This is a genomic window from Phenylobacterium sp. (genome assembly GCF_041691455.1).
GTDB lineage: Bacteria > Pseudomonadota > Alphaproteobacteria > Caulobacterales > Caulobacteraceae > Phenylobacterium.
On the sequence record NZ_JBEPUO010000009.1, the window covers coordinates 1 to 53,308 of the forward strand.

A 53,308-nucleotide genomic window follows, 5' to 3' on the forward strand; every position below is an offset into this window, starting at 1 on the left:
CCCATCGGCCGGGCGCTTCACCGTGCCTCACAGCTTGACAAATGGACATGAGTGGAAGGGGTCGGCCGAGACCGAGGCTCGGCCGCAGGGGAAAGCTTTCCCCCAAACACTGCCTATGACCGAACGCGGTGTCCCCTACAGCTTTAGCGGGCCGCAATCGGCAAAGCCCTGGGGCCTTTGGGTCAGCGCCAGGACCTCGGCCAGCCTGTGGCGTCGGCAGCTGAACATGGGCGCGCCATTGAACTGCAGCCAGGCGCCATCCTGGCGCTCCAACCAGCCTTGCGCGAACACCTCCCCTGCCAGGAAGCCGGCATTGCTGGCGTTGATCCATTCGGCGCAGTCCGCCGTGGGCCAAAGCGCGACGTGGACCGAGAGTTCATCCCAGCCCGCGTTGTCGACCCAAGCGACCGCCGGAATGCCGTCGAGGTCGAACTCGAACCGCACGCCTTCAGACGTTTGGCGGTCCTTGCCATTCGGCCAGCGATTGTCGCCTGCGACCACCGTGAACAAGCGTCGCGCGATGCCGGCGTTGATCGCGCCGACCATGACGTTGCGCCAGGCCCTGGCCCGCTTCGAGGTGTACGCCAGTTCTGAGCCGCTGGCGGCCAAGGTGCGGACCACCCCGTCGTCGGTGGGGTAGCGGATGAAGTCGAACCATCCCGCCGCTTCGGCGAGATTGCTGTTGATCCCCTCCAACTGATCCAGCCGAACGGTGAATGCCTCATCGTCGAGCAACAGATAGTCGGGATCCTGCGGATCCTGCTGCTGGAGCGCAGCCCGCAGCGCCGCATGAGTGGCGTAGCCGCAGGCCGCCGCCAAGGCTTCGGAGAGATGGGCGGATCGGGAGTCGGGGCACGCTTGAACCAGGGCGCGCTTGGCGTTCAGCAGACTGGGTTCGGTAAAGGCAATAGCGGTCATGTTCGTCCTTCATGAAGTCGATGTCTGCCGATTGCGCACCGACCAGGATGAAGGCCGATTGGGTCTGGAGTAGATGTCCACTTTGACCCGGCAGCAGGTCAGGCGAGACGGCCTAGGACGGGAAGATTGATCCCCTCACCGCGGCCATGCAAGCGCGATAAGTGATTATCCACTGGGTGTTTGACGTGGCTTAGGAGCCTACGGCGTTCGCGATCTGCCAGGGACTGAAGGTCATCAACGTGATGACTTCAAAAACGCCGTAGAAGGTGTGGGCGATCGTGATCGACGCCTTTGTCCCGGCAGGCGCCATCATCTCGTGACCGTAGATGACCTCGTCGACCTTATCGGATTGGAAACGTTCGACCTTGTCCTCGTAGCGCTGGAAGAACGATGAAAAACTCGAGCGCATTTGACGCGCCATCTGGTTGTCCGCGCCGTCCGCGCTGACGAGACTTGGATAGGCGTGGCGAAGGCGATGCATGCCAGGGTCGAACTGCGTTCGGAAACGGTCGAAATAGATCGCGCAGGATAGCGCGTCGAAGAAGGCGTCAAACCGCGCCACGTCGACCGGATACATCGCGCCGGCGCCGATGTCTGGCGCGTCGGCCCTGAACTGACCGGCAAAGGACTTCGACGTCGTGATCTGCGGCATGATGGAGCGCATGAACACCTGAGCGGCGAGGTTCTGTCCTCGCGCCGCATGAAGGCAGATGTGGCCGAGGAGGTACTGGTCGTCACCAGACTTCTCCGTGTTGTGCAGATCGCAGGACCGCACCGTCTTCAGCTGCAGGTTCGCAGCCCGGGGGAAGAATGCCTTAGGCGGAAAGTGCTCCCGCGACGTCCCCGGCGCCCCGCAACGGTAACAACGCCCTTTTGCCATGCTTCAGATCCTGGTGACGGGCGGTCAGACGCAAAGGATCGGACGATCAATTGAGCAGCGGGCGCAGCCAAGTGGAATGTGCATCTCGACGTTATCTCTCGGAGCCCGGGCATCGCAAAGGCGCGACTCTAGAGTGACGCCGCCTGCGCCTGGATCCGCGTCAAGACGTCCTCAAGGGCCGGCTGTTCGCGGTAGTACAACCCCGCGGTCCGCCGATAGGCCTCCGCATACAGTGCTCGCGTCTCGGGATCGGACAGCTGGAACGCCGGGTTCTTGGTCAGGTCCGGCTCCTCGCTGCGAAACCGCGCCGCCTTGTGCGCGTGATAGGCTTCGGTCCCGACAAAGGCCTGCACGCCCTCATCCCCCAGCAGGCAATAGACGTCGTAGTAGTGACGCAGGAAGTTCTGCGGCATCGACCCCTCCGCCTGCTGGCGGCGGTACTTGGTCGAGATGGTCTGCAGCTTCTCGACGAGGGTGTAGCCCGGCTCGTAGCAGGCGACGCCAAGCGCCCGATTGTCGGTTAGGTCCTCCAGGCCGCTCGCCAGCGCGCGGTCATAGGCCCAGGAGGTGATGTCGCGGGGCTGGTTCGGCTGCACCTGGTCGAAACCGGCCTCCAGCAGCACTCCCGTCTTCACACCCTCGGGCAAGACGTTGACGGCGGGATAGACCAGCCGGATGCCGGCGCTGCGGAACCGCTCGTCGTCAAAAGCCGTGTCGCGCTCGACGGCCACGAACCCCGGAACGGCGATCTGCTCGGAAAGCCCGTCGAAATAGGCCTTCCGTGCCGCGACGTGCGCCTTGCTGTCCTGGTTGCGGCCGACGGGCACAGGGCCCTTCGGCTCGATGAGGATGTCGATGTCCTCGGAGAACCGGTCGATCAGCTTCCAGCCCTTCGACAAAGACGTGCCGCCCTTGAGCTGAAATCCGAAGCCCTGCTGCTGCAGGCCCCAGAGGGCGTGCATGACCCAATAGTCCTTCTCCACCAGACCGGGATCGATCCTCTCCGCACGCGCTGTCGCCGCAATCAGGTCGGGGAAGTTGTCCCGGTCATGCAGCAGGCTCATGCCGCCGCTCGATCCCCGCCCGCGAGTATCGGCGACAAGAGATTGCGAACCCGAGCGGAGTCGAAGTCGTCGACTGCCTTCGCTAGGCGCTTGGAATCCAGGGTCCGCGCCTGCTCCAGGGCGCGCCGGCGGACTATTCCCGGCTCCTCAGCCAGACGGTCGGCATTGTGCAATAGGTCGACCAGCAGGAACTCCCGGCTGAGCCGCGACGGAAATGAGGACCGTAGCCGGAAGTCGTAGGGCCGGCCGTCCAGCTCGAAGCGCCCGTGGCGCTTTCGGTTATAGACCACCGGCACATTGTAGAGCTGCGTAGTCCCGACCCCGAGGCCATTGTAGGCGTTAGGCGAGACCATCAGGAACCGATCATCGCCCAAGAAGGCGGCCACCAAGTCTTCCTGGTCCGCCCCGGCCGGGCCAAACCGGGTTTGACGCGGAACCATGTAGAGACCGCCCGACACCTTCTCGAGCCGACCCTCCTCGACCAACTGCCGTAGGTGCCGATCCACGGCGGTCGACCAGCGCGCCAGGTCCTTGCGCCGATACACCTGGCCCGGCCGGAGATGTTTCTTGAGCTCGCTGAGCGCCGTCATCGTCAAAGTCCTTCCTCGCAAAGTTAGGAAGCTCTGACTGACTATGCAAGTTTTCTCATTTAAATTTCATGCACAATGGTGAGACGGAACGACCCAATTTCGCGGCCAACCTCCCTCCTATTGAAGGCGAACCACCCGCCGGAAATGCGTGTCGCGTTCGTCCGCCAGTTGCAGGTTGGTCGGATGTCCTCGCTCCGGCGCCACCGTATCAATTGTGACCTCGCTCACCGCGACGAAGTCCTGAGCCCGCTGCGGTTCGTCCGACGGGATCACCACGACCATGTCGGGCGGGAGGGCTTGGAACTGGCGGATCAACTCAGAAACGGTCATGGGTGCTCACAGTGATCGGCCAGTTTCGACCGGCTCTTAGATCGAAGCCCGCCGTAGACCCAGCCCGCTTAGGGCTGCGAAACAAACTTGGGCCCAAGTCCGTATGATGAATGGGCCGGGCTCGTTCCTAGTTTTGTGCTGGAGGCTCCGGTGGACCGTAGTCATACCATTCCGCCGGCCGTGTAAGCGCGACTTCGCAGCGCTTTGAAAAGGCCCTGACCTTCGTTTCAAGCGCCTGAATCCGTTCTGCCGTGTTACGGAAATCTTGGGCCGTATAACGCATCAGCGGCTCGTCTCTTCCACGGCGCAGGAGCAGGTCATCGGGGTGAGCGCTATGAATACCCCATCGTCCATGCACGATCGTTGCGCGCTCACCTGCCCTGCGACGGATGTCTCGCACGAGAACGTCAAATTCCGATGCTAGGGCACCACCACCGCGAAGACGGATCTTCGCACGGATCATGGATACGCGGGCTCGAAGGCTCTCCACCGCGTCGATGACGGCGCCATGGCTGGCATCCACGCTAAAGACCGTGGTCTCCTCGTACCTGTCGTCGGCTGGATATCGTACGACGTCGGCGTTGGCCATTTCGAAGAGATCGGCCAAGGCATATTCAAGGCTCGACCATTGAGCGGCGACCAATCCTATTCCGATCAAGCAATCAGGCCGCTTGGCAAGTTCCATCAGGCCCCAGGACGAGCCATTGACGTCGGTGGGTTGAGGCATGTCGTTTGTCCGCCTGTTTGGACTTAGCCGCGGGATGGTACGAGGGCTGCTTCAAAACCTGACGTTGGGTCCAGACAAGATCGTCTCAATCACCCTGAGCTTAGAGCAGTGCTGATCGCCCGAGCTATTCGCTCACGATCCGCAGCGCCGCATTGTAGGCCGCTGCCAGCGTGGCCACGGGCGTGAACGGGCGGCCTTCGGCATCTACCAATTCGTCCCCGGCGTCCCTTAGGCGCGCCTCTACCAAATCTATGACTTGTTGCTGGGTCAGAGGCTTACCTCGGTTGAAGACCTGCCGATCGCCGACAAATGGGATCTCATTCCGCATCTCGTCCACGAAGTCGGCGATCTCCGTCTCCAGGTGATGCTGAGGGAATACGCCGATGCCGGCCGCTTCCGGTCTGTCGTGCTGGGTCCTGACCATGACAAAGCGCGAGGAGACCGGTGCGTCCTTCTCGTCGAATGAGAGAAGCAATCCATTGTAGCGGTCGCGAGCGCTGGTCGGCATTGGGAGTGTCATGACCTTGAGGCCAGGTCCGTCGGTCATCTGACCCACGAATGAAAGCGTGGCTCCGAAAGGCAACACGATGCCGATGGTCCGCCGCAGGCGAACCTGGCGCGGCACCTTGGCCGTATGAATGAAGATGCAGGCTTCACGGTCGTCAGACGGTGGGCGAAGTTCAAGGAAAGACTTGAGAATACGGCCGGGCTTGGTGTCGTATCGGTAGATCAGGTACTGTAGCGGGCGATCAGCAGGATCATCCTCGGGGAAGAACCTCTGCCGTACCTGGCTGAAATCCGCCTTCATGAGCGCTGCAAGCGCGCGGACAAAGACCGCGGGATCGCCCGGCTCCTGCGCGGCCCGCGGCCTGCGCCGGTCGTCACGCGCTAAGGCGTTCGTCAAACGCTGGTATTCATTGTGGAGCGCCAGAAGGGCCGTGCGGGCGGAATTATTGAACGGTCGATTTTCTTCAAGTCGATAGAGCGCCTCGAGCGCCTGCATGAGACCGAGAAGTCGATCCCGATTTTGCGGACGTTGCGTGACACCGCCGATTAGGCGGCGCAATCCCGTAGCGTCGGGAAGGGCGGCCTCCGGAACCAGATTGGCCAAGTAAGTGGCGAGGACTTCGGGTGAGGTGCCGAATGTCCTTTTAACATCAAGCAGGGCATCGACGACCACGCGGACCCGCTGGCGGTCCCAGAACGCAGAATGTCTCGGTACGCGCGCCATGCGTGCAGCTCGCCCCCCAGCAATTTCTGCGGGTTCCGCCATGGCGGACAAAGCTGAGCCTGTCAATGATCGGCAAGGTAGCCGACCGGCGGACGTCCCGGAAACGCCCGCCGACGGCCTTTCAATCAACCGGGAAGTGGCGGCGACCATTGCGGCCCCTCGAGAGCGGTCACGGCGGCCGGAAGGGGGCCGCTGACAGCCGCCGCAGGCCCGAACGTCTTGATGCTATCGTCCTCCAAATGCCCCCAGGCGTCGCCGGTGAATGCCAAGGGGCCTGAGCTGCCGCACGTCAGCAACCTTTGCCCCCAAACTGTTGCCGGGCGAACCAGGCTCTGCCCCGCTATCCGTGAGGCCAGAACCCATTCCATGGCGGCCAACGCCATCGGCGCGAAGTCGAAGGACCGTGTTTCTCGGCCAAGGCAGGAGCCCAAGTTCAGCGGGGCTCCGGTGACCAAACGCTGCCGGGAAGGACCGACGCCGTCTGCGCGCGTGTGGCAAACGTGGTCGAAGGCATGCGCAGGGCCGGCCAAGGTCCAATCGCAGGTCTCGGCAAGCGTGGAGCATCGCAGGTGTTCGCCCAACAGCAGATGCCGAACAAGTAGGGCAGCGACGTTGAGGCCCTTGAAGCGCATGGCGACGAAGACCTTGGCGACGCCGACCCCGGCCCAGCCGTCGTGTGGCGCCAAACCGCGGCCGGCGGAGCCGACGTGCAAATGGCGATTGTGGGCGAAGAGTTGGACCAGGAAGACGGGCCCGCCCAGGTCCAGTCCGCAGGTTTCAGCCCCGGCGTCGTCGAACGTCGGGCCGTCTGGCAAGACGGACCAGGCGGTGAAGATTGCCGCCCGCGCTTCGCCGAAGCGCGTGGAACCGCTGATCCGCTTTCCCACGCCTGTCCACATGCCGTGCTCGAACGGCGGTTCAACGCACCCCCGAGCGGCAACATCCGGCCGCTGCGCGACGGTCCGGCGCCCAGAACGCGGCTTGGCCAGGTTGTCGCCCGCCCGGTCCCCGGACGCGATGGCGTGCTCAACGCTCGAGCCCGCGCGGGTGGCGGCCACGTCAGCGGGCGGGGGCGGCGCGCTGATCGCCGAGGCGTCGAGGGCCATTCGTTCGGCCCGCTCGGCAATCAGTCGGCGCAAGCGCCGGCGCTCGGCGGTGATCCGGGCGACGTCGAGCGACGCCGGCGCCTTGGCGACCATGGGATCGACATGCAGGCCGGTGGGGGCGCCCTCGTCATTGGCGGCGAAGATACCGCCGCCGCCACCACCGCCGCCGCCATTGCCCGTGGCGCGCGAACCGCCGGTTGGCGGAACGATCGGGACCACCTGACAGGACGTCACCCGACGGATCATGCCGTCGAGTTCTACAAAAAAGAAAACCGCGACCGGGGCGCCGGTGCGGGGATGACGAACTCGAGTTTCGAAGGCCGCCAGCGGCAGGCGACGCGGGATCACATAAGGTGCGTCGGCTGGGATTTCGCCTTGCGCGACGAGACGCATCGTCCCGAGGAGGTCGTTCAGGTCGTGGATGGCCAGCACCTGCTCGACGCTGCGATCGACCGCTACAGTCGGCAGCGGCCGCGCGAGATGGGGCGCGAGGCCCATGCGGGGCACATAGCAGACACACTGTCCAAGAACGTCCGAATGATAGACGTAGGAAACCGCAGGTGCATTTCCGACGAGCGGCGGTTTCGGCGACCGTACGAAGGCCAGCGTTTCCGGGGTGGGGTGGGGCTCGTCTTGCATAGCGACCTCCAAGCTTGGCCGTGTCGATCAGTGGGAGAAGTTGGCGTAGAAGTTCGGGGCAGCGTAGTGCTCGAGCGCCTGGCCGAAGACGACGCGCAGACTGCGCTCTCCGGCCGTCAGGCAGGGGTCGGCGGCGAATTGCGCCATGGCATCCCGCACGAGGTCGAAGTGGTCGGTGGGCAGCACATACATGCGCTTCTGCAGCTCATCGAAGGCGGCAAGGGTGCGGCCGACCTCGGACCAGACCCGGTGGTTGGCTGCCGGGCGGACGAAGCCAACCGACTCTATGCTGCGCCATGAGGCGATGTTGTCTTCCGCCACTGCGGCAAAGATCAGGAATTCGGGGTCGTCGAGGGCCTGGATGCGTTGCTCGACCAAACGGATCACAGCGGTCCGCATGATCAGCTTTTGGAGTCCGAAGCCTTGGAATGCAGGCGCCACGCTGATCGCGCCGATCTCGTAGACTTGCCCGTTGCGCCAATCGAATACGCCGCCCTGGGCGCAGATGTGCTGGCCTTCGTCGTCGATGGTGGCGGTGGACTGCAGTCGGAAGGCCAGGGAGTCCTCGATGGCGCCGCCGAAGACGTCGTCGGGCCGCGGCTTGAGATTTCCCGAGGGGTATCGGTCGAGGAAGCCCTTCAGACGGCGCAGTTCGGCTTCGGGCTGCTCGGGATCGGCGATGGTCAGCCATATCCTCTCTCGCTGTCGGCCTGTGCCCGGCATTGTCATGGCCCGTCCCCTTCCTAGCCTGCCCTCCCCCGAGGCTTTTTCCGGCGGTCGGCCGCCGTCCCGTATCTCTGATGTAGACCGCAGCGATACAACATGCAACAAATTTGCGTGTCGTTAACTTTATCGATTCACGATTCCCAAAGCTCGCGTCGTCAAACTGGTTCGGCGCTCAACCCCTGTAGAGGAAGCCACACATGACCCAAGCTCTCGGAGGCCGCCGCCCCCAAGGCCGCTCGCCTGGCGCAAGAACAACCTTGCGCTGTGTCACAACCTCCCTATAAGGGGCCGCTTGTTGCGTGATGCACAGCAGTTGCGTGACAATGGCTAGACACTATCTATGCACTGTCTATGCACTCGGCGCCCTGGCGCCCCCTGCAGTTCCCTTAGGAGGTTACCGTGACCCTTGCCCTACTGCGAACGTCAGGCATGATCCGGGCGGCGATGTTCTATGCATTTGCACAGGAACTCCGCCGGCTCGAAGGCACTGACGTCGCGCCAAGCTCGTTCGCTCAGGTTCTGAAGGAAGCGATCGACGACTACGGCGTCGAACCATCGTCGATCAGCAGCACCTTTCGCGTGACCCGACCCACCGTCTCCCGCTGGAAGAGCGGCGAAGCGACGCCCGGAATATATCTTCGTCGCGAGGTCATCGGTTGGATTGCTGCGCGCGTCGAGGAGTTTGCGACCGCCGGCGAGCCCGATCGCCGCACCAATGTCATCCATCTGTTCCGGGTGGCCGACGCGATGGATCCTGTCTGATCTGCAACCAACGGCTCCCGAGGGAATCCCTCTCGGGAGCCATTGGCTTTCGCCAGCACACACCGCGGCGCCCATCGATGTGCTCCTAACCGGGTCCGTCCAGGCGCATCCACCGGCCCGATCCGTCCTGAGCGGCGACCTGAAAGGCTAGGTGATCGGCACGGTTTCCACGGCGAGGCGCACCGAACCCCAGTTGTTTCAATAGAAGCCGGCCGGATCGTTGCAGAACACGAACAGGCGCCCCGCCTGGATCATCGGGAGCTCGCAGGCCGATCCCATCGCGAAGGTCGCCCGCGCACCGCCTTCCTCACCACGTTTCCGGGGCGATCTGGTCGCGGTACTCGATCGGCGGCACGACGCGTGAACAACGGCCGCTGAGCTTGGTCCACAATCCGACCGACCGTCGAGACGCCGATCGCATGGGGGTCTGGGACGGGAATTCGTGACCGTCCCGAACGGAGAGGCCTGGGAGGCGATGGACATTCTGGCTGTCCTCGCCGTCCCACCTGCCGCGGCGTGACTCGAAGGTGTCATCCGAGATGCGGCCACTATACCGGGCCGCAGCGCTAGGCGGCGATCCGGGCGGCGTCGCGCAGAAAGAACGCCCAGCCAAAGCGACCCTTCAGGCTCTGCGCCTTCCGCACATCGTCGAGACCGATGGCGAGGCCCAGGGCGGGAATGTTGCCAAGGGCGTTTTTCGTGATGGCAGCCAGAATATTGGGCCTGGCTTCGTCAGCGAGCTCGCCCAGGGCGTCCACATACAGGCGGCCGAGATCGGCCAAGGAATTGCTGGCGACCAACTCTGCGTGCTTGGCGCGGAAGGCGGCCAGGAATGGTGAGCATCGAAGGTCCAAGATCTCGGGCCAGCCCAAGGCCCCGACATCGGGCGCCGGCGCATCGAACCCCGTCCACTCCTCTTCGCGGTATGTCCTGGGATCGCGATGGACCGAGGCGAGGATACTGGCGCCGTGCTCGCCGCCCAGGAGCGTCGCCCCTCCGAAGAACCCCTGCCAGTAGTGGAGGTCAGCGAGCACGAAGCTGGCCATGCGGAACTGCTCGAAGGCCACGGCCTGCGGCTTTCCACCGCCAACATCCCAAGTGGTCATGACGCTCTTCGCGGCCGCCTCGAGTTCCGGCTCCTGGTCCCATGACAGCTTCCGCTTATCGCGAACGGCGTCGGCAATTTCGGGAGCGACGTCAGTGACGGGCCGCCAGAGTTCGAGCAAGCGTCGCTCAGATTTGGCGTCGAGCTGCTCTTCACCATCGTCGTGCAGCAGGGTCCCGTCACCTCTGAGATGGATCAGCGAAGTGAAATAGATGCGATCGAACAAGAGCGTCGCGAGCTTCAAGCGGGCCGCCGGCATCGCCTCCAGCGACCATTGGGCCGTCCAGGAGAAGTAGGCCTGGTTCAATTGCGCCTCATCCCAAATCCACCTGAGCGTCGCCACTCGGGCTAGTCTGCGAGACCCTATAGCTCAACACTCGCAAACTCGGTGACGAACCTTACTCCGCCGCCATCCAACCTGCGTCCAGCGCCCTGCCCGCCATCCACGCATCCAGGTCGGCTTGCGCGTAGACCACGCGCTTACCGATCTTCCGACTGACCGGCCCTGTCCCGGCCCAGCGGTAGGTGTGCAGCGTCGGCACTGACAAACCCACATAAGCCGCGGCCGCCTCAGTGGGCAGCCAGCGGGTCTGACTGACGCGTCCCAGCAGCGACTGGGCCCGCGCGCTCTCGCCGGCATCGGCGGCCAGCGAAGGCGCGCTCGGCCCCGGTTCAAACGCCACGAGCTCATCGCCTAGAAGCCGCGACATCTCCGCCGAAATCCTGGCGGCCGCATCCTTCACTGGATGTTCGGCCAAGTGGGCGTAACGGTGGGTGGTCTTGGCGCTGCGATGTCCCAGCAACGCGCCGATCACCAGCAGACTGTCGCCGGTCGCCGCGCCGAGGCTCGCGAAAGCATGGCGCAAGTCGTGGATGCGCACGTCGTCCAGTCCCGCGGCAGCGCGGATCCGCTCCCAAGGCCGCTGCAGGTTGACGAAGTGCCCCGTGCCCCATTCTCCGGGCAGGACGTATTCAATGTTGCTGCCCTCCGGGCAGATGCCGTCGATCACCTTGAGCGCCGGCGCCCCGATGTGGACGATCTTGTGCCCGGTCTTGCTATCCGGAAGCCTGAAGCATCGGTGATGCCGGTCGACGAAGCCGGGCTTCAAGGTGAGCACCTCGTTCTTGCGGCAGCCGGTGAGGACCAGGAGGCGGATCGCCGCGATGGCGGACGGCGACTCTACGCCGACCGCCTCGGCCGCCGCCAGCGCCTCGCCCAGGCGAGCGATCTCGGCCGGCGACAGGAAGCGCTCCAGCTTCTTCTCCGGGAAGCGCCGGACCCGGAAGGCCGGGTTGTCGGGGCGGACGCCACGAGCGACGGCGAAGCCCATGGCCGCCGACAGGGTCACCACCGCGGAGTTGGCGGCGCCCTTCCCGCCCCGCACTATCGACAGGCCGCGCTTTTTGGCGGTCTTGGCGGTGCGCCGGGTCTTGCCGGCCGCCACGTCGGCCAGCAACTGGTCGACATCCTGGCGGGTGACCAGGCTGGCGCGCTTGGCGCCCAGGAGCGGCTTGATGTGATTGTCGATGTCCGAGCGGGCGGAATCGATCGAGGTCTGCTTGCGGGTCGCCAGGCCCTCGGCGAGGTACTGGTCGCAGAGTTGGGCCACGGTCACCTCCTTGCGGGAGCCCAGCTTGGAGTCCTGGGGGTCCTCGCCACCAGCCACTTGGCCTTGGAGCACCCGGGCGCGGTCGCGCGCGGTCTCGACCGTCCAGGGCGAGCCGTGGGCGCCGATCTGGTACTGCCGCGCGCGCCCGGCGAAGCGGTATTGCAGGATGTAGCCGCGGTGGCCGCCGGGGCGGACGCGGACGCCGAAACCCACGACCTCGCTGTCCCAGAGGAACTGATCCTTGGGCCCTGGTTCGACGGCTTCGACGATCTTCCGGGTGAGTTTCTGACGCTTGTCCGACATGACGCTGACCTCGCGTCCGGCGCCGCTTACCCGTCTTCGCTGGTAAGCGCATGGTAAGCGCCAGGACGAAAATTACAGCGTACAGGCTCGCACAGTCGGCGACTTAAGTCAATGTTTTTGCTACGTAAATCGTGTAATAGCGTACAATCGGAAAAGGCCTGGACGGGCTTGGTAAGGCTGAGGTCCAGGGTTCGAATCCCTGTCGTGGCACCACTATGCGAATAGGCCCCGCGGCCGAGGCTGCGGGGCCTATTTGTTTTTCCGCCGACTGGAGCCTAGCGTTCCGGGTACGGCTTCGGTCTCAGCGGCGCCAGCAATTTCGCAAACAAGCCTACCGGTCCGCGATCGCTTCTCTGCGTGGAGGAACCAACCTTTCGCAGCGCCTTAAACGGCGCCGCGTCGTCATCTGCCCGATATCCACAGATGGCCTTGCCGAGATCGAGCGCCACGTCGTGAACGAAGTCGGTGCTGGAGTCCTCGCCGCCGTCCTGCCGCTGTTCCTCGAATGCGGCCTCTCGAATGCCGGCAAGCGCTGGCGGCGGCGCGCCAGTGACATCAAGCCTGAACTTGGAGCCAGTGTTGTCGTGGAACACCCGCCAGAGCTCGACACCATCCCGCGCGGCGGTCAACGAACTCGTCATCTCGACCTTGTCCTCGAACTGGCAAGCGAGCGCGAGGCCGAAGCGGGAGAGCTCAAGGACTCTCTGCTGATCCGCCCAATCTAATTTTTCACAAAAGATCATCAGCCACTGATCAGGAAACTCCCGGCAGGAGAATTGTGCGGAACGAGTCCCCGGAACAACCTCGTCGTCGCCTTCCATCAGCTCCAGATGACCTAGGACGTCTGCTTTGGCCGCACCCTGCACTGCCACCCAGGAAGCCATCCAGCCCATCTTCACCACCCCCATGCTCACTGAACAGTCTGTGAGATGGTATGAAGAACAAAAACGGAACAATCAAGGCAGACCTAGGACTCATCATCTGCTACTCGGGAGGTGTAGACGCCATATACAGAGGGTAGGAAGCCAGCGAGTACGCCCACGTCGCGCGGGAGAGTGTGATCGACACGATAGTTCGATAGGGGTTGGTAGTACGCTTGCCTCTGTCGTTTTGTGAGATCCGCGAAGCGTCCGACTCCTTCAAGGCAGGACGAGGGATGGCGGTGGCTTGGCCGAAGCGCTATTCACCCGGGTGGAATTGTTCGGCGAAGGATCCGCCTCGCATGGAATTCGCGGTGTTCTTGGCGGGCCGGCTCTTGGCGCGGGGCGATCTGGCGACCGCAGCAAGGGCGGCTTACGAGGGCCCAGCCGGAGCGCTCGTTGTCATCGACGGTTCGACCGGCCGTAGTGTCGACTTGGACCTCCGCGGCTCGGTGCCCGATGTCCTGGCGCGTTTGCGTTCAACCCCGGCGCCAAAGGCCAGCCGCGGCCGGCCGAAGCTCGGCGTCGTCGCCCGCGAAGTCACCCTCCTGCCCCGCCACTGGGACTGGCTGGCAATCCAGCCCAGCGGGGCGTCGGCGGCCCTGCGCCGGCTGGTCGACCAGGCGCGGCGGGCGACCGATGACGCCGGCGCGGTGCGCGAGGCACAGGAGGTGACCTATCGCGTGATGACCACTCTCGCCGGCGACCTGCCCGGCTATGAAGAGGCGACGCGCGCCCTCTTCGCTTCCGATCGCGCGAGGTTTGAAGGACTTATTGCGGCCTGGCCCCAGGATGTCGGCGCCTATGTCGGCGAACTCAGCGAGAGGGTTTGGCCCCCTTCGCCGTGACCTGATCCTCGAGCGCGTGCTCAGCCTCGTGGGTCTGAACCGCGAGCGCCCTTGCGGCGTCGCAAGCGACGATTTGCGCCCCGCGCGTGGCGTAGCCGATCTCGAGATCAGCCTGGATTGGGACCGCCGGCAGCCGGTAGAGCGCGCACGCCGCTTGAGCGGCCTGCGGCATCTGGATTCGCGGCGCAGCCGGCAAGCGCGGCGTCTGCGAGGCACAGGCCGTCATCAGCATTGCGCAACCGAGCAGCGCGGGCGGGATCAAGCGGCGCATTCGCGTCCTCCGATTTCAAAGCTTCAGGCATCAGTTGGGCGACCACACCATTGGCGGCGTCGCGTTGGCGGACCACGACCTCGACCCGCTGGGCGCTCTGCTGCGCGCCCTGGGCCTCCAGGCCCGCGACAGCCGCCTTGGCCAGCGCCGCCTCGGTCTTCGGCCGTTCCTTGAGCGCATCGTCATGGCGGCCTTTCCAATAGAGGCCGCCGGCCGCCGAAAGCACGGTCGCGATCGCCACGAGGATCAGGATGAGCCGCGGGGTCATTCGGGCAGCCCCAGGCCATAGCCGCCAGCGCGGCGGGTCAGCACCTGCCGGCGCAGCCGCGGGTCGAAGCTGATGTGCGCCCAGGTCCCCTCTTCGATCAGCTGGTCGAAGGCGATGTCGGCCTCCGAGAGCGTCCGGCAGATCGCCAGAGGATCGCCGAAGCCGTAGCAGTTGAAGTCCACGGCGTGGCCGGTCAGGTGCGCCGAGGTCGCCGCCCCGCCGACCGCGCGGTTCAGCGCCCGGCAGCGGTAGCCGCTGGAGACGCTGATCACCCGGCCGCCCAGCAGCCGGCGGACCTCCTCCATCCGCGCCGCGGTGGTCCGCAGCGTCGCCACCACCTCAGGCGGCGGAGTGTTATCGAACTCGCGATGCTGCGTGCAGGCGAGCTCCTCCAGCGCAAAGTGCGCCGTGAGCTGAGTAGCCATGTCCGTTGTCCTGTTTGTGTGTCGGCGCGCCTTAGGGCGCGGTGCTGCGCGCGGCGTGGGCCAGCTTGGCCCAGTCGGTGACCGTCGCGCCCGCCAGGTAGAGCGTCGCCGTGACCACGTTGGCGCCGATCAACGCCAGGCCGAGCCATCGGAGCGCCGCGGCGTCGTCCAGCCGCCAGACGATGCCGCCGATCCCGGCGCAGTTCAGCACCGTCACGGCATAGGTGTAGATTCGCCGCCAGAGCCAGCGGATCTCAACGGGCGGAGCCATCGGCGACCTCCATCACAGCGGCGGGTTGTACATCTCTCTCCAGGCGCGCCACGCGGCCCTGGTCCGCGGCCCAGACCTGGGCCAACGCCCAGGCGAGCAGCGAGAGGGCGATCGCCCAGAAGCGGTTCTTCAGGCCCTCGACCGCCTTCAGGGTGCCGGCGGCCGAGGCTCTGATTTCGCCAAGGCGCTCCTCGCAGCGGGATTCGTGATCCACGAGGCGCTGTTCGAGGGCAGCTAGGCGCTCCCTTTCACCAGCTTGGGGTGTGGGACGGGTCATCCGAGCGGAATCCCGCCCCAGCCCTTGGAGCCCAGCCCAATACCTGCTGACGCGTTGACGTTCGTATTTTGACCCGTTGTCTGCGTGCTCGATGTCCCGTTCGTCGCCTGCCCGGTGAACAGCCCGATCGGCAGCCCGCTCAGCATCGCCACGATCTGGGCGGTGCTCGTCTCCGGGGCCTGCAGTTGCTGCTGAGTGATGTTTCGCAGGTCGTCGCCGGTCGCGAGCTGGGAGGCGATGTTAGCGCGCTGGTTGGCGTCGTAGGCTGTCGACGCATCGACGATCCCCTGCGCCGAGGCCAGCCGTTGCGCCTGTTGTTGTTGCTGAAGTTGGGCTTGGGACGTGGCGCCGCCGAGGGCCTGAGCGAAGCCCTGCGATCGCAGCGCGCCCAGCGACGTGGCCCGGGCGCGCGCAAGTTCGCCCTCTGTCGCCGATTGCGTCAGGGCCGCGCCAGACCCCCCGAAGGCGCCGGAACCAGCGAGGTCGAGAGCCTGCTGCGCGCGCACCTTCCCATCGCTGGCGTCGAGGTCCGCCGACGTCGCGTTGACCACCCCGTTCAGGTACGGGTCCATGAACTGGCCGATGTTGGCCGAAATGCTCGGCGCCTGCCGGTTCGCTACGCCGCGATACAGATCCAGCGCCCCGTCGAAATTCCACGGCGATCCGGACAGCACGCCGGCGTTGGCGCCCGCCGCCGTCTGCAGCGGATTGACGGGTGCGACCTGCGACTGCGGGTCCTGCCCCACCAGGCCGCCGACCCGTCCCGCCACGCTCTGCGTCAGGTTCGAGGCCCAATCTGGCACGACGGGCATTGTCGTGGAGTTGATCTGGGTGTTGGACGTCCCGCTCGAATTCGACTTCGAGCCCCCGATCTTCAAGCTCATCTAGAGATCCTTTGCGATGATCCGCGCCAGCGGCGCATAGCCCTTGGTCCGAAGTGTCCGCGCCCAGCCGTCGCGGCCGATCACCAGCGCGCGACGACAGCCGCTCTCACGGCCCCAGGCTTCCGCCAGCGGCAGGAGGCCGTCCTCCAGCTCGTCCCGCGCGCCGCCGGCGAGCCAGATCAGCAGGCGCCGCTCCGCGGGATCCTGCTCAACGGCGGCCACCAGGGCGCTCGCCGCGCCCGGCCAGAACCGCGCCTCGCCGCGATCGACCGCGGCCTTCACGTCTTCAAGCGAATGCGTCCGTCCGGCATGGGCCAAGGCCGCATCGAGCCAGGGCGCGCAGCGCGCCCAGTCGGTGTCGAGGCTCAATGGCGCCCGGCCGGCGTCGCATCGAACACCGGCTGGCCGATCCGGCAGGCGGTCGGCGCGCTGGAGCCGGCGAAGATCACCTTGAACAAGCGCCCCGAAATCAGGACGTCCGACTTGGCGTCGCCGGGCGCCATAGCCGGCGCCGCGACCACCTGCTCGGCGTCCTGTGGATGCCGGCGCCCCGAGACGCTCACTGTCACCGGGCCCTGCTGATCCTTGAAATCCGGCCAGATCTCCCGGACCAACAGGCAGGTCTCCGGATCGAGATAGCTGTCCGCTGTCTCGATGAACCAGGCGAACGGCTGGCCGTCGGCCGAGTGACCCTTCTCGTGGTGATAGACGCGACCCTCATAGGTCACGCCCAGGGGATAGAGCGAGGGCCCCGCGTCGACGAAGGCCGTGCGGGCCATCACCCCCCGATGCCAGGCGCCGGCGTCCGCGCCCGAGAGCGCCAGGGCCAGGTAGCGGCTGTTTTCATAGCCGTCGCGGCTGTCCGGATAGTCGAAGCGGATCTCCGAGAATTCGCCGTTGGACGAGGCGGTGATCTTGTCGCCCTGGCTCGCCGCCAACTGATCGGCGAAAGCCTGGCGGATGGGACATGGGATCGGCTCGGGCTGGCCGCCGACGCCATAGCTGTAGAACTGCCGGTCCGGGCTCGCCCAGAACGCCGTCTGGCCCACGACCACCGCCGCATTCGGCCCGATCAGGCCGCAGTTGCGCCCCACCCGGTCGAACCGCCAGGGCTCGTTCAACGACCCCACGAAGGTCCCCAGGAAGAGCGCATCGCTCGTCCATACGAGCATATAGGGCCCGCACATCCGCCCGGCCACGATCCGGCCGCCGCCGGTCAGCACATATTCCCGCGCCGTCGAGCCGGTCGCGAGCGTGCTCCACTCGGTGTTGTCTCGGATCGAGGAGTGGCGGATGCAGAGCGGGTTGAAGGTCCCGGAGACCTCCTCGTTGCAGCCCAGCGCGAAGACTTGGTAGCCGCCGTTCAGCGGCGCCACCAGCATGTGCGTCACATTGGCCGGCGCATTGGCCAGCGCCGCTGCGGGCGCGGCTGTGTTGTTGCTCCAGGCGAAGATCGTCTGGTTGCGCGGGCTCGCCAACAGGTTCTGTCCCCACGCGCCGAACGACCAGGTGAGTGGGAAATAGTCGGTGGTCGAGGGCTGGCCGAAGGCGCCCACCCCGTAGGCGCCCGTGCCGTAGCCGGCGCTCCCCGCCCCGTCGATCGCGCCCACGGTGAACCCGGACGCCGGCGTGATGTCGAACAAGGCCCCGCCCTGCCAGAGCTGCAGTTTCGAATGCGTCCCGAAGGCGACGTTCAGCACCGCGGCATTGTCCGTCCAGGGAAAGGCCGAGCGACAGACGCCGATAAGCGCCTCGGCCATCAGGCTCTCCCAACCCCCGATCGTCTGCGCCCGCCCCAACCGGAACCGCACATTGGACCCATCGGCCCACCGCCCGGCGCCGGCAAAGCTCGTGTCATCGCCGTTCAACCCCGGCGGAAGGTCGAGAGGAATTCGCATGTTCGTCTCGCTTGACTGGAAGAGATCGTGCGATTGACCGTGGTGGTCGATGATGGACGATGCCCACGGCGAGCACGGAGCCGCCGCGGACGCTTAGCAACCAGTCTCAAGGTCGTTGACGGCGCCAGTTGCGGCTTCCACCAGATCGTTTGAGTGCTAAGCATTGATCGGAAGGGTTGTGAGCGTCGCTGCAATCGAGCGATATTTCCCAATGGACGACAGCAGCCTCGGTCAAACCTCCTCCGACCTCCTGGAGGCAATTCGACTTCATAGAGCGGGCGATCTTGACCGCGCTGCCGCGGGTTACCGCGCAGTTCTAGCAACTGGTGAAGATGCTACGGCACTGTGCAATCTGGGCTCGATTCAGCGGGTTAGAGGTGCTGTCGGTGAAGCTGAAGACCTACTGCTGCGCGCCGTCGAGCTTCAGCCAGAGCGGTCGCCGGCGCGGCTGAATCTTGCGAATCTATTGTTTCAAATGTGCCGCCTGGATGAGGCGGGAGAAGCCTACGCAGAGGTCATTAGGCTCGACCCGACCAATCGGCAGGCGAAGCGCGATCTTGGAAACGTCTACCTGGCACTGGGGCGGGACATCGAGGGTTGGGCTCTCTATGACGAACGCCCGGAGCGGATGAACTCGCAGGGAAGAAATCTAAGTTTCCCCGAGTGGCGCGGTGAATCACTTGCCGGAAAACGGCTCATTGTGCTGGCCGAGCAAGGCTTCGGAGACCTGATCTTCGCCGGGCGCTACCTGTGGTCTCTAGGAGCGGCTCACGTCACCTTCGCCTGCCGCCCTGAGCTTTGCCGCCTGTTCTCACAGTTGCCAATCGAGGTCGTTCCCTGGCGGGAAGGTATTTCGATCAAAACGTATGACTACTGGGCGTTACCGCTGTCGCTGCCACGATGGGCTCCGCCCGTGATCGCGCCGTATTTTTCCGGCTCGCCGCGCGGCGCCGGCCGCATAGGCGTCGCGTGGCGCGGCAATCCCCTCCCCGATCCTGGCAGATCTCTTCCTGAAGCCCTCGGTACGCGCTTGCTCGCCATTCCTGGTGCCATCAGTTTGCTTCCTGAAGACAGTGGCGCACGGGACTTTCAGGACACCGCGGACCTAGTTGCCGGGCTCGATGCCGTGATCTCGGTCGACACCGCTATCGCCCATCTGGCTGGGTCAATGGGGAAACGGGCGATTGTTCTCCTTCAACACAACTCCGCCGATTGGCGGTGGCGAGAGCGATCACCATGGTACCCGCGCGTGACCGTCGTCCGGCAGCCGGGCGCAGGAGACTGGGCACCCTCAATTCGCAAAGCGACTGATTTGGTGCTCTAGCGCGGCCGGATAAGCCAGATCACCAAGCGGCCCGCGCCACCCGGGCCGGACATGTTACCGCCTTCTCACACCCGAGCCGCCGCCCCAGCTGCCACCCGAACTAGTCGGTGTACCGTTGCTGCCATCCGAGCCAACGCCGCCCAAAAGGCCCGGGCCTAGGTCGGAGAAGCCCGCTCCGCCACCACCCCCGCCCTCGCCGCCGAGGGGTGCCCCGCCAGCGCCGCCATGATCTCCGGGAGATCCTTGGACGCTTGGCCCACCGCCTGATCCGCCCACGCGATTTATGTCGCCACCGGAAGCCGTACCACCGATACCACCGACGGTTCCGACATTCGCGGCGCCGCCCTTGGCGGTTATGACAACGCCAGTTGGAAGAGTAACGATCGTATCGCCGCCGCTGTTACCGTTCGTCGTAGTTACGTTCCCTGCCCCAGGCGCACCAACAGAATAGGAAATCGCTTGGCCCGGGGTCAGTCGCACGCGCTTGAAAAATGCGCCGCCGCCCCCACCGCCAGCGCTTACACCGCCAGATGATCCCCCGGAGCCTCCAGCGCCAAACCCAAAGATCAAGGCCTGACAAGGTGTTGTCGCTATGATCGAACCTGATCCGGTGGTTGCATCTGTGGTTCCGACAACACCTACCGTTGCATCTCGACGAGACTTCCTTGCCGCAAGTGACTGCCCAACGAGCCCTCGGAGTGGTTGACCGGCCACTAGTAGTCGGCCCATTCGGCGTTGAACGTCACCGCCCCTGTCACACCGACAGCCGCATACAGAATCTCGTTCGGCGTCAGGATTAGTGGATTGTCGTCCGAAAAACCGAAGTCCGTCACGGGTGCCGCCGTAGTCTGCGCCATCGCATAGGCGGCCATGAGCGCGCTCACGATGAAAAACTTGCTCGTCCCGGCGTCTCTCGAGCGAAAGAGCTGGAGTTGTGTCGCGGTGACGGTCGCGAGGGGGATGGCTCCGATACGCGTCACCCTCGATCCGTTGGGGCCCGCCGTCACCAGAGCCACCGTGTTGCTCGGCGAGGTCGTGTAGGTTGTGTTCGCCGTGGTGCAGGCTGCGTTCCCTGACTTCGGCGTCTGCGGTGTGATGATGGAATTGGCTGTGCCGGGCATGGATGCTCCTTAGAGGACGACGGCGAGCGCCACGGCCCGCCCAAGGAAGGCTGCGTTGTCGGTGAGATCGGCGGTGGAGAGGTTCGCCCAGCTCGCCATTGTCCCGTTGGTCTTGATGACCTTGCCGGCGTTGCCGAGCTGGGCCGGCAGGTTCCCGGCGTTGGCCGTGAAGGCCAGCTGATCGACGTACTGCTTGACGCTCAGGCCGCTATAGCCGGGCGTCTTTACGTTCGACCCGTCGCAATAGACAGGCAGGATGTCGCCGGCTTGGAGCGTGACGCTCGACCCCGCGCCCGTGGTGACGGTCAAGTCGGCGGCGCAGGCGTTCCACAGCAGGTAGGCCTTGCTCACCGAAGGGATCGTCACCGTGAACGGGCCCGACCCGGTGAACTTGATCATCGCCGCGCGCGCCTCGTCGTCGCCGGCATTGGCCGTGGAGAGCGCGGCGTCTGCGGTCAGCGCCTTGGCCAGCCAGCCGGCCACCGCATAGTCGGCGTGGCCCAACGCGGCGTTCAACTTGTCGCCCCACAGGTTGATGTTCTCGCCGGTGAACTGCAGCTCCAACCGCAGCGACGGGGACCAGGACGAGGGCATCAGACGATCACCGCGCCGGTGTCCTGCCGGATCCAGTGGGCCCCGTTGGAGTGGGCCAGGATGTTCAGGTCGCTGACCAGCGCCACGCATTGCGGATAGGACGCGGCCGGCGGCAATTTCGCTTGAACCGCCGCGAACACGGGCTTGGGCTCCTCCGGCGTCTGCAGCTCCCGGATCGCGTTGTGGATCGAGGTCAGGACGGCGTGGAAGGCGGCCGGGATTCCCGGGCCGATGGGCGTCAGCATGGTCAGAAGCCTCCTGTGATGTCGAAGGGAGCGCCGGCGCGCGGCGGGATTTCGGTGACGAGCGTCCGCGCCGCGCGGACGCGGGCGTCCTTCGTGTTGATCTCGGCGATCGACCGCTCGAGCCGCGCCTCGTAGGCGCCGGCGAGTTCCGCGTCGCGCAGGAACGGTCCCGCCTCGCAGAGCGTCGCGAACAGATAGGCGTCGGGATAGTCGGCGAGCAAGCCGTTGGTCGGCGCCGCGTCGGACAGTGCGAACTTCGCGAGCATCCGCAGCACGAGGTCGTAGGCTTGGTCGCAGGGCCGGTCGAACGCCAGGCTGGCCCCATCGATCGACCAGCTGCAGGGCTCGCCGCGCAGACTGGAGGCGCCCAGCAGGCTGGGTTCTATGAACCGTAGCGCCCGCCGCTCGCCACCGATCACGATCCAGAGCGCCAGCGGCTCGGCGAACCCGTTCGGTAGCGGAATCGACCGCGCGCCGGTTGTCGCCGAAAGCGCGGCCTCCGTCTCCGCGAGCCTGGCCCGCAGCACCCGGTTCAGCCGGACCTCGGCGAGCGTGATGAATTCGGGAATGCGCTGGGTCAGGTCGCCGCGCACCAGCCAGTTGGCCGCGGCCGCCTGCAGCTCGGCATAGGTCGTGATCGCCATCGGCGGCCTCGAAGCGGGAAAGGGGGAAAGGGTCCTGGGCGGCTGTCGCCAGCCGCCCAGGAGGTTCAGCGGGAGGGAGCCGCTAGTGGTTGGCCAGCCGGCAGGCGAGCTGCGGGCGGATGGTCTTGAAGCCGTAGAGAACGTCGAGACGGCAGGGGAATTTGTCGGAGTTGATGTCGTACTGGCGCACGATCCGCATCGACACCCCGTCGAAGGCCTCGCGGGCGGCGAAGTCGACGCCCCGCGGCATCACCATGTCGGCGCTGGCGAACGCGAACGCCCCCTTCTGATAGGCCATGGAGATTCCGTAGTTGGTCGAGGCCGTGCCCGCGAAGGTCACCACCGCCGCGCTCGCCGGCGAGCCCGAGACGTTCTGAGCCGCGCCCGTCGTCACGATCGCCGGGCTGATCGGGAAGGAGGTGGTGCTCGCGCCCGACCCGACCGTGAACTGCTGCAGGATGCCCGTGGACTGCTTGGTTTCCGGGTGCACCCGGAAGACGCCGGCGACGGTGAAGACATCCCCCTGCGCCGGAATGCCCGTGCCGGTGTTCACCGTCAGGGTCGCCCCGGTCTGCGAGGCGCCGTTGACCTGATAGCCCGCCGCGGCGCTGCGCGGATGCGACGGCCACAGCGTGTTCTCCATGAAGTCGAACCCGGCGGTCCGGCCCATGAAGCCTTCGCGGTTCTGCTTGCTGATCGTGGTCTGGTCGTTGAACAGGCCCTTCAGCGCGTCCACCAGGTCGACGTTGTCCTGGGTGTTCAGGTTACAGGTCCGCCCGTTCAGCGGCGCCAGGTTGTCCACCAGGATCTTGCGGCCCTGCAGCACCTTGGTGAAGCTCGCCGCCTGGCCTTGGTTGTCCACCTGGTTGAACACGTCGCGGTACATGGTCATGGCGTCCGCCTCGATGTTGGCGGCCAGCACGCTCATGGCGGGCTCCAGGATGCGCTCGGAGAAGTCGTCGAGCGCCAGCGTCAGGTCGACCGAGGTGAAGTTCAGGTCGACGCCCTTCTGGGTCTGCACCTTCAGGTCCACCGACGTCTCCGTGGTGTCCTGCGCAGCCAGCGTCGAGCCGGTCCGCACGGTGTATTGGTTGGGCAGGCGCACCTTCAGGGTGTCGCCTACCTTGGCGCCCTGGCGGGCGAAGCTGTCGTCGTATTCGCGCGTGATCGAGCCCACGAAGTTGAGCTTCTGGTGCAGCACGCGCAGGGCCTCCCGCGTTACCGCGGTCGGCGTCAGGATGGCGTTGGCCATGGTCTGTCCTTTCAAGGGAATGGGTTTGCGCCGCGCCGAGCACCCCGAGGCGCGAACTCGCGCGTGCTTGGGGCTCTTCGGGGCGGCAGGGTGTTGTCCGGCGGGTCCGTCGGTGCTCGGCCTGCTCGCCGGCCGGCTGCAGGGCGGAGTGGCGGCCGTGTTGAAGGGGTGGATCGAGTCTCCGGGGGCAGCGCCTTGACCGCGGCTTGATCGTGAACAAATATAGAACCTGAGCGGTCGAGCTTGTATCGGCGCTCGGGGGCCAGGTCGGACGACGACGCGAGCAGGTGGGGAAATCGATGCGGCGCTATCTGATTCCGGCTTTGGTTTTCGTGGCTGCCGTGGCCGCGGTCGCCGGTCCTGGCCTCGTGGGCATGGGCGATGCGGTGGGGCTTTCAGGTGTCTTCCTTGGCGTGGGCCTCTATGTGCTCGGCGCGATCTGGTGGGCTGTCGCCGGGGCGTCGGATCACCGGACGCCGGGCTGGAGGCTGCTGCTCATCTGGATGCCCGCGATCCCGGCGATCGTCGCAGCGGGGTTCGCCTTGGCGGCTGAGAATGACGGTGAGGCGCTGGGACTGCTGATGGTGATCCTGCTGCTCCCCTTGGGCCTGGTCTGCCTCGTCTGCATGTTCCTGAGCGCAATGGTCTTCCTCACCGGCGCCAGGGACCCCAGCCGGTCTCAATAAGGTGCGGTTCGAAGCAGCGGCGACAAGTCGAAAGGCTGTGGAGCCGTCCGCTGGGCGTGGAGGTGGTAGCGGTAGCCGGGGGTTCCGGTGTCGCCGACACGCCGCCCGAAGCGATCCTCGATGACGTCCGCGGCGAAGCTGTTGGAGTTCGTGCCCAGGGGCGCATAGGCGTCCCCTCCGCGGTTGACGTCAGCGGCATAGGCCCGCGCGCCGGCGGCCGCCTCTTGCGCAGGGATGCCGGGAAGGAAGCCGTGGAATATCTCGCGCTGGCCCTTGCCATAGTCCTTGCTCAGGGCAGCCGGAAAGACGCCGGCCGTGACGCGATTGCTCCCGTCGAGCAGGCCGCCTGCGAACTCGGCGCCCTCCAATGAGGGGCCGCCGCGCGCGATCAGCTGTTCTCGCCCGTCATCGTACTGGACGAACATGTGCTGCGGTCCACGGATTGGAGCGTCCTCAGGCCAAAAGCTGAATACCGGTTTGGCCTGGACCGAGACCTCCGTGCCCGTCGGCCGCCTCGGGGCCGTCGCCAAGGCGGCCCAGTCGCTCAGTCTCATCAGTGGGCCTGCCGGAAGCGGCCCGGCCGCCGGCGCCAAGTCCTCCCCCGGCCCATCCAGAAAGACCGCCATCAGCGACCTTTCCGCAGCTGCGCGTTACGGCGATTCATCCACTCCTTGGTGGCGAGTTCGTCGCGCACCGCGCCGCCGCCGGGCGCGGAACCGCTGACCAGCACCGCCGGCCTCACGGCCTGGGCCTTGGCCGCGGCGCTGGCCGCGCCCTCTGCCTGGCTCGTCTGATCGGCCTGATAGGCCTTGTGCAGCACCTTCCAGAGGCGCGGATCGGCCATCTGGGTCAGCTCCTCGTGAGTCACGCCGAACGCCTTGGCGTACTCCACCAGCTTGGCCGCCACCTCCGGCGACCAACCCTCGATCTCCTGCTGCAGCGCTCGGCCGGTCTCGGCCATCTTGGCCGCCGCCTCACGAGCCGCCTGCATCTGGTTTCGTTCGGCGTGATGCGCCGCCGCCTGGGCAAGCCCGCCCCGCGCCTGGGCCATCTCGTGGAACCGGCCCCAAAGCGCCTGCGCGGCTCTCGGATCCTGAGCGGCGAAGCCCTGCCAGTCGACGCCGCCGAGCTGCGTCAGCTGATGATCCAAGGCCGCGAGCTGCAATCGGATTCCGCTCGCGTCATCCGCGGCCTGCGCCTCCGCCGCCACGGCCTGCCGCTCGGCGATCAACGCGCGCCGATGCTGCGCCAGCTCCTGCGTCTTGCGAGTGTAGTCCGCCTGCCGCAGGAACGCGCCTTTCAGCTCCGATGGGATTTCGTAGACCTGTCCCTCATGCTCGATCCGGCAGGCGTCGTCGCCGTCGTCCCCGTCCGTCGCCAGCTGAGAATCGTCGGCCGGAACGGCGCGCACGAGGTCGTCCGCGCCGGGCGCGTCGTTGTCTTGCATGGGCTTTCCTTTGGAATGGGGCGCGGAGCCCGCGGTTTGGTATTGCTTGGCGCCAGAGGCGCGTCGTCGCCGCTCGGCCTAGCGCTGCATCGCCTTCAGCCGGTTGGTCTCGGCCTCGAAGGCGTCGATCTCCAGCTTGCGGGCCTCGTGGCTGCGATCCTGCTGCAGGGCCGCGATCTGCGCCTTGGCCGCGGCCAGCGCTTGGGCGACTTGGGCCAGTTGCGCCTGCGCGGCCTGGCCTTCGGGCGAGGCGCCGCGCGCCTGCGGCGGCAGCATGGCCTGCAGGCGCTGGGCGACCTCGTCGGCGCCGGGCCAGTCGAGGTTCTTGGCGAGCAGGTCGCCGATCACCGGCGCCGAGGCGGGATAGGCCCGGATCAGCTCGAGCATCTGGTTCGCCGCCTCCTCCCGACGACTGGTGAAGCTGGGCCCCGAGCTTACCGTCAGGTCATATTTGCCCACGGTCAGGTCGTAGATCTTCTCGATCTCATGCGCCTGCCCCATCGGATCCGGCTGCGCCTGCGCCGGGCCTTGAGTGGGCGCTGGTTGGTTCACCGGCACGGCCCTCGCCTGCCCGTCCGGGCCGAGGATCCGCACCACCCGCGGCGTCGAATAGACCTTCGGGATCAGGTCCAGCAGGATCCGCCCGGCGTGCCGCATCGCCCGGTTCAGGTTGTCGACGTAGTGGAAGGTCGAGACATCACCCTCCCGCTGCCGCATCAGGATCGCCCGGCCGGAGGTCTCGTTCGACCGCGCCCCAAGGCTCGCGTCATAGAGGCCCATGATCGCCTTCATGTCGTCGCTGGCGCTCAGCGCCTCCTGCATCGCTCCGGCCGGCGGTCCGGCAAACCCCTGACGCATGGGCGGCTCGGGGCCGTCGTACTCGATGTAGGCGTGGGTCTGGATGTTGGCGGTCGCCCACTTGGCGCTATCGGTCTCGAAGGCGCCCTTGCGGCCGATGAACGGCGTCTTCGGCGCCAGCGCCACCAGCTCGGTCGAGGTGGTCCGCCAGTAGTTGAACATCCGCTGCGGATCCTTGGCGTCGCGCACCAGGCCGCGCAGCCGCCTGCGGCCATCCACGTGCAGCTCGTCGCCATAGACCGGCACGATCGGGATGAACTTCCCTGCCCACTCCACGGTCTCCAGCACCTCGGCGCCGGTCATGATCCGCTGGGTGACCTTATGGCTCGCCACGTCGCGCGGTCGGCCCACGACGCTGACGCCGAGCGCGTCGAACATCGTCTTCTGCTTCTCGTAGACCGCGAGCTCGACCACCTGGCCGTCGGAGAGCGCCACGATGGTCCGCTTCACCGCCTCGCGCCGCCAGTGCTCTGCCACCATCACCCGGTCGCCGTCGAGCCAGGGCCCGCTCAGCGAGGCATAGCTGTCCGCCGTCCAGTCCACGGCGTCCGCACCCTTCCAGCGCGCCTCGAAGGCGGCCTTGGGGAGGGTGTCGACCACGAAAGCCGAGTTCCAGTCCGACGAATCCGCCGCGGTCCCGTCGGGGTCGCCATAGATCGAGAACGGATTGGCCACCCGCTCCACGATCAGGTCCTGGTCGAAGCCGTCGTCGGTGGCGTAGCGAGTGTTGATCCGGAAGTAGCCGAACCCGCCGGTCACCGCGAAGTCCAGCGCGGTGTCGTAGGCCACCTCCGCGTCGCTCGACTGTTCGATGTGGCGGATCAGGCCGTTGAACACCTCGGCGGTCTCGGGGTCCGCGGCATCGTCCACCGGATGCACCACGATCGCCGGCTTGTTCTGCCGCGCATCGTTGACCACCTGGCGGATGAAGGCCGGCAGCCGGTTGATGGTCAGGCAAGGCCGCCCGTCCAGGTCCCGCTCGCGCTTGATCTGCGCCGGCCACTGTTCGCCGAGCCGGGCGAACCTCAGGTCGTCCAGCGCCTCGCGCCGGTTCTCGGCCTCGGCGTCCGCCGCCAGCTCGAACGCCTCGCGGGCCTCCCGGATGATCTCGTCGTCTGACAAGGCATGACCTCACGCAAATGGCGCCCGCGCGCGGGCGGGTGGAAGGCGGCCCGGATGGGCGCAACGGCTGAAGCGGGAAACGGATCTGCGCCTCACCGCCTCAGGCGGTGGGCGCACCAATCAACGCTGACAAAACTATCGCAAATTCGCGCGCGGTTGTCAAGAACAAAATAGGAACATTTCGTGCCTCCTCGCTGATCGCGACGGCGGCGTTCGGCTAAGCCAGCTCCAGATTGAACCCCAGTACGAAGCCGTTCCATTGCCCCGACCGATCCGTGGCCAGCACGTCCATCGACTGGCTGGCATAGGCGCCGGCCGTGGGCTTGACCTCGTCGGCGACGATGAACATCACCCCGCCGCCGGAGTCGTTGCTGCGCTTCATCTGGCGCCACCGCTCGGCGTAGGTCGCGCCGCTGTGCGGCGTGGTGTCCGGCCCCGGGTCGGCCGCCAGGAATCCGCTCATCACCAGGGCGTTGGCATGCGTCGTGGTGAGGCCGCCGGTGGCGATGGCGCCGGGATTGGCCCAGGCGGTGCTGTTGGCGTGGCCCATGGCGCCAACGGTCGCGACGCCGCCATAGCAGGTCATGAAGGCCTCCCCGCACTGCAGCACCGAGCCTGCGCCGGAGCCGCTCATGGTCCAGCTCCACCGCCAACCGCCCAGTGTCATCGTCCAGGCCGCGCCGCCCGTGACGGAGCCCTCGGCGGCGAACGCCGTCAGGTTGGCGACGCCGGTGCCGGAATTGTAGCTGTTGACCGTCGCCCAGAACCGGGTGCGCTGTTCGTTGACCGTCGGCGCATTGGCGTAGACCTCCACGACGTCGCCCGCGACGAAGCCTTTGCCGGCGCCGAACGTCTGGTTGAAGGCCGCGCCGCCGTTCGGCAGGCCGGAGATGGTCACCGAGGTGCTGGAGGTCGCCACCAGCGAGGTGTCGCGCTGCGCATAGCTCTCCGCCAGCCGCACGTCGGCGGCGTCGGCGACCTTGACCCCTACATTGAACGCCACCTGGTCCGAGGCCGGATAGACATTGCCGCCGGTGACCGACGTCCAGCCGTTCGGCTGGTTCGCGCCGGCCGCCGTCTTCAGCAGGTTCGGCAGGGCGATATTGTGGTTGAAGGTGCCGACGCGATCGTCCATCGCCGCGGCGAACACCAGCAGGTCTCCGGCGGTGATCCGGTGGCCGTCGGGCGCGAGGACCTGGGTGCTGACGTCGTCGAACCCCAGGGGCTGGCCCGCGGCGACCCACCTGAAATGCGGCGTGATCGGCTCGGCGGCCCCCGGTCCCCACGCCGCGTCCAACAGCCGGATGTTCTCCTGTCCGGTGAAGCCGTCGTGGGGCGAGATGAAGTCGCAGAACGGAGAGGTGTGGACCGCAAAGCCGCCGAACGGCGCGGCGCTCCCCAGGTTGCTCGTCATGCCCGCCGCGCCGCCCGCCAGCAGAATCTGCGGCCGCCGGCCTGTCGGGAAGCCGGTGAGGTCTTGCGCCTTGCCGCCCGCATAGAACTTTCGCCGCGTCGCGAGGCCGATCGCGCCGGAGCCGTCCGACACGCACTCGCCGGTCGCGATATAGATGTCGCTCAGCATCCCCCAGGCGCCGCCGCTCGGCGCCCAGGTCGAGCCGCCGAGCATCAGGCCGTTGGCGTTGTTCAGGTCGCAGAGACAGTTCGTGGGCAGCGAGGCGGCCGAGGCCACGCCCGCAGCCCGCAGGTCCACGAGGTCGGACGTGGACCCGTCGCCCCAATAGAGCGCCCAGTCGCCGGTCGCGCTGTCCCAGGTCAGCAGGTAGGTGTTCCAGGCGTCAGGGGTGAACCAGCCGCTGTGGGGCGCGGTGAACCCGAACTTGATGTCGTCGACGCCGGGCGTGACGCCGGCGCTGTTGTTGAAATTCCACTGCGCGACGCCGGTGTTCTCGAAGGCCAGGAGCACACCCGGCGCGACCCCGGCGGTGACCTCGCCCGCACTGGCCGGGTCCGACTGGAAAAGCACCTGGCCGGCCTGGCTCCCGGCGGTCACCACGCCGCTGTTCATGTCCCCCTTCAGCGAGAAGGCCCAGGTCATTTGCGTGGAATTCGTCACTCCGAGCTGACCCGCCTTGATGATCGTGTCGGCCATGAAGTTCGCACCGGGCGATGTCGAAGCGCTCGAGGCGGCCGAGACGACGATGGAGAAGGCCCCGAGGCTCGCCGTGCGGCTGTCCGCGTCTGTGACGGTGATGTTGAGACCACTGGTCGCGCCGAGCGTGGTCGGCGTCCCACTGATCGTCCCCGTCGAGGTGCTGAACGTCAGGCCGGCCGGAAGCGAGCCCGTCAGCGCATAGGTCTTCGTTCCACGGCCGCCGCCCGTCGCCGGCGTGAAGCTGTAGGCCGAATTCTGCGTGGCGCCGGGCGCGGTTCCGGTCAGGGTCAGGGCCGCCGACACGGTGATCGACAGGCTGGTCAGGTCGACGGTAACCGGGGTCGCGGCGGAGTCGACCACCCGCAGGGTGATGCCCGAACTGGTCCCGGTACCGGTCGGCGTGCCGCCGACGATCCCCGTGGCGGCGCTCAGGCTGAGGCCGCTCGGTAGAGTCCCAGCTTGCAGCGAAAAGGTGAAGGGCGCGGTCCCGCCTGTGCGCGCCGGCGCGAAGCTGTAGGCCGCGTTCTGTGTCGCGGGCCCCGGCGTCCCGCTGAGCGCCAGCGCTGTGGAGACCTTGCCACCGACCGCCGACAGATGTCCCGGCCCCCGCAGGCCGGCGTGGATGGCCACGTCAGATTCCCGCGCCGGTCGTAATGTAGAGGTCGGCCGAGCCGCTCAGCGTGACGGCGGCGACGTGGGTCACCGGCGCCGAGGGCGTGTTGATCACCGTCAGCACCTCCATGGCGCCTGCCGCGATCGGCTTGTCCGGGTTGCTGGCCGAGGCGGTGACCGTCGCGTCGGCCCCCTTCCGGATGAAGACCGGGACGGCGCCGGCGTTGAAGAACTCCAACTGCACGCTGCCCGTCGGCATCTTCAGCAACTTGGCCCGGTCCGATCCCGATGTGGTGGCCGTGATTTTTATCGTTGCGTCTTCCAGCCACGCGAAAGGGCTGCTGTCCATTCGGATCTCCGTGATGTGAGGTGGCCGGTCAGGCGTCGGCAAGCGTTCGAGGCGGCTATTTCAGCGCCGCGGCGACGGACGCTCCGAGCGCCGACAAGGTATTGCGGAGCGCGGCGACCTTGGCGTTTGCAGCTGCGGTCGCCGCCTGCGCCGCCGTCGCTTGTCCCTGCAGGGTCTTCACCTGCGTTCCGAAACTGGTGAGCTGAGCCCTGGCCGTGGCGAGCTGCACCGTCAGCGCCACGATCTGGACGTCCCGCGGATCGGGCGGCGGCGTCACGACCGGAGCGGCCTTGGCCTTCAGCCAGGCCTCCATGGCAGAGGTGTCGCCCACCGCCGCTGGGGCGATGGCCGCGTTCTGGCCGAGCACGAAATTGATCACCGCCAGCTCGGTCCCGTTGGCGGGGACATTGTTGACCGGGCTGGAGATGGTGTTGCCGCCGACCGTCACGTCCGACGATCCGCCGCGCGCGACGATGGCCGAGCCCATGTCGGCCCAGCCCTGTACGAAATTGCCGGAGATCGTCGCGCCCTTGGTCGAGGAGACCGAGATGCCGTTGAACATGGTCCCAGTCATCGCGTTGCCGGTGATCGTCAGGCTGGCTTGGCTTTCCGCGAACACCCCCTGGACCACGACGCCGTCACCGCGGCTGATGACGTTGTTGGAGACCACGTTGCCGACGGGCGAAGGATTGTTGGCCGTGCCCCAGAACTGGATGGCGTCATCGTGCACGCCGGCGGCCGGGTTGAAGTCGGTCAGCCGGTTGCCGTCGATCAGCGAGCCCCCAACACCGGCGAAGTCGAAGCCATCGGCCGTCAGGTGGGCGACGCTGTTGCCGGCCACCGTCAACCGCTGGGCGTCGATGAACAGGCCGGCGACGCCCAGGTGGTCGAGCTGGCTGTTGGTCAGGCTGGAGTCGGTCGTGTCGCGGAACTGTACGCCGTTGGAGCTGATCGCCGGGTCGCTCTGATGGACGTGCAGGCCGTCGAGGTTGATGCGCGAGGAGTTGGTCACATAGACCGAGCTCATCCAGCTGGCCGGCGACTGCACCACCTCGAAGCTCGAGAGATTGAGGCCCTGGCTGTTGCTGATCGTCACCTGGCCGAGCAGGACATTGGCGCCAGGCGCCGGCTTCACGGTCACGCCCGGGGCCGCCACGACGAGATTGCTCAGGTCGAGCGCGCCATAGACCCCGGCGGCCAGCAGGACGACGTCGCCGGGCTGATCGGCCTTCACCGCGGCATAGGCGGCGTCGGTCGACGAGACCGTCACGGTCCCAGCCGACGCCGGCGCGGCCAGCAGGAGGCACACGCCGTAGATCGCGTCGCGGAAGCGGTTCATGACATCTCCGGCCAGCTGCGAGGCGGGCGGTCGCGGCCAGGCGGCCGATCAGGCGTCGGTGGCTTCACCGTCCACGAGCGGCGCCGGCGTCGCGCCGGTCTCGATCTTCGACGAGCTGCTCCGGCTCATGGCGAAGACCGCGGCGACGACACCGCCGATGAAGCCGTTCAGCACGATGGCCTGTGCGAGCATGTTGAAGAGCTCACTGGGCTCCGCCCCCTTGGCGGGCGAGAGCGTCCACAGCAGCCAGAAGGCCATGGCGTAGAGCCCGGCGCCCAGCACCTGTGGCCACCCCGGCAACCACCAGCGTGCAACCGAGGTGGGGTCGACGCCAAGCGCCGGCGCGGGCTTCGGATCTCCGGGCATGGCAGGTCCTTTCGGTCGTCGGGGAAATCGCGCTCCACGCGCATCAACTTGACGGTCACGACTTGCGGTTACAGGATTCCGGCGATGGACCGATCAGTGGGTAAGATCACCAACGTCGAGGCGGGGCGCGGCATCGCAGCCCTACTGGTGGTGCTGTTCCACACCTCGAACTACTACTTCAGCACCCCGAAATACTGGACCGGAGACGCCTTTCACGGCCTCTTCCTGTTCGGCCATGCCGGGGTTGAGTTCTTCTTCGTGCTCTCCGGCTACATCATGTTGACGGTCCACCGGAAGGACGTCGGCAAACCCTCGAAAGTCCTGCCCTTCGCCCGCAAGCGGTTTCTGAGGATCTACCCGTTCTTCTGGGTGGTCCTGGCCGTCACCGTGGTGCTGATCTTCGCCATGCCGTCGCTGGGCCAAGCCGCCTGGCGCCAGCCCCTGGAAATCCTGCAATCCGCCCTCTTAGTCGGCAAGGAGCCGCTGGACGCCGTGGTGTTCGTCTCCTGGTCGATGTGGCACGAGATCGTCTTCTACGGCTTCTGCGCCTTGGTGATCGGCCTGCCGCGGGTCGGCATTCCGGCCTTCGTGATCTGGACGCTGATCTGCGCCGCCCAGCCCTTCCTTGGCTTCACCCCGCCCTGGCCGGACTATATGACCCGCTTCATCAACGTCCTGTTCGCCTTTGGTGTCGCCGGGGCGATGGCGCTGGAGCGGTGGCGCATCCCGGCCCCCAGGCTGGTGTTGGCGGCTGGCGCGGTCCTGTTCCTGGCGACAGGGCTGGCGCTGGACTATTCGACCTTCTTGCCGGAATGGACGTCGCGGCTGCTGTTCGGCGCCGGGGCGGTGCTGGCCCTGGTCGGCGGTGTCGAAGCCGAGCGATCTGGGCTGCTGACCGCGCCAAAGTGGCTCGTCGCTCTCGGTGCTGCGTCCTACGCGATCTACCTCACCCATATCCTGACGCTGACCTTCGTCGCCAAGCTCGCCGTGAAGTTGGGTCTGCCGCAAATCCTGCCTGCCCCAGTCGCCTTCGTGCTGCTGGCGCTATCCGCAACCCTCGGCGGCGTCGCGGTTCACAAGCTGTTGGAACTCCGGGTCAACAGGGCGGCGGCCGACCTGCTCAAGCAAAGGCCGAAGACGCCCGTGCTGGTCTAGCAGGTTCCTCCTCGGAACGTCATGCCTGTTGGTCGACCCACGGCGCTCTGGCATGTGTTGTTGAAATTGTAGTTGTGGACGTAGGTGCTCGACAGGTTCACGAAGGTCGGCCCGTCGAACACGTTGCCCGTCACAAGGATATTCTCCATGTAGGGCGCTTCCCATTCCCAGACCTTCGCGCCGCCGGCCTCGGCGAGGTGGTTGTTCACAATCGCCCAGTGCAATTGCGTGCCGTTGTTCGCGAGCCCTCGGCCCGCGTTATTTGACGCGGCAGAACTATCGTTGTTCGCGACGATCACATTGTACCGATCGAACTCCAGCTGGACTTGGTCGGAGTGGGAACAGCCAGCCCCAGCGCCCATACTTGCAGCAGTTTCGCTGGCCACGGCGACGCCGCCGCTAGGCCCGCTCACGGTGATCGAGGACGACGAGAGGACACTTCCGACCGTGTAAGGATAGGGGGGCGCGAGAGAGCAGAGCATCGGCACCGGGAAGGCTGAATTGACCTGCGTGCCGAAGGACCCCCCGACCACCAACAGGTTGGTGTTGAAGGTGAGTCCGGTCACGATATTCGATCCCGACACCGCGCTACCGGTGCCGGGGTATGGGCCCTGGTTGGTGATCGTGAGGCCGTAGACGAATGAGGCGTTGGACGCGATATCGACGCCAATGTGGTCGAAGGTGGCGTTGGCGACGAGCGGCACGATCTTGGAGTTGCAGCCGTTGCCGATGTTCCGGAACGTCCCGCCGAGGCACCACAAGCCGGCCGTCGCGTTGCCCACGCCCGCGTCGAGGTCGTTGAAGCCCAGACCCGTGAAGTCGACATTCTTGAAGATCAGCCGACTGCCGGTCGCGGTCGCGCCGGTGCCGAAGTTATCGTCCCCCTTGAAGCCCTGACTATTTATGATCGTGACGTGCTGATAGAGCGTATCGACGGCGCCAAGGTTGTTGAGATTGGCCTGTCCCTGCGTGGCGTCCAAGGTGACCGTTCCCGGTCCCGAACCGTCGCACGGCGCATCGGTCGTCGGCAGGACGTGCAGGTGGTAGTTGAAGTTGCCCATGCCGGGGCCTCCGCCACCGCCACCAGACGAGGTGACCGGATAGGTTCCGGTCCTCAGGCAGATGAACCACTCGTCGGTGTTCTGGTTGCCGAAGCCAGGAGCCACGGCCTTCTGGATCGTGCGGAACGGCGCCGAGGTCGAGCCCGTGCCCGTCGTGTCGTTGCCCGTGGTCGAGACGTAGATGATCTGCTGCGGAACGGCGTTGGAGTGGCTGCTGTAGAAGATGAACGACGGCGCGCCGTTGACCGCCATCAACTCCGAACTGATCATCTGCGATTGGTTGACGGTATAGGCTCCATCACCGCCGCCACCGCCCGCGTCGGCGGTGATGTAGGTGTTAGGCAAGATGCCCTTGCCCATGATCCCCATGCCGACCTTGAGGGTCTGCTTGCCCTGCCAGCCTGAGACGCTAAGCGCTTTTCCCGTGATCGAGCCCGAGTTGATATCGGCCATGATCCAGTCGCCCTGACCGATCAGGGGGTAGCCGGTGCACGGCACCGCTTTCCAACGCACCTCGTGCTTGCCGGTCGTCGGGAAGTCAGCTTCGCGGACGTTGATGTTGAAGTCGGTGATCCCAGTGTCCGGGTTCAGGGTTTCTGACGTGACGGGCGTGAAGCTCCCACCATCGACTGCGAAATCCACCTCGCAGATGTTGGACATCGCGCCGCCCGTGTATTCGGCGAAGGTCGGCGTGTGCTTGGCGTAGAGACCGAGATGGAAGCTCTCGCCGGTGCGGATGACCCGCAGAGGTTCCTGGTCGATCCGAGCGATGGCCTGATCACCATAGCCGTCGTCGCCTGAGTTGCCCGCTGGCGCCGGGGCTGCGATCAGCGTCCACCCGGCGCCGCCGGCGTTCGCACCGGGGAGCAAGTTGGGCGCCCCGGCGACCGCTTTGCCGCGGATATGCAGGCGAAACGGCGAGGCGTCAGCCGGGGCCGCGGCGACCAGCGCGATCAGGACCGCCAAGGCCAGGAAGGCGCGACGGATCAGCATGAGGTCGGGGTTCCGTAGTAGATGAACTGGTTGTGGCAGACGTTGGTCATCTGCGTGCCGGTGAAGGCGACGGGCCACATGCCGACTTCCATCAATTTACCGGTGAGCGGGTTGGAGCCCGAGCTGTTGCCCGACCCCAGGAACGGATTGGCGAGCTGGCCCGAGGTCCCCATGTTGAGGCTCGTGGTCTGCGTCGCATCGACTGCGATGGCCCCTGATGTGTTGTTCCCCACAATCTGAATGGCATGCCAGGCGCTGTCGGAGGCCGTGGCGGTGGCGGCGTTGCCGAAGTAGGCGCCGACCTTGTTGGCGACCGCGTCGTAGAAGACCGCCGTTCCGATGGCGAGAATGTCGTTCTCCGCGGTGAAGTTGCCGGTCCGGATGGCGACGAACGAGGTGGTCAGGCCGTCCGCCGTCGCGGAAATGACGCTCTCATAGTAGGCCGTGGCCGAGGTGAAGTCCGCGCAAGCCAGCGCGCCCAGGCACGAGAACGACAGCACCGCTCGGTTACTTGAAGTGTGGGCGGTGAACGTAAAGCCATTGCCGGTCTGATCGTAGAACACGTCAATCGAGCAGGTGGTGGCGTTGCACCATGTCGCGACGGCGGTTCCGTTTTCCCCGCCCGTCGAGCACGCCGTGGTGACCCCGAGATTGCCGCTCGTGTTCAGGAAGACGTCGCAGCTATGGCTGTCCGACGCACGGACCAGCGCAATCGCCTTGTGGGCGCCATCGGCCTGGGCGGCGCTGTAGGCCCGCAGACCGATCCATACCTTCGCAGCTGAGACGACATCGCCGGGCCCGGTGTAGGCGGCCCCGGCCGCAGGCTGACCGCCAACGCCGAGCGTCAGCAGCTGGGCGGCGGCTACGCCTGGCGCTAGAGCCAGAACCCCGGCTAGCAGCCGGCCGAGAAGCTTTCCCATCGGCCCCGGCCTACTTGGTCGCCAGCGTGATGAAGACGCCAACCGCAGCGTTCGTGTTGTCGGTCGACGTGCCCCCTCCGGTGATGCAATAGGCGATGCCAGTGGTGAACGCGGCCCCGAACGGCCCGAGGTTTATCAACGTGCCGGCTCCCGTCGCCGAGGCGGGAACGGGGATGGTCGCGACGAAGCCAGTCGCGGAGGAACAGGTGGGGGCCGCAGTCAGGTTATAGAGCCGCAGATAGTACAGCGTCGGCGTCGTGTTGATCGCCAGGCCGCCGCAAAGCGTGCCCGCGCTGGCCTTGACGAAGTTGGCGTTATTCGAGGCAGCCGACTGAATGCCGGTGAGCGTGCAGCCGCCCGTGGCCGCAGCCGACAGGCCGGCATCGACGTGGTTCGTGGTCCCCGGCGTGGTCTGGTCGACCTTTACCGCAAACGGGGTATTGTCCGAAGCGACCGTGACCCGCTGAGAGCCGGCGCCGGTGACGCCGTTGCCGGTCAGGACCGTGTTGGCGCCGATCTGGGCGACCGCCACGGCGTTCGTCGTCCCGACAGTCGTCTGGTCGATCTTCACCGGGCTCGGCGTGGTGGTGTCGATCGCCGCGCCTGCAATGGCCTTCAGGAGCGAGATCACCGACCCTGAGCCCGTCGTCCAGGCGCTATCGGCCTTGGCCCCCTGCGTCACGTCCCAGCCATCCGAGAACGCGCTGGCCGCTCCGGTGACGGCGCCGCCACCGCCGCCGGTGACCTGCAGGTGGCCGGTCGAGTCGAACTGCAGCGCGGCCTGCTGGCCGGTCGTGAGTGTGATCCCGCCGCTGGTGTAGACCCCGCCTGCGAGCAGGGAATTGGCCGCCGCCGTGCCCGGCGCCTTGGTCCCGGTGAGGTTGGTCTGGTTGGTCGCCGTGGCGATGGACGTCGTGTTGGTGGCGATGGTCGAGAGGCTGGTGTTGGCCGTGGTCTGGAGGGTCGAGGTGGCCGCCAGCGTTGGGAGCGAGATCGTGCCGGAGATGTTGGTGATGTTCCAAGTCCCGGCCTGTTTGGCGAGCGAACGCGCATAGCCGGCAAGATCGACGCTGATCTGGTTGGTGGTCGAGCCCTCCGTCAGCGACGGGTCCGATGCGTTGGCCTTGGTCGAGGCGCCGCTCGATCCGCCGACCACGGTCACGTCGAGCGCCCCGCTGTTGGTCATGTTCACCGCCGTCGGCGCACCCCCGGACACGCCTTCGATGACCTCCAAGGGATGTTCGACGACAGAGCCGACCGACTTCGTGGCGATGGTGATGTTGTCGGCATGCGCGGACGCGGACATCAGGACGCACGCCCCCAGGGCGGCGCCGGACAGGCGGTATCTCATGAGCGTTCTTTCGGTTTGAGGGCGGCGGCGCGCCATCGGCCGCGCTTCCTCCCTCACGGGCGGAAGCCGGTTGTTCGATGTCGCCAGGCTCGTGGGGACGCGGACCGGGGGTTCACCGCCTGACGGCGGGCGCACCAATCAACGCTGACGAAACTCTACCGAAAACGCGCGCGTATGGGCAGTTATATACTTGACAACGTGGTGAGCGGGTTTAGATTGGATTCACTAAGGAAATCCAGTCATGAACCTCACCGATCCGATCTTCCAAGACGCCGACAAGGCCCGCGAGCACCTAGAGGCGCAGCGTTGGCCGAACGGCCCGATCTGCCCGCATTGCGGCGTGATCGATGAGGCGACGAAGCTGGTCGGCAAGACCGCGCGTCCGGGCCTCTATCAGTGCCGCGCCTGCACCGGCCAGTTCACGGCCACGGTCGGCACTGTGTTCGAGCGCTCCAAGGTGCCGCTGAATAAGTGGCTGCTCGCCTCGTACATGATGGCGTCTTCGAAGATGGGCGTTTCGGCCCACCAGATTCATCGCTCGCTCGGCGTCACGTACAAGACCGCGTGGTTCATGTGTCATCGCCTGCGCGAAGCGATGAACCCCACGACCAAGACGCCGGTTGGCGGCGCGGGCAAGACCGTGGAAGCCGACGAAACCTATGTCGGCGGCAAAGAGGCCAACAAGCACCGCAACAAGCGCGCGGCGCCCATGGACGTGTTCGGCCGCAAGGAAGCGGTTCTGACGCTGGTCGAGCGCAACGGTGAGGCGCGCTCCTTCCACGTCGCCAACGTCACGGCGAAGACCCTGCGCCCGCTGGTCACTCAGAACGTGCACCGCTCGTCGGACCTGATGACGGACGGCGCCCGCTTCTATCGCTACCTCGGTCGCGAGTTCGCTTCCCATGAAGCGGTCGATCACTCAGACGGCGAATACGTCCGCGGAACCGCTCACTCGAACACCGTCGAGAACTTCTTCTCAATCCTCAAGCGCGGCATCAACGGGACGTTTATCCACGTCTCGGAAGCCCACCTCGCCCGCTACCTCGCCGAGTTCGATTTCCGTTACAACCATCGCTCGGGCCTCGGGATCGAAGACACCGAGCGCACCAACGAACTGCTCCGCAATGTCAGCGGCAAGCGCCTGACCTATCGGCGGTCTAACGAAGGCGCGCACGCGTAAGCAGAAGGCGAGGCGACTCCAGAACCTTCGCCGTAAAGTTGTCAAAACCGGAGAAGCCACATGAGCGAAGAGCCGTTCGCGATCCTAGGTCCGCTTAAGGAATTTGTGATCGAGGGCGATCTTGATTCCGGCCACGTGATCGTCGGCCTTTCCACAGCGCGGCAGGCTGCCGCCGCCACGGTGACTGCAGAGCAACTTCAGAAGTTTATCGCCGAGGCCCTGACAGTCGCGGGTCACTCGACGCCAGATCGTCCGAATACCACGCACACGGGCACTCTGACGGCGACGTCGATCCGTGTTGGTCAGTTCGGGATCGCAGCCGGGAAAGAAGAAGGATTTGTGGTGCTGGCGTTCCCCGTCGGCCGGGTGACCATGGCGTTCGAGGTCCGGCTTTCGCAGCTTGCGAACGGAGTAGGCCGATACCTCTCAGAAGGTGTCCAAGGCCCGGGACCCGCAAAGAGCAATTGATCACGCGGGCCTCCATCGACTCAGCAAAGGCAAGGTGTGAAGTTCAAGCCGAACCGGGGAATTTCGATGGTCAGCGACGAGTTGTTTTTCAAGCTCAGCGGTCAGGTGCAGGGGTTAGAGCTAGCGATCAAAACGATGATCGCTATCCAGTTCGCCGCGCAGGTGAAGGATGAAACCGGCTTTGCGAAAGCCGCCGATGACGCTCAGGCGATCAGCAAACACCTCAGCGAACACGCCGACAGAATGCTGAGGGCTTCTCCGCGCGGGGCGGTGGAGTCCGGCGTTGCCGCGCTGATTGTCAACGAGATGCGGGAAACCGCGACGCGCTGCTTCGATCAGTCAGCAGACTCTCTGGACACGATTGCCCAACTTGTCCTTCGCGCGTCTGAACCTCCGACTGACGCCAAAAACTAGCGATCAGGGCGGACAGGCTCTCGGGCATCGTCTGGAGGTGACTTAGGTCCACCAGGGCCATCCTTTGGCTTGTGCGGCGTATGGGGCGTGTTCACCAGGTTGCCGACCAGGCGCTTGAATCGCTCTTCGGCCTCGGCCTCTGGTAGCTTGTCGTCTTCGGGGGGATCTGAGGGCTTATCGGTCATGTCCGACCTGTCGTTCCTAGAGTTGGCGTCGATGCGCCTTGTGCAACTGGTGGACGCGGGGAAAATCCCGCCAGAGCTAGTTGAAGCCGAGATGGCGTGGCTGCAAGCACAAGTGGAAAATCTAACCTATCAGATGATAGGCCGCGCCACACAGACCTGGGCATCGCTGGAAATCGCCCTTGACCTAGTCAACTCCTGCCTTTCCAGGGCCATGCTTGATCGCGGCGTCTTCCCGCTGGCGCTGGGGAGAAAGGTCGAGCTTTTCAAGCGATCCCATCGCCAGCTCCCGCCGCTGGCGCCGTACCTAGAAGAAGCCACGTCGATAGCAGACGAAATCCTGCGCCTAAGCGTGACCCGTCACGACATGATCCACGGCTACGCGCACGACGGTTTCCCCGGCGATACCTCAGCGATGCACCGACACACAGTTTCTCGGGACCCTGCGGAGCGTCACCTCTTGAAAAGGGAAACGATCACGCGGGGCCGAAGCGAGTTTTTTGACCTCGTATTTGAGATCAAGGCGCTTGGTCAGCGTCTCGTGGACCACTTTGGCCTAATCATGCCTCTGCTTACGCAGCACTACGGCGACAATCTCAGCAGCTAGGTCGGCGTACGAAAGTGCGGATTGCGGAGTGCCGGGGGTTTCGGCGTCCGCCAAAATTCCCTCTACCTCTCGGATTGTCTCGGTCTCAGTAGCGCCGGCCTGTCCCTGCGAATCTCTCATCTTGGGCTCACGTTGTCACGTATATAACTGCCCGCGTATGTCAAGAACAAAAAGAGAACAAAATGCGCCGCACGCTTCAGCCCATCCAGCCCAGGGGCTCGCCGACGCGGGCCCGCGCCGGGCGCCGCACCGCCGCCCCGCCGGCCCGGTTCGCCGCGAATTCGCCGAAGGCGTCGGCCCCGTGGCTCGCCGCGTCGTGCAGCGGGCCGCCATAGCTGCGCGTCGCTCGGTTCCAGCGCTTTCGGTAACCGCGTAGCCGCTCCAGTCCGCCGGCGCACGTCTCCGCGTTGAACCAGCACATGGGGATCATCAAGCGCGCCGCGTTCACGCGCTCCTCCGGGTCCATCGCCGCCCCTACCGAGATCGGCGACACCCCCAGCCCGCCCAGGGTTTCGTACCGCGAGCGCCCCGCCGCCCCCAGCTCGCGCACCATCACGTCATGCGGCAAGTGATGCGTGCCGAAGACATAGGGCTTGCCGGAAAGCGCCTGGCGCACCACCGCCTGCAGCCCCTCGCCCGCGGTCTCGAAATAGTCGATGACCCGGACCTCGCGGCCGGCCTGCTGGAAGAACCAGACCGCCGTATAGTCGTCGATGCCGAGGTCCCAGGCGGTGTCGACCTTCAGCGCCGGGTCATGGGGCACGCGCCCCACCCGGCCGTCGCGCTCCGCCTGCGCCAGGAGGCCCGCGTAATAGGCGCCGGGCGCCGCGGCGTCGAAGTCGACCATGTACTCCGACGCGAACCGCGCCTCGCCCTCCTCTGCACTGCCCAGCTCTGCGATCAGCTCCGCCCGCTCCCGGTCCAGCTGCTCGCGCGTGAAAACGTCGGTCACCGTGGCCGGCGAGCGCAGGGTGTACCACTCGTCCGGCCGCAGCTTCCGGCTCTCGAACGCCCGCGTCGCATGCCCGCGGCCGCGCGGCGTCCACAGGAACAGCGCCCACCCCCCGTTCTCCGCCAGGATCGGCCGGATGAAGCTCCAGGCCTCGGGCTTGGCCAGCGACCATTCGGAAAACACCACGCCGACGGGCGAGGACCCCACCAGGCTGTTGTAGTTGTCTGACCCCGCCACCTGCCAGGTCGAGCCGTTGCCGAGCTCGATCATCATGTCCGCGTCGTGCGCCGTCGGCCGCAGTTGCGGGGGAAAGGCCTCCTCGATCCGCCGCTTGCCGGTATGCGGATTGACCGCGTCCCAGATCGCCTTCCGTCCTTGGGACGCTTCCGGCAGCAGGTGCCAGTAGCTCCCGGTCCGCTCCGAGGCCGCCAGCGCCGCCCAGTGCAACCCGACGTCGTCCTTCCCCCAACGCCGGTGGGCCACGACGTCGGCGCGCGTTCCGCCGGCGCGCAGGAAATGCCACAGGTCGAGCTGGTACTCCCGCGGCGTCCAAGCGGCGGCGGGCAGCTTGAGGTGCTCCTCGATCATTCCGCATCGCTCCGGCTGTCCGAAGCGGTGATCTCGCGCACATAGGGCGTTCCGTCCTCGCGCCAGGCGCGTTCGAATTCGCGCACGCGGATGACCAACCGCCGTTCCTTGCCGAGGGTCCAGGTGTTCGCCTTCGCCTCGATCCCGTCGGCTCGCGACACGTGCCACTTCAGGGAACCGACCAGCAGCCGATCCTCCTGGATCGTCTCCTTGGTCGCGCCCATGGAGACGGCCAGCACTTCGTCGGCCCTCGCCTCGGTCGCCGCGGCCCTGGCGAGTGTGAAGGCCTCGGCGAAATCCGGCTTCTCCCGCCGCCATTGGAACAACGTCGAATACTCCGGCATGCCGTCCGTGCCGCTGAACTGCGACCAGATCTCCCCGCGCGCGATCCGCTCACAGATTTTCCGGGCCAACGCTGTGGAATATCTGACGGCCCGCGAGCCGTCCTTGCGACGGCGCACAGGCCGGGATTTGGCGCGCGCAAGCGCGACCTTCGATGACCTTGAGGGCATCGGAAACTCCTTCGGTTGTGAACAGATGGCGGGCGCGCTCGGCCGCCGGCGCTAGTTCTTGCCGGTGGCCTTTGCGACGGCGACGGGCCCGGCGGCCCGCTCCTGCGCCCGGGCGCCGCCCAGGATGCCCGGCAGGGCGTAGTTCCCCTCGTTGCAGGCATATTCGTAGAGAATGCCCTGCAGGGGCGCGAACTCGTACTCGCCGCCCCAGGGCTTATCCCAGGAGCCCGGAGCGCTCACCACGAACGAATAGCGCAGCCGGTCCTTGGCCGTACGGGTGAGACGCTCGGTGATCGTCAGGTCTTTCCAGGCGCCCTGGAAGGCCTGTTTCTGCGGGATGTGGTTGGTCTCGACGACCAGGGTGTCGCCCTCCCACCAGCCGATGGAATCCCCAAACCAGGGCCGCACGTCGTCGGTGCGATGCTGGGCGTGCAGCCGCACGATGCGCGTGTCGTGGACCATCTCTACCTGGATCGCCACGGCGTCGGGGGTCTGCACGATGTTGTAGTCGTTGTTGTAGAAGCCGTTGGGAATCATCGGCGGCCCGACGTTGCCCCCGAACATGATGCAGCGTTCGCTGAGCGGGCGGTTCTCCGGATTGTCGTACGAGCCCAGGGGGTCCCGGCTGCCTTCGCCGCCGCCGCTGTAGTAGCCCGTGCTCGCCGCTGCGGCGGTCTTGCGCGGCGGAACGTGGCCGTCCTTGGTGGTGAGCAGCGAGGTGCGGGGCTGGCCGCCCACCCGCATCACCGTGTGGCCGGGATCGAGCCAGCCGCGGTTGTAGCCGCCGACGTCGCCGCCGGCCGCGAGGAACGAAGGCTTGAGCTCCAGCCCGTTGGGGGCGTTCACCGGCGCGTTCGGATCCGTGCGCTTGTTGCCCACATCGACTTGGTGGGCTTCGTCGACCTCCAGCGCCTTGGCCTCCGCCGGCGTGAAGACCAGCCGATCGCCGAGCTTGCTGTCGCGCTGCATGGGGGTGAGCGTCGCGTTGGACCAATAGCCGCCAATGTCGGGCTGGCCAAAGGCGGTGCGCGGCGCCTTGTAGGCGTCGGCGGCCGGTGCGGAAGCCGCCAGCGGCGCCGCTAGGGGGGCGAGCACCGCGGTTCCGGCGAGCGCTGTGGCGACGGCGAGGCTGAGCGCACGCACGACGCGAGCCTCAGCGCCCGCCGGCGGTCGGCGAGGCCGCGGCCGGGGCGCTGAATTCCTCGGCCGGGGTCTTGCGGCGTTGGAAGCCCTGCATCTTGCTCATCGCCACCTTCAGTTCGGCCTTGTCCAGGGCCCCGTCGTGATTGGCGTCGAGGGCGTCGAACTGGGCCAGCAGCGCCTTGCCGATCTGGCCGCGGAGCTCGGCCTTCTCCACCTTGCCGTCCAGGTCCTTATCGAGGAAGCCGAGCAGGCGGCTCTCGCCTAGGCGGCCGTCGGAATCGATCTGAGCGGCGGCGGTCTCATCCATCCAGCGGAAGTCGACCTGGGTGAACAGCATCTCCTGGAACGACTGCTCGCCCCACGTGACCTCGATGCTCGGGTCGGGGTTGTGCGGATTGCGCTTTGAGTTGTCGTACCAGTAGCGGGCGATCAGCCTGGAGCCGGCCGGGATCTTCACCGGCTCGGCGAAGGTGTAGGCCCGCTGCCAGTTGAAGTCGTAGCGCGGCAGGCTGACCAGCAGCGTCTTCTTGCCGTCCGGCGTCTGGAGCCACAGGTCGCTGGCGGTGGCGCGGTAGTGGGCGTGGATGAAGGCGTCGTAGAGCAGGGCGTCCTTCGGGAACTCCTGGTAGGCCATCTCCATGTGGTGCGCGGCGCCCGCCGGGATATCGATGCCGGGGTCGCTGATCGCCGTCTGGCGCATGATGTACTTGGGTGGCTGTTTGGCGAAATAGACGCCGATCTGGGAGCTATCGACCGTTTCCTTGCCATAGGGCGTGTAGTGCATCTGGAAACCCACGGCGCCGCCGGCCGGCAGGTAGGTGCCGATGGTGCCGTCATAGACGTCGGATTCCGAGCCCACCGCATAGCGGCCGACGGACTGGCGCCACATCCCCTCGTTGGACGTCTTGCCGTTGGCGGGCGCGGCGCTCATCCAGCCGCTCAGCACATGGTGCACGGCCTGGCGGTCGCCGGGCTTCACGGAGGTTGCGCGGATCCAGTGGCCTTCCGTCTCCGGGTTCACGGTGAACGGGCGCTGGTAGTCGACCACGCCGGAGGCGGCGACCTTGAATTTTGGGATATCCAGGATGAGGTCCGGCTTGCCGAGCGGCCAGTCGACGGCCACCAGATGGGCCTTGGCGAGCGGGTCATCGCCCTCGCCGCGCGGAGCGCCGGCCTCGACCCAGTGCACCAGGGTCTTGATCTCCTCGGGGGTCATCCGCTTGGAGTCGGAGAACTTACCCACGTGCGGATCGGCGTGGTACGGCGGCATCCGGTCGGTGCGGATCACCTCGTTGATCATCGGGGCGAAGCCCTTGACCATCGCATAGCTCGACATGGCGAAGGGGCCGATGCCGCCTTCCTCGTGGCAGGCCACGCAGCGCTTCTCGAGGATCGGCGCCACGTCCTTCACATAGGTGATGTGAGCCGTCTGGCTCCGCACCGGGAAAGCGATGGCCGCGCCGGCGCTGGCCTGGGCCGAGGCGCTGACCGCCCTGCCGGCCAGCATCGCGTCGAGCGCCGCCGGCATGCCGGCCACGGCGCCGTGGTAGACGACTTCCCAGGTCTTGGGATTGAGGACGATGGCCTCGGCCGAGTGGCTGACGCCCAGCGATTCGCCGACGATCTGATTGGAATCCATCAGGATCGGAACCTTGTAGCCGGTCTTCGTGGCCTCGGCCTGGATCGTCTCCATCCCGTCCTTCAGGCTGGAGTTCATCATCATGAACTCAACGCCCTTTTTGCCGTAATCGGCGGCCAGCTTGTTGATCTGCGGCGCCAGGGTGCGGGTCACCGCGTCGCCGTTCTGCTGGGTGACGATCACCACGGCCGGCGCGTCGGCCAGGCGGTAGAGCTCGTGGGCTTCCAGGTTCTGGTCGACCAGCAGGAAGTTGCTGACCCGCATCGACGCGGTCGCCGCGGCGGGCGCGGCCGAGGCCAGCGCGTTGGGCGCGGTGTCGTTGGCGGCGCAGCCGGCCAGCAGCGCGACGCCGCCCATCAGCATGGCGATCCGGGTGGTTTTCATGGCGTCTCATCCCCCAAACTTCGCCGCGTACGCAGACCCGGCCTTCTAACGGGCGACTCTGCCGGATCGAACGGCGTTCGAAAAGCGCCTTCAATATACGCCGTCAATGGGCCGCAGTCGCGTCAGGGCTCGCCGCTGGGGTGGTCGATCAGATAGGCCGCGCCGGCGTAGAGGGTCGCGGCCGTCTCCGGGGGCAGCTTCCCATCGGGCTGCGAGGTGATCATGGCCGCCATGCCGCGGCCGAGCGCCCAAAGCGCGAGCGCCGCTTTTTCCTTGTAGGCGCTCGGTATCCGCGGATCGGCCTGGACAGCGGCCTGATAGGCCAGGAAGGTCTGATGCTCGGCCTCGCGGAGGGTCTCGTGGCCGGACATCAGGCGCTCGCTGAACATCAGCGAAAAGAGCGCGGGCTGCGTCTCGGCGAAGTTGAAGAAGGCCCGGTGTCCGCCGCGCATCGGCGATGCAAACGCCGGATCGGCCTGCAGTTGGAGGATATCGCGGCGCAGGTCCTCGAACCCCGCGATCGCCAGGTTTAGGAGCAGGTCCGTCTTGCTGGCGAAGTAATGATAGATCGAGGCGAGCCCGATGCCGGCGCTGTCGGCGATCGCCCGAAGACTCAGCTCCTCGGCGCCTTGGGTGGCGAGGATGCCGGCGGCGGCGGCCAGCACTCTAGTCTTGACGCCGCCGACCTCGAGCGACGCGGTTCTGACCTTTCCCGTCATGCAACACCTTACAGCGCCAGGATGCAGCCTTGCGTGATCGCGATACTGCGGTCTCGCATGGCGTCAGGACAGCACAATCCGGAAGATCCGCGGGCTTGCCTCGCCCAGAAGATGCGCCGCGGCGGCGAAAGGCCATCGAGCCGGCGAGTTTTCATCCAGCGCTTGACCCGCGACCGAGCCGCCGCGAACGTCTGGATAGGCGCCGGCTCCCGCAACCGACCGCCAGGCACAAGCGGGCCATCGGGACGAACACATGACCTTTCGCAACCTCATCGCCGCCGCGGCGGCCTTCTCGGTCCTGGCCGCTGCCTCAGCCCAGGCCTCGCCCGACGCCGCCAAGGTGGCTCAGGGCCAGCTGCATGGCGCGGTCGTCGGCGATGTAGCGAGCTTCAAGGCTATCCCCTTCGGCGCTCCGCCGGTGGGCGAGCTGCGCTGGCGTCCGCCGCAGCCGGCCAAGGCCTGGACCGGCGTCCGCGACGCCACCGCCTACGGTCCCATGTGCATGCAGATGCGCGCCGTCACCCCGGACGTGAAGCAGTCCGAGGACTGTCTCACCCTCAATGTCTGGACGCCCGCCAACCACGCCGCCGGCGCCAAGCTGCCGGTGATGGTCTGGATCCACGGCGGGTCCTTCACCGGCGGGTCGGGCTCCAACGCCATCTATGACGGGACCCGCTTCGCCCAGAAGGGCGTGGTGCTGGTCACCGTGAACTATCGTCTCGGACGTCTGGGCTTCTTCGCCCATCCGGCGCTCACCGCCGAGCAGCCCGCCGGCCCGCTCGCCAACTACGGCATGATGGACAACCTCGCGGCGCTCAAGTGGGTCCAGGCCAACATCGCGGCCTTCGGCGGCGACCCGAAGAATGTCACAGCCTTCGGCGAGTCCGCCGGCGGCATCCTGATCAACGATCTCATGGCCTCTCCCGAGGCGAAGGGCCTGTTCGCCAAAGCCATCTCCGAGTCCGGCTTCGGCCGCATCCCGGGCCTGCCCATGGCCGCCGCCGAGAAGGTCGGCGTCGACTACGCCGCCGGGCTTGGCGTCACAGGCTCCGGCCCCGAGGCCATGAAGGCGCTCCGCGCGCTCAGCGCCGAGCAGCTCTCCAAGGCCGCCGGCCAGGTCACCCCGATCCTCGACGGCAAGATCCTGCCCGAGGGCCCCGCCGCGGCCTTCGCCGCTGGGCGCGAGCTCAAGGTCCCCTACATCGCCGGCGGCAACAGCTGGGAGGCGAGCCTCTTCGCCACCGCCACCCCGCTCGACCGCGCGGGCGCCCTTCGCGACAAGCTGGTCGCCGCCTACGGAAGCCCCGCCGATCTCAAGACCGTCCAATGGGACCTGGGCACCGAGGCCGCCGTCATCGAGCCCGACCGCCTGCTCGCCCGTCTGCACGTCAGGAACGGCCAGAAGGCCTGGGTCTACTACGACTCCTACATTCCGGCGGCGCAGCGGGCGACCGTCCACGGCCTCAGCCACGGCGGAGAGCTGATCTATGTCTTCGGCACCCTTCCCGACCACGATATCGTGCGCGGCGACCGCACAATCGCTGCGGCCACGCCGGCCGACCGCAAGATCAGCGGCGCCATGACCAGCTATTGGGCGGCCTTCGCCAAGACCTCCGACCCCGGGGCCGCCGGTGGCCCCGCCTGGCCGGCCTACACCCCCGCGACCGATACGGTGCTGGAGTTCGGCGCGGACGGGGTCAGCGCACGCCCCGCCTTCCACAAGACCAGCCTCGACCTGGTGGAGCAGCTCTCGACGGCGGGCGCCGGACGCTAGGGCTCTAGCGGAACGCGAAGCTCAGCTTGGCGCCCAGGAACCGGCCGTGCGGATCGGCGCCGTAGGCCGCCGCGCCGCCCGCCTCGTTGTGGCCGGGCTGCAGGCCGCAGAGGAAGCCCAGCGAGCCGGTGACATCGTCTCGTTTCGAAAAGCGATGGTCGACCGCCGTCCGTGCGAAGACGGCGCTCTGAACCGAGCTGGCCGCGGCTGAGGTCGGCGCGAGCGCGTCGAGTGGGTTGGCCAGATCGGCCGTCGGCTGGGCGAGCCCGGCGACCGCCTTGACCGGCAAGCTTGTGGCTGCGGCGGTTCGCACCACATAGGGCTTGAGAACCAGCGGCTGAGCTACAGCCTGCGCGTCAGCGGTTCCGGCGAGGGCGGCAAGGGCGGCCGCAAGGACCAGCGCGCGCGGACGAGGCTTCACATCGGGACGGCTCATGGTCGGGCTCCGCAACGCGTTCGAAGGCGCGACAGTAGACCAAGGCTTGCGGCTCGTGGAGAGACCAAGGCCGACAGCTTCACGCCGGACCGTCATCCTGGACCGGGATAACCCCGAAGTCCGATGATTTCGTGCGGCCATCGGCGATCACCACGCCTTCGGCCGCCAGTCCGCGCTTCAGCAGTTCACGCACCGCGGCTGCGCGGCTCGGCATCCGGCGTTGGAAACGCCAGTCGTCCAGCGCCGCCAGTTCTTCGGCGGTCAGCATGATTTGCAGCCGTTCCGGCCGCGACAGATCGTTCATCGCACCCCTCACCCGATCGAAACCCGTCCCGCAGGCTGCGGGCATGCTGAAAATTAATATTTTCCACAAAGACCGTCAAGACCGCTTCTTACTCATTTTATACATTTATCTGACAATACTACAAATATGTTTTTTACAGATAAGCGTCAGGAAGCAGAAAAGTCATCATATAGTATAAGTTGATATTTCCGTCTTCGATCAAATATTCAATGTCTAGTTTAGGAAGGTTCGTGGAACCGAGTTGCTTATGTTCTCCTTATGATGAATGCTGTCGAGGATCGCTCCGAGAGGGCGACGAAAGGTCCGCGTAAACAATGGTCACGGTTGAACTCGAATCTCATAAGTCTGATACTCGACTTAGAGAGGCGCATCATCGCATCGCCAACAACCTGGCTCTGATCGCCGGCTTCGTGCGGCTCCAGTCTTCACAGATGGCCAAGGCCAAGCGGAGCCTGACGGCGGAAGAGGTCTGCGTGATGCTCGACGAAGTGGGCGTGCGGATCGAGACCGTCGGGCGGCTGCACCATCTCCTTGCAGGGCGGCCGGATGGCGACCTGGTCAATCTCGGCGAGTACATGGACGACACCTGCGGCATCCTTTCGCAGTCGGTATGTCTGAACCGGCCGGTGACCCTGCGCTGCGACGCGCGGCCCTGCGCGATTGAGCCGGAACGCGCCGGCTTGCTCGGCCTGATCGTCACAGAGCTGGTGACCAACTCCGTCAAATACGCCCATCCGGCCGGCGCGGCCGGCCGCATCGACGTCAGCTGCCGCCGGCCACGCGCTGGCGATCTGATCCTGACCGTGTCCGACGATGGCGTCGGCTTGCCCGAGGGCTTCGACTCCACTGTCGACGGCGGCCTGGGCATGCGGGTCGTGCGCTCGCTGGCCGAACAGATGGGCGCGGTGCTGGATTTCGACAGCAGCTCGCTGGGTCTGGTGGTCACAGTGACGGCGCCCGCCGGCGAAATCGCTCGCCCCGCGCTGGCCTCCAGCCTCACCGGCTAGGCGCCTCCCGAAACACGGGGCGCGCCGATCGACGCTCGCCGGATTATTCCAAAAACCTGTGGGAATGTCAAGAACAAAAAGAGAACATAAGGCGAGCCCTTCCGACTCTGGGAACCCTTTTCGAATTACGGCGTTTCGCGGCTGGGGGTGTGTCTTGAGTCACGCCATTCATCTAGGGGCTGAAAATGACGCCGCGACCTGACGCCGGTGCGGCGCAGCCCTCGCCCGAACCGGCGCCGGCGGTGACCGCCAATGTCGTGCGCCTGGCCCAGGCCGAACAGTCCTTCATGGGACGCGAGGTCTTCTACCGCGACCTGCTGAACGCCCTGCCCGCCGCGATCTACACCACCGACGCCGAGGGCAAGATCACCTTCTACAACGAAGCCGCCGTCGCCTTCGCCGGCCGCCGTCCCGCGCTCGGCGAGGAATGGTGCGTCACCTGGAAGCTCTACAATCTCGACGGCTCGCGCCTGCCGCACAACCAGTGCCCGATGGCCGTCGCCCTGCGAGAGGGCAAGCCCAACCGAGGGGCCGAGGCCATCGCCGAGCGCCCCGATGGCACGCGTGTCACCTTCAGCCCCTATCCGACGCCGCTGTTCGACGCGGAGGGCCAGATGGTCGGCGCCGTCAACATGCTGGTCGACATCACCGAACGGAAGGCCGGCGAGGATCGCCAACGGCTGCTGGCCAACGAGGTCAACCACCGCGCCAACAATATGCTGGCCGTGGTTCAGTCCATGATTCGACTCAGCCGTGCCGAGACGGTGGAGGATTTCCGCGACACCCTGAACGGCCGCATCCAGGCGCTCGCCCGGGCCCACAACCTGCTGGCCAAGAGCAGCTGGATGGGCGCCGACCTGCAACACCTGGTCAGCGAGGAGCTCGCGCCCTTCATGGACGAAGGCTCGCAGGTCTGGATCAGCGGGACGATCCTGCCCATAGCCCCGGCCGCGGCGCAGTCGATGGCCATGATCATCCACGAGCTCGCCACCAACGCCGCCAAGCACGGCGCGCTCTCCACCCAGGACGGCAAGGTGCTGATCGAATGGCGCCGCGCCAAGGGCGACCGCATCGCCTTCAAATGGACCGAGCGCGGCGGGCCTGCGACGTCGCCGCCGGCCCGGCAGGGCGTCGGCGCCACCGTCATCGCGCGCGCCGCAGCCCACCTGGAGGCCGAGGTCGCCGCGGCCTGGACCGCCGAGGGCCTGGTCTTCCAACTCGACATTCCCGCGCAGACCATCAGTCCCTCGGCCGCCGACTAGGCCCGTCGACTGCGGGGCGCCGCCCCCGCTGCGACAGGATATCCAGCGCCACATTCAGCACCGCCTCGACGCGCGCCGCCTCGCGGTCGCCGCCGCCGGCTTCACGCGGGGTAAGCTCTTGGCCGCAGACCAGATCGCAAACGGTCACCAGGTCCGATTGCCCGAACAGTCGCGCGCGCAACCCTTCCAGCGCCTCTTCCGCCTGCCGCCGCCCGGCCGCCTGTTTGAGCAGCAGGCCCAGCGACGGCCCACCAGCCAGCCCGCCGCTCGGCTGCACCTCCAGCGTCGAACCGATCGCCGGCGCCGATCCGGCCCGTCGCCAGCAGTCGCCATAGGCCTCGCCGGCCGCCTTCTGCGTTTCGGTGATGCGCCCCTTCTTCGCCAACCATTCGAGGCCCGCCTGCCGCCGATAGGGCGTTTCACGGCCGCCGCGCGGCGCCGCCGGCTTCTCGAAAGCGGCTCCCCTCGATATAGCCAGGGCTACCGTCTCGGAGACCCCGTCAGCCACCTCGCGCGCCGCGGCTCGACCCTTCTCGCGGGCCTCCAGGATCTGCAGACGCTCGCGCATGGCGCGGGCGGGATCGTAGGCGCGTCCCATGCCGTTTCCTCTTTGATCGGTTGAATGAAAACTCAGCGGCCGCCGCGGGCGACCACGGCGTCAGCCAGCCGATAGACCGCCTCGCCCGCCGACCGGTCGCCCTCGATCACCACCAGGCCCGCGGCCGTGTGCGCCAGCAGTTCGCGCAGGAATCCGGGCCGCTCGGTCGGCGGTCGCCGGCTGAGTGCGCGCGCCACCATGGCCGCCGCATCCTCTGCCTCGCGGCTCATCGGCGCCGTCCCGACAGGACCGGATAGCCGCCCTGGGCGACCACCGCCCGTACATGCGCCTCGTGCCGCGCATACCGCGGCCGCATGGCGTCCATGCCGCGGCCCGGCCGCGCCCTGAAGAGCCGCTCAAGCCGCGCCGCGGTCTCCGCTGGCAGAGCAAGTTCGACCCGGACCACATCCGGCGGCGCACCGCCGTGGCGGCTGGCGGCGTAGCTCGCGCTGGCGAGAGACCACGAAGGGGGCTTGAAAGGCTTCATGCCAAGAATGTATAAAAGATACGTCTCTTGCGCAAGTTAAAAACGTATATTATCCACGGCGATCATCGACCGCAAAGATCTTTCCTATGGACGAACGTTTCCTGCGCCTGCGAGAGGCGCGCATCGCCAAGGGTTTCGAGACCGCCGCCGCCGCTGCGGACGCCTTCAGTTGGAACCGCAACACCTATGGGTCCAATGAGAACGGCAACGCGCCCTTCTCCTATCGCCGGGCCAAGGACTATGCGGCGGCCTTCGGCGTGCGGCCGGAGTGGCTCTACGACGCGGCGGGCGCCATGCTGCCCGCGGCCGAAGCCGGCTTCGTGCCGATCATCGGCCGGGTGGGCGCCAATCCGGAGGGCCTGGTGCTTTTCGCCACGGGACAGGAGCCCGGCGACCTCGCGCCGATCCCGCCCGGCGGCACCGACAAGGCGGTGGCGCTCCTGGTGGTCGGCCACTCCATGCGTGGCGTCGCCGACGACGGGGCCCTGATCTATTTCGAGGATCAACGCACTGCGCCGACGCCCGATATGCTGGGCCACGTCGTGGTGGTCGAGGTCGACACCGACGAGGTGCTGGTCAAGCGCCTGCTGCGGGGTTCACGCGCCGGCCGCTTCGACCTGGAGAGCATCGCCGGGCCCACGCGCCAGGACGCCCGCCTACGCTGGGCCGCTCACATCACCGCGATCATTCCGCCCTTCCAGGCGCGCAAGATCATCCGCGGTGCGGCTTGATCGGCAAGTCATCTACGGAAATTTTTGCCTCTGATCTGTATTTTTGATACATTCATGGAATGCCGCCCGATCCTGAATTCTCGCGCCTGCTTGAAGCTGAGGAAGCCGCCCAGGGGGCGCGCCTCCAGGCTCATCGGCGGGAGGTGGAGCACTATAGGGGCGTGGCCTGGTCGGGGCTGAGCCCGGACCCGGTCGCGGTGGCCGGCGCCGCGGTCCTCGCGCGGAAAGCCGCCGTCCGCCTTTCAGCGCTGCACATCTGGCGATCGAGCGCCTCAGGCCGCCTGCTGGCCGCCATGACCGATGCCGAACGGGCGGT

58 protein-coding genes are annotated in these 53,308 nt (G+C 66.4%); 14 read left to right on the forward strand and 44 right to left on the reverse strand.

Annotated elements, in window-relative coordinates:
* Positions 1-135: 135 nt before the first annotated feature.
* The 9 genes from ACESMY_RS12895 to ACESMY_RS12935 all read right to left on the reverse strand — a co-directional run bounded on the left by ACESMY_RS12895 (position 136) and on the right by ACESMY_RS12935 (position 8,214).
* Complete coding sequence (locus ACESMY_RS12895) at positions 136-918, reverse strand: hypothetical protein (protein WP_372784998.1); 783 nt, start codon at positions 916-918, stop codon at positions 136-138.
* Between the two features lie 190 nt (positions 919-1,108).
* Positions 1,109-1,798, reverse strand: coding sequence for a hypothetical protein (locus ACESMY_RS12900; protein WP_372784999.1), 690 nt, complete (start codon positions 1,796-1,798; stop codon positions 1,109-1,111).
* A gap of 128 nt (positions 1,799-1,926) precedes the next feature.
* Positions 1,927-2,862 carry a nucleotidyl transferase AbiEii/AbiGii toxin family protein gene (locus ACESMY_RS12905; RefSeq protein ID WP_372785000.1) on the reverse strand — a complete coding sequence of 312 codons (936 nt, stop codon included), beginning with the start codon at positions 2,860-2,862 and terminating at the stop codon, positions 1,927-1,929.
* Positions 2,859-3,452 (reverse strand): hypothetical protein, encoded by a 594-nt coding sequence (locus ACESMY_RS12910; RefSeq protein WP_372785001.1) that lies wholly within the window; start codon positions 3,450-3,452, stop codon positions 2,859-2,861. The genes ACESMY_RS12905 and ACESMY_RS12910 overlap by 4 nt, the downstream gene beginning before the upstream one ends.
* Before the next feature lie 117 nt (positions 3,453-3,569).
* Positions 3,570-3,782, reverse strand: a complete 213-nt coding sequence (locus ACESMY_RS12915) for a hypothetical protein (protein WP_372785002.1) — start codon at positions 3,780-3,782, stop codon at positions 3,570-3,572.
* A 127-nt stretch (positions 3,783-3,909) separates the two neighbouring features.
* The gene (locus ACESMY_RS12920; RefSeq protein ID WP_372785003.1) at positions 3,910-4,509 is read right to left on the reverse strand and encodes a hypothetical protein; all 600 of its coding nucleotides are present in this window, start codon (positions 4,507-4,509) and stop codon (positions 3,910-3,912) included.
* 124 nt (positions 4,510-4,633) lie between these two features.
* Complete coding sequence (locus ACESMY_RS12925; protein ID WP_372785004.1) at positions 4,634-5,740, reverse strand: hypothetical protein; 1,107 nt, start codon at positions 5,738-5,740, stop codon at positions 4,634-4,636.
* A 125-nt stretch (positions 5,741-5,865) separates the two neighbouring features.
* A complete protein-coding gene (locus ACESMY_RS12930; RefSeq protein WP_372785005.1) occupies positions 5,866-7,485 on the reverse strand; it encodes a hypothetical protein in 1,620 nt (539 codons plus the stop codon).
* A gap of 27 nt (positions 7,486-7,512) precedes the next feature.
* Positions 7,513-8,214, reverse strand: a complete 702-nt coding sequence (locus ACESMY_RS12935) for a GNAT family N-acetyltransferase (RefSeq protein ID WP_372785006.1) — start codon at positions 8,212-8,214, stop codon at positions 7,513-7,515.
* Between the two features lie 396 nt (positions 8,215-8,610).
* Here ACESMY_RS12935 and ACESMY_RS12940 point away from each other — a divergent pair, with 396 nt between their 5' ends.
* Positions 8,611-8,973, forward strand: a complete 363-nt coding sequence (locus ACESMY_RS12940; RefSeq protein ID WP_372785007.1) for a hypothetical protein — start codon at positions 8,611-8,613, stop codon at positions 8,971-8,973.
* Positions 8,974-9,539: 566 nt separating this feature from the next.
* On the opposite strand, the gene ACESMY_RS12945 is transcribed toward ACESMY_RS12940, so the two are convergent.
* The 3 genes from ACESMY_RS12945 to ACESMY_RS12955 form a co-directional block, all read right to left on the reverse strand.
* Positions 9,540-10,385, reverse strand: a complete 846-nt coding sequence (locus tag ACESMY_RS12945; protein WP_372785008.1) for a hypothetical protein — start codon at positions 10,383-10,385, stop codon at positions 9,540-9,542.
* 91 nt (positions 10,386-10,476) lie between these two features.
* Entirely contained in the window at positions 10,477-11,991 is a 1,515-nt protein-coding gene (locus ACESMY_RS12950) for a tyrosine-type recombinase/integrase (RefSeq protein WP_372785009.1), read from the reverse strand.
* A gap of 275 nt (positions 11,992-12,266) precedes the next feature.
* Positions 12,267-12,893, reverse strand: a complete 627-nt coding sequence (locus ACESMY_RS12955; protein WP_372785010.1) for a hypothetical protein — start codon at positions 12,891-12,893, stop codon at positions 12,267-12,269.
* Positions 12,894-13,213: 320 nt separating this feature from the next.
* Here ACESMY_RS12955 and ACESMY_RS12960 point away from each other — a divergent pair, with 320 nt between their 5' ends.
* Positions 13,214-13,759, forward strand: a complete 546-nt coding sequence (locus ACESMY_RS12960; RefSeq protein WP_372785011.1) for a DUF2239 family protein — start codon at positions 13,214-13,216, stop codon at positions 13,757-13,759.
* Positions 13,760-13,866: 107 nt separating this feature from the next.
* On the opposite strand, the gene ACESMY_RS12965 is transcribed toward ACESMY_RS12960, so the two are convergent.
* Genes ACESMY_RS12965 through ACESMY_RS12995 form a run of 7 tightly spaced genes read right to left on the reverse strand, consistent with a single transcriptional unit; the run spans position 13,867 to position 17,915 of the window.
* Entirely contained in the window at positions 13,867-14,298 is a 432-nt protein-coding gene (locus ACESMY_RS12965) for a hypothetical protein (protein ID WP_372785012.1), read from the reverse strand.
* Positions 14,295-14,723, reverse strand: a complete 429-nt coding sequence (locus ACESMY_RS12970; protein ID WP_372785013.1) for a D-Ala-D-Ala carboxypeptidase family metallohydrolase — start codon at positions 14,721-14,723, stop codon at positions 14,295-14,297. The genes ACESMY_RS12965 and ACESMY_RS12970 overlap by 4 nt, the downstream gene beginning before the upstream one ends.
* 31 nt (positions 14,724-14,754) lie before the next feature.
* Complete coding sequence (locus tag ACESMY_RS12975) at positions 14,755-14,994, reverse strand: hypothetical protein (protein ID WP_372785014.1); 240 nt, start codon at positions 14,992-14,994, stop codon at positions 14,755-14,757.
* Positions 14,978-15,208: a hypothetical protein gene (locus ACESMY_RS12980; RefSeq protein WP_372785015.1), complete on the reverse strand. Its 231-nt coding sequence runs from the start codon at positions 15,206-15,208 to the stop codon at positions 14,978-14,980. Before ACESMY_RS12980 ends, ACESMY_RS12975 begins: the two co-directional genes overlap by 17 nt.
* Before the next feature lie 59 nt (positions 15,209-15,267).
* A complete protein-coding gene (locus tag ACESMY_RS12985; RefSeq protein WP_372785016.1) occupies positions 15,268-16,155 on the reverse strand; it encodes a hypothetical protein in 888 nt (295 codons plus the stop codon).
* Positions 16,156-16,524 carry a hypothetical protein gene (locus ACESMY_RS12990; protein WP_372785017.1) on the reverse strand — a complete coding sequence of 123 codons (369 nt, stop codon included), beginning with the start codon at positions 16,522-16,524 and terminating at the stop codon, positions 16,156-16,158.
* Complete coding sequence (locus ACESMY_RS12995) at positions 16,521-17,915, reverse strand: hypothetical protein (protein WP_372785018.1); 1,395 nt, start codon at positions 17,913-17,915, stop codon at positions 16,521-16,523. Before ACESMY_RS12995 ends, ACESMY_RS12990 begins: the two co-directional genes overlap by 4 nt.
* A 349-nt stretch (positions 17,916-18,264) precedes the next feature.
* Between ACESMY_RS12995 and ACESMY_RS13000 the strand changes: the two genes are divergently transcribed.
* On the forward strand, positions 18,265-19,377 hold the full coding sequence (locus tag ACESMY_RS13000; RefSeq protein ID WP_372785019.1) for a tetratricopeptide repeat protein: 1,113 nt from the start codon (positions 18,265-18,267) through the stop codon (positions 19,375-19,377).
* 713 nt (positions 19,378-20,090) lie between these two features.
* Here ACESMY_RS13000 and ACESMY_RS13005 read toward each other — a convergent pair.
* The 5 genes from ACESMY_RS13005 to ACESMY_RS13025 all read right to left on the reverse strand — a co-directional run bounded on the left by ACESMY_RS13005 (position 20,091) and on the right by ACESMY_RS13025 (position 23,233).
* Complete coding sequence (locus tag ACESMY_RS13005; protein WP_372785020.1) at positions 20,091-20,498, reverse strand: hypothetical protein; 408 nt, start codon at positions 20,496-20,498, stop codon at positions 20,091-20,093.
* A 9-nt stretch (positions 20,499-20,507) separates the two neighbouring features.
* On the reverse strand, positions 20,508-21,092 hold the full coding sequence (locus ACESMY_RS13010; RefSeq protein WP_372785021.1) for a hypothetical protein: 585 nt from the start codon (positions 21,090-21,092) through the stop codon (positions 20,508-20,510).
* Positions 21,092-21,337 carry a hypothetical protein gene (locus ACESMY_RS13015; RefSeq protein ID WP_372785022.1) on the reverse strand — a complete coding sequence of 82 codons (246 nt, stop codon included), beginning with the start codon at positions 21,335-21,337 and terminating at the stop codon, positions 21,092-21,094. Before ACESMY_RS13015 ends, ACESMY_RS13010 begins: the two co-directional genes overlap by 1 nt.
* Positions 21,338-21,339: 2 nt before the next feature.
* Positions 21,340-21,981, reverse strand: coding sequence for a hypothetical protein (locus ACESMY_RS13020; protein ID WP_372785023.1), 642 nt, complete (start codon positions 21,979-21,981; stop codon positions 21,340-21,342).
* Between the two features lie 82 nt (positions 21,982-22,063).
* Complete coding sequence (locus ACESMY_RS13025) at positions 22,064-23,233, reverse strand: P22 phage major capsid protein family protein (protein WP_372785024.1); 1,170 nt, start codon at positions 23,231-23,233, stop codon at positions 22,064-22,066.
* Positions 23,234-23,532: 299 nt separating this feature from the next.
* Between ACESMY_RS13025 and ACESMY_RS13030 the strand changes: the two genes are divergently transcribed.
* On the forward strand, positions 23,533-23,919 hold the full coding sequence (locus ACESMY_RS13030) for a hypothetical protein (RefSeq protein WP_372785025.1): 387 nt from the start codon (positions 23,533-23,535) through the stop codon (positions 23,917-23,919).
* Here the strand turns inward: ACESMY_RS13030 and ACESMY_RS13035 are convergent.
* From ACESMY_RS13035 to ACESMY_RS13065, 7 genes are all read right to left on the reverse strand, one after another.
* Positions 23,913-24,344 (reverse strand): hypothetical protein, encoded by a 432-nt coding sequence (locus tag ACESMY_RS13035; RefSeq protein WP_372785026.1) that lies wholly within the window; start codon positions 24,342-24,344, stop codon positions 23,913-23,915. The genes ACESMY_RS13030 and ACESMY_RS13035 overlap by 7 nt on opposite strands.
* 200 nt (positions 24,345-24,544) lie before the next feature.
* The gene (locus ACESMY_RS13040; RefSeq protein WP_372785027.1) at positions 24,545-25,366 is read right to left on the reverse strand and encodes a hypothetical protein; all 822 of its coding nucleotides are present in this window, start codon (positions 25,364-25,366) and stop codon (positions 24,545-24,547) included.
* A gap of 78 nt (positions 25,367-25,444) precedes the next feature.
* A complete protein-coding gene (locus tag ACESMY_RS13045; protein ID WP_372785028.1) occupies positions 25,445-27,346 on the reverse strand; it encodes a portal protein in 1,902 nt (633 codons plus the stop codon).
* Between the two features lie 217 nt (positions 27,347-27,563).
* Positions 27,564-30,089 carry an Ig domain-containing protein gene (locus ACESMY_RS13050; RefSeq protein ID WP_372785029.1) on the reverse strand — a complete coding sequence of 842 codons (2,526 nt, stop codon included), beginning with the start codon at positions 30,087-30,089 and terminating at the stop codon, positions 27,564-27,566.
* A gap of 1 nt (position 30,090) precedes the next feature.
* Complete coding sequence (locus ACESMY_RS13055; RefSeq protein ID WP_372785030.1) at positions 30,091-30,420, reverse strand: hypothetical protein; 330 nt, start codon at positions 30,418-30,420, stop codon at positions 30,091-30,093.
* A gap of 55 nt (positions 30,421-30,475) precedes the next feature.
* Positions 30,476-31,759 (reverse strand): right-handed parallel beta-helix repeat-containing protein, encoded by a 1,284-nt coding sequence (locus ACESMY_RS13060; RefSeq protein WP_372785031.1) that lies wholly within the window; start codon positions 31,757-31,759, stop codon positions 30,476-30,478.
* Positions 31,760-31,807: 48 nt separating this feature from the next.
* Positions 31,808-32,125 (reverse strand): hypothetical protein, encoded by a 318-nt coding sequence (locus tag ACESMY_RS13065; protein WP_372785032.1) that lies wholly within the window; start codon positions 32,123-32,125, stop codon positions 31,808-31,810.
* Between the two features lie 84 nt (positions 32,126-32,209).
* Here ACESMY_RS13065 and ACESMY_RS13070 point away from each other — a divergent pair, with 84 nt between their 5' ends.
* Positions 32,210-33,280 carry an acyltransferase family protein gene (locus ACESMY_RS13070; RefSeq protein ID WP_372785033.1) on the forward strand — a complete coding sequence of 357 codons (1,071 nt, stop codon included), beginning with the start codon at positions 32,210-32,212 and terminating at the stop codon, positions 33,278-33,280.
* Here ACESMY_RS13070 and ACESMY_RS13075 read toward each other — a convergent pair.
* The 3 genes from ACESMY_RS13075 to ACESMY_RS13085 are packed head-to-tail and all read right to left on the reverse strand — an operon-like array spanning position 33,277 to position 37,605.
* Positions 33,277-35,334: a hypothetical protein gene (locus ACESMY_RS13075; RefSeq protein ID WP_372785034.1), complete on the reverse strand. Its 2,058-nt coding sequence runs from the start codon at positions 35,332-35,334 to the stop codon at positions 33,277-33,279. The two genes, ACESMY_RS13070 and ACESMY_RS13075, sit on opposite strands and share 4 nt — an antisense overlap.
* Positions 35,328-36,254, reverse strand: coding sequence for a hypothetical protein (locus ACESMY_RS13080; RefSeq protein ID WP_372785035.1), 927 nt, complete (start codon positions 36,252-36,254; stop codon positions 35,328-35,330). Before ACESMY_RS13080 ends, ACESMY_RS13075 begins: the two co-directional genes overlap by 7 nt.
* 10 nt (positions 36,255-36,264) lie before the next feature.
* Positions 36,265-37,605, reverse strand: coding sequence for a hypothetical protein (locus ACESMY_RS13085; protein WP_372785036.1), 1,341 nt, complete (start codon positions 37,603-37,605; stop codon positions 36,265-36,267).
* A 241-nt stretch (positions 37,606-37,846) separates the two neighbouring features.
* On the opposite strand from ACESMY_RS13085, the gene ACESMY_RS13090 reads away from it, so the two are divergent.
* The 4 genes from ACESMY_RS13090 (at position 37,847) to ACESMY_RS13105 (ending at position 40,456) form a co-directional block, all read left to right on the forward strand.
* Positions 37,847-38,785 carry an IS1595 family transposase gene (locus ACESMY_RS13090; protein ID WP_372785037.1) on the forward strand — a complete coding sequence of 313 codons (939 nt, stop codon included), beginning with the start codon at positions 37,847-37,849 and terminating at the stop codon, positions 38,783-38,785.
* 60 nt (positions 38,786-38,845) lie between these two features.
* Entirely contained in the window at positions 38,846-39,253 is a 408-nt protein-coding gene (locus ACESMY_RS13095) for a hypothetical protein (protein ID WP_372785038.1), read from the forward strand.
* A gap of 36 nt (positions 39,254-39,289) precedes the next feature.
* Positions 39,290-39,667, forward strand: a complete 378-nt coding sequence (locus ACESMY_RS13100) for a hypothetical protein (protein ID WP_372785039.1) — start codon at positions 39,290-39,292, stop codon at positions 39,665-39,667.
* Between the two features lie 183 nt (positions 39,668-39,850).
* A complete protein-coding gene (locus tag ACESMY_RS13105; protein ID WP_372785040.1) occupies positions 39,851-40,456 on the forward strand; it encodes a hypothetical protein in 606 nt (201 codons plus the stop codon).
* 196 nt (positions 40,457-40,652) lie between these two features.
* Here the strand turns inward: ACESMY_RS13105 and ACESMY_RS13110 are convergent, their stop codons facing one another.
* Both ACESMY_RS13110 and ACESMY_RS13115 read right to left on the reverse strand, forming a co-directional pair.
* A complete protein-coding gene (locus tag ACESMY_RS13110) occupies positions 40,653-41,996 on the reverse strand; it encodes a hypothetical protein (RefSeq protein ID WP_372785041.1) in 1,344 nt (447 codons plus the stop codon).
* Positions 41,993-42,409: a hypothetical protein gene (locus ACESMY_RS13115; protein WP_372785042.1), complete on the reverse strand. Its 417-nt coding sequence runs from the start codon at positions 42,407-42,409 to the stop codon at positions 41,993-41,995. The genes ACESMY_RS13110 and ACESMY_RS13115 overlap by 4 nt, the downstream gene beginning before the upstream one ends.
* Between ACESMY_RS13115 and ACESMY_RS13120 the strand changes: the two genes are divergently transcribed.
* Positions 42,339-42,563, forward strand: coding sequence for a hypothetical protein (locus ACESMY_RS13120; protein ID WP_372785129.1), 225 nt, complete (start codon positions 42,339-42,341; stop codon positions 42,561-42,563). The two genes, ACESMY_RS13115 and ACESMY_RS13120, sit on opposite strands and share 71 nt — an antisense overlap.
* On the opposite strand, the gene ACESMY_RS13125 is transcribed toward ACESMY_RS13120, so the two are convergent.
* The 3 genes from ACESMY_RS13125 to ACESMY_RS13135 form a co-directional block, all read right to left on the reverse strand.
* Positions 42,560-43,651, reverse strand: coding sequence for a hypothetical protein (locus ACESMY_RS13125; protein WP_372785043.1), 1,092 nt, complete (start codon positions 43,649-43,651; stop codon positions 42,560-42,562). The two genes, ACESMY_RS13120 and ACESMY_RS13125, sit on opposite strands and share 4 nt — an antisense overlap.
* 10 nt (positions 43,652-43,661) lie before the next feature.
* The gene (locus ACESMY_RS13130) at positions 43,662-45,674 is read right to left on the reverse strand and encodes a redoxin domain-containing protein (protein ID WP_372785044.1); all 2,013 of its coding nucleotides are present in this window, start codon (positions 45,672-45,674) and stop codon (positions 43,662-43,664) included.
* Between the two features lie 122 nt (positions 45,675-45,796).
* Entirely contained in the window at positions 45,797-46,393 is a 597-nt protein-coding gene (locus ACESMY_RS13135; protein WP_372785045.1) for a TetR/AcrR family transcriptional regulator, read from the reverse strand.
* A gap of 253 nt (positions 46,394-46,646) precedes the next feature.
* Between ACESMY_RS13135 and ACESMY_RS13140 the strand changes: the two genes are divergently transcribed.
* Positions 46,647-48,167: a carboxylesterase/lipase family protein gene (locus ACESMY_RS13140; protein WP_372785046.1), complete on the forward strand. Its 1,521-nt coding sequence runs from the start codon at positions 46,647-46,649 to the stop codon at positions 48,165-48,167.
* A gap of 4 nt (positions 48,168-48,171) precedes the next feature.
* Here the strand turns inward: ACESMY_RS13140 and ACESMY_RS13145 are convergent, their stop codons facing one another.
* The gene (locus ACESMY_RS13145) at positions 48,172-48,603 is read right to left on the reverse strand and encodes a hypothetical protein (RefSeq protein ID WP_372785047.1); all 432 of its coding nucleotides are present in this window, start codon (positions 48,601-48,603) and stop codon (positions 48,172-48,174) included.
* A gap of 79 nt (positions 48,604-48,682) precedes the next feature.
* Positions 48,683-48,907, reverse strand: coding sequence for a hypothetical protein (locus ACESMY_RS13150; protein WP_372785048.1), 225 nt, complete (start codon positions 48,905-48,907; stop codon positions 48,683-48,685).
* Between the two features lie 314 nt (positions 48,908-49,221).
* Here ACESMY_RS13150 and ACESMY_RS13155 point away from each other — a divergent pair, with 314 nt between their 5' ends.
* Together ACESMY_RS13155 and ACESMY_RS13160 are read left to right on the forward strand one after the other, a co-directional pair.
* On the forward strand, positions 49,222-49,914 hold the full coding sequence (locus tag ACESMY_RS13155; protein ID WP_372785049.1) for a sensor histidine kinase: 693 nt from the start codon (positions 49,222-49,224) through the stop codon (positions 49,912-49,914).
* Positions 49,915-50,099: 185 nt separating this feature from the next.
* On the forward strand, positions 50,100-51,176 hold the full coding sequence (locus ACESMY_RS13160; protein ID WP_372785050.1) for a sensor histidine kinase: 1,077 nt from the start codon (positions 50,100-50,102) through the stop codon (positions 51,174-51,176).
* Here the strand turns inward: ACESMY_RS13160 and ACESMY_RS13165 are convergent.
* Genes ACESMY_RS13165 through ACESMY_RS13175 form a run of 3 tightly spaced genes read right to left on the reverse strand, consistent with a single transcriptional unit; the run spans position 51,154 to position 52,261 of the window.
* Complete coding sequence (locus ACESMY_RS13165; protein WP_372785051.1) at positions 51,154-51,774, reverse strand: hypothetical protein; 621 nt, start codon at positions 51,772-51,774, stop codon at positions 51,154-51,156. The genes ACESMY_RS13160 and ACESMY_RS13165 overlap by 23 nt on opposite strands.
* 32 nt (positions 51,775-51,806) lie before the next feature.
* Positions 51,807-52,004: a hypothetical protein gene (locus ACESMY_RS13170; RefSeq protein ID WP_372785052.1), complete on the reverse strand. Its 198-nt coding sequence runs from the start codon at positions 52,002-52,004 to the stop codon at positions 51,807-51,809.
* On the reverse strand, positions 52,001-52,261 hold the full coding sequence (locus ACESMY_RS13175; RefSeq protein ID WP_372785053.1) for a hypothetical protein: 261 nt from the start codon (positions 52,259-52,261) through the stop codon (positions 52,001-52,003). Before ACESMY_RS13175 ends, ACESMY_RS13170 begins: the two co-directional genes overlap by 4 nt.
* Positions 52,262-52,347: 86 nt before the next feature.
* On the opposite strand from ACESMY_RS13175, the gene ACESMY_RS13180 reads away from it, so the two are divergent.
* Positions 52,348-52,992 carry a S24 family peptidase gene (locus tag ACESMY_RS13180; RefSeq protein ID WP_372785054.1) on the forward strand — a complete coding sequence of 215 codons (645 nt, stop codon included), beginning with the start codon at positions 52,348-52,350 and terminating at the stop codon, positions 52,990-52,992.
* Positions 52,993-53,308 lie beyond the last annotated feature (316 nt).

What these genes read in the sequence shown, in the direction of transcription:
- ACESMY_RS13120 (WP_372785129.1), top strand. Translation starts at nt 42,339, where the DNA reads ATGCCGTCCGTGCCGCTGAACTGCGACCAGATCTCCCCGCGCGCGATC.
- ACESMY_RS12920 (WP_372785003.1), bottom strand. Translation starts at nt 4,509, where the DNA reads ATGCCTCAACCCACCGACGTCAATGGCTCGTCCTGGGGCCTGATGGAA.
- ACESMY_RS12900 (WP_372784999.1), bottom strand. Translation starts at nt 1,798, where the DNA reads ATGGCAAAAGGGCGTTGTTACCGTTGCGGGGCGCCGGGGACGTCGCGG.
- ACESMY_RS13000 (WP_372785019.1), top strand. Translation starts at nt 18,265, where the DNA reads ATGGACGACAGCAGCCTCGGTCAAACCTCCTCCGACCTCCTGGAGGCA.
- ACESMY_RS13005 (WP_372785020.1), bottom strand. Translation starts at nt 20,498, where the DNA reads ATGCCCGGCACAGCCAATTCCATCATCACACCGCAGACGCCGAAGTCA.
- ACESMY_RS13150 (WP_372785048.1), bottom strand. Translation starts at nt 48,907, where the DNA reads ATGAACGATCTGTCGCGGCCGGAACGGCTGCAAATCATGCTGACCGCC.
- ACESMY_RS13095 (WP_372785038.1), top strand. Translation starts at nt 38,846, where the DNA reads ATGAGCGAAGAGCCGTTCGCGATCCTAGGTCCGCTTAAGGAATTTGTG.
- ACESMY_RS13135 (WP_372785045.1), bottom strand. Translation starts at nt 46,393, where the DNA reads ATGACGGGAAAGGTCAGAACCGCGTCGCTCGAGGTCGGCGGCGTCAAG.
- ACESMY_RS13155 (WP_372785049.1), top strand. Translation starts at nt 49,222, where the DNA reads ATGGTCACGGTTGAACTCGAATCTCATAAGTCTGATACTCGACTTAGA.
- ACESMY_RS13020 (WP_372785023.1), bottom strand. Translation starts at nt 21,981, where the DNA reads ATGGCGATCACGACCTATGCCGAGCTGCAGGCGGCCGCGGCCAACTGG.
- ACESMY_RS13145 (WP_372785047.1), bottom strand. Translation starts at nt 48,603, where the DNA reads ATGAGCCGTCCCGATGTGAAGCCTCGTCCGCGCGCGCTGGTCCTTGCG.
- ACESMY_RS12995 (WP_372785018.1), bottom strand. Translation starts at nt 17,915, where the DNA reads ATGGCCGAGGCGCTTATCGGCGTCTGTCGCTCGGCCTTTCCCTGGACG.
- ACESMY_RS13065 (WP_372785032.1), bottom strand. Translation starts at nt 32,125, where the DNA reads ATGCCCGGAGATCCGAAGCCCGCGCCGGCGCTTGGCGTCGACCCCACC.
- ACESMY_RS13090 (WP_372785037.1), top strand. Translation starts at nt 37,847, where the DNA reads ATGAACCTCACCGATCCGATCTTCCAAGACGCCGACAAGGCCCGCGAG.
- ACESMY_RS13110 (WP_372785041.1), bottom strand. Translation starts at nt 41,996, where the DNA reads ATGATCGAGGAGCACCTCAAGCTGCCCGCCGCCGCTTGGACGCCGCGG.
- ACESMY_RS13030 (WP_372785025.1), top strand. Translation starts at nt 23,533, where the DNA reads ATGCGGCGCTATCTGATTCCGGCTTTGGTTTTCGTGGCTGCCGTGGCC.
- ACESMY_RS12935 (WP_372785006.1), bottom strand. Translation starts at nt 8,214, where the DNA reads ATGACAATGCCGGGCACAGGCCGACAGCGAGAGAGGATATGGCTGACC.
- ACESMY_RS13175 (WP_372785053.1), bottom strand. Translation starts at nt 52,261, where the DNA reads ATGAAGCCTTTCAAGCCCCCTTCGTGGTCTCTCGCCAGCGCGAGCTAC.
- ACESMY_RS13040 (WP_372785027.1), bottom strand. Translation starts at nt 25,366, where the DNA reads ATGCAAGACAACGACGCGCCCGGCGCGGACGACCTCGTGCGCGCCGTT.
- ACESMY_RS13025 (WP_372785024.1), bottom strand. Translation starts at nt 23,233, where the DNA reads ATGGCCAACGCCATCCTGACGCCGACCGCGGTAACGCGGGAGGCCCTG.
- ACESMY_RS12950 (WP_372785009.1), bottom strand. Translation starts at nt 11,991, where the DNA reads ATGTCGGACAAGCGTCAGAAACTCACCCGGAAGATCGTCGAAGCCGTC.
- ACESMY_RS12960 (WP_372785011.1), top strand. Translation starts at nt 13,214, where the DNA reads ATGGAATTCGCGGTGTTCTTGGCGGGCCGGCTCTTGGCGCGGGGCGAT.
- ACESMY_RS12910 (WP_372785001.1), bottom strand. Translation starts at nt 3,452, where the DNA reads ATGACGGCGCTCAGCGAGCTCAAGAAACATCTCCGGCCGGGCCAGGTG.
- ACESMY_RS13130 (WP_372785044.1), bottom strand. Translation starts at nt 45,674, where the DNA reads ATGAAAACCACCCGGATCGCCATGCTGATGGGCGGCGTCGCGCTGCTG.
- ACESMY_RS12975 (WP_372785014.1), bottom strand. Translation starts at nt 14,994, where the DNA reads ATGGCTCCGCCCGTTGAGATCCGCTGGCTCTGGCGGCGAATCTACACC.
- ACESMY_RS13070 (WP_372785033.1), top strand. Translation starts at nt 32,210, where the DNA reads ATGGACCGATCAGTGGGTAAGATCACCAACGTCGAGGCGGGGCGCGGC.
- ACESMY_RS13140 (WP_372785046.1), top strand. Translation starts at nt 46,647, where the DNA reads ATGACCTTTCGCAACCTCATCGCCGCCGCGGCGGCCTTCTCGGTCCTG.
- ACESMY_RS13160 (WP_372785050.1), top strand. Translation starts at nt 50,100, where the DNA reads ATGACGCCGCGACCTGACGCCGGTGCGGCGCAGCCCTCGCCCGAACCG.
- ACESMY_RS12905 (WP_372785000.1), bottom strand. Translation starts at nt 2,862, where the DNA reads ATGAGCCTGCTGCATGACCGGGACAACTTCCCCGACCTGATTGCGGCG.
- ACESMY_RS13035 (WP_372785026.1), bottom strand. Translation starts at nt 24,344, where the DNA reads ATGTTCGTCCAGTACGATGACGGGCGAGAACAGCTGATCGCGCGCGGC.
- ACESMY_RS12985 (WP_372785016.1), bottom strand. Translation starts at nt 16,155, where the DNA reads ATGAGCTTGAAGATCGGGGGCTCGAAGTCGAATTCGAGCGGGACGTCC.
- ACESMY_RS13165 (WP_372785051.1), bottom strand. Translation starts at nt 51,774, where the DNA reads ATGGGACGCGCCTACGATCCCGCCCGCGCCATGCGCGAGCGTCTGCAG.
- ACESMY_RS13170 (WP_372785052.1), bottom strand. Translation starts at nt 52,004, where the DNA reads ATGAGCCGCGAGGCAGAGGATGCGGCGGCCATGGTGGCGCGCGCACTC.
- ACESMY_RS12965 (WP_372785012.1), bottom strand. Translation starts at nt 14,298, where the DNA reads ATGACCCCGCGGCTCATCCTGATCCTCGTGGCGATCGCGACCGTGCTT.
- ACESMY_RS13080 (WP_372785035.1), bottom strand. Translation starts at nt 36,254, where the DNA reads ATGGGAAAGCTTCTCGGCCGGCTGCTAGCCGGGGTTCTGGCTCTAGCG.
- ACESMY_RS12930 (WP_372785005.1), bottom strand. Translation starts at nt 7,485, where the DNA reads ATGCAAGACGAGCCCCACCCCACCCCGGAAACGCTGGCCTTCGTACGG.
- ACESMY_RS13010 (WP_372785021.1), bottom strand. Translation starts at nt 21,092, where the DNA reads ATGCCCTCGTCCTGGTCCCCGTCGCTGCGGTTGGAGCTGCAGTTCACC.
- ACESMY_RS13015 (WP_372785022.1), bottom strand. Translation starts at nt 21,337, where the DNA reads ATGCTGACGCCCATCGGCCCGGGAATCCCGGCCGCCTTCCACGCCGTC.
- ACESMY_RS12895 (WP_372784998.1), bottom strand. Translation starts at nt 918, where the DNA reads ATGACCGCTATTGCCTTTACCGAACCCAGTCTGCTGAACGCCAAGCGC.
- ACESMY_RS12925 (WP_372785004.1), bottom strand. Translation starts at nt 5,740, where the DNA reads ATGGCGCGCGTACCGAGACATTCTGCGTTCTGGGACCGCCAGCGGGTC.
- ACESMY_RS12915 (WP_372785002.1), bottom strand. Translation starts at nt 3,782, where the DNA reads ATGACCGTTTCTGAGTTGATCCGCCAGTTCCAAGCCCTCCCGCCCGAC.
- ACESMY_RS13060 (WP_372785031.1), bottom strand. Translation starts at nt 31,759, where the DNA reads ATGAACCGCTTCCGCGACGCGATCTACGGCGTGTGCCTCCTGCTGGCC.
- ACESMY_RS12970 (WP_372785013.1), bottom strand. Translation starts at nt 14,723, where the DNA reads ATGGCTACTCAGCTCACGGCGCACTTTGCGCTGGAGGAGCTCGCCTGC.
- ACESMY_RS13075 (WP_372785034.1), bottom strand. Translation starts at nt 35,334, where the DNA reads ATGCTGATCCGTCGCGCCTTCCTGGCCTTGGCGGTCCTGATCGCGCTG.
- ACESMY_RS13085 (WP_372785036.1), bottom strand. Translation starts at nt 37,605, where the DNA reads ATGAGATACCGCCTGTCCGGCGCCGCCCTGGGGGCGTGCGTCCTGATG.
- ACESMY_RS13180 (WP_372785054.1), top strand. Translation starts at nt 52,348, where the DNA reads ATGGACGAACGTTTCCTGCGCCTGCGAGAGGCGCGCATCGCCAAGGGT.
- ACESMY_RS13055 (WP_372785030.1), bottom strand. Translation starts at nt 30,420, where the DNA reads ATGGACAGCAGCCCTTTCGCGTGGCTGGAAGACGCAACGATAAAAATC.
- ACESMY_RS13105 (WP_372785040.1), top strand. Translation starts at nt 39,851, where the DNA reads ATGTCCGACCTGTCGTTCCTAGAGTTGGCGTCGATGCGCCTTGTGCAA.